Origin of the sequence: Agathobaculum sp. LCP25S3_E8, assembly GCF_052117165.1 — a bacterium.
Lineage (GTDB): Bacteria > Bacillota > Clostridia > Oscillospirales > Butyricicoccaceae > Agathobaculum.
Window position 1 is genome coordinate 1 of sequence record NZ_JBQKJR010000016.1, and the last position, 55,735, is coordinate 55,735.

Here is a 55,735-nt window from a genome sequence, read left to right on the forward strand (position 1 = left end):
AATGAAAAAGTATCGTTCTTACCGTGGAGAAGTCGGCAAGGTTGCGCCAAATCTTCTGGCAAGAGATTTCCATGCGGAAAGACCGAATCAAAAGTGGGTAACCGATGTGACCGAGTTTTCCCTGTTTGGGAATAAACTTTATCTCTCGCCTGTACTTGACCTGTATAATGGTGAAATCATCAGTTATGCAATCAGTGACCGAGCCAATTACCGTCAGGTGGAAGAGATGCTGGATAAAGCTTTCTCCCGACTCCCGGACGGAAGCGGGCTAATCTTCCATTCGGATCAGGGCTGGCAATATCAAAATGCTCGGTATCAAAAAAGGCTGTTGGAAAAAGGCGTTCGGCAAAGTATGTCCAGAAAGGGGAACTGTCTGGACAATGCGGTTATGGAAAACTTCTTTGGCCTATTAAAATCGGAACTGCTTTATCTGCGGACATTCCAATCATTAGATGAGTTTTGTCAGGAACTGATCGCTTATCTTGAATACTATAACCATAACCGAATCAAAGAAAAATTGAATGGGTTAAGTCCTGTCCAATACAGAATTCAAAATGGCTTTGCCGCATAACTTTTGTCCAACTTTTGGGGAGCACTTCAACCATAGCTCATACTTCTTCGCTGTTGACAGTTCGTAATATAATAAAGATAAAATATCATGCATTCCAAGAATGCTAATTTTTCAAAATGCTTACAATAGCATCTGCTATATCCTGAGCATCACTTTCTTGATTATCCCTGCCGAAAGAAATACGAATTGTTCCGGCGGCATAATCTTCAGGTACAGAAATCGCCTGAATTACATGGGAAACCTGTGTATTAACGGAATCACATGCTGAACCTGTTGATATACAAATCCCCTTTAAATCCAGCCTGTGCAGAAGCATTTCACCGCTAGCGTTTTTAATGGAAATACTTATATTTCCAGGAAGATGATTATCGGCTCCGTTTCGGATAAAATCAATTCCAGCCTTGTTCAGGGCATGGATAAAGCTGTTTTCCATTTTGCAAAGCCTGCTTTCTGTTTCATCCATATGAGCGCAGTTTTTTCGAAGTGCCTCTGCCATCGCCACAATGGCTGCAATATTTTCTGTGCCCGCCCTCATTCCAAATTCTTGTGCACCGCCGTCAACAAGAGAATGAGTATCTGTGCCTTTCCTGATATAAAGAAATCCGATCCCCTTTGGCCCATTAAACTTATGAGCAGATGCCGAAAGCATGTCAACGCCTAAGCCCTTTACATTTACCGGAATGTGCCCTACGGCCTGCACAGCATCCGTATGAAAAAATGCCCCATGTGTATGAGCTATCTCTGCAAGTTCTTTTATCGGTTCAATCGTTCCTATCTCATTATTGACCAACATAACGGACACCAGCTTAGTGTTACCAGTGATGAACTTATTTAATGTGGCAGGCGTTAACACTCCTTTTTGATTAACCGAAAGATAAACAACTGGATACCCCAGACGCTCTACAGAAGCACAGGCGTTTAATATTGCATGATGTTCAATTTGACTGGTTAGAATAGCGCGGCCATCGCCGTATTGCAATGTACCTTTAATAGCCCAATTGTCGCTCTCGGTACCACCTGAGGTGAAAATAATTTCCTCCGGCTGTGCACCGATGCAGTCAGCAATGGTTTTTCTGGCAGCGGCCAGCGCTTTTTTTGCTGATCTTGCAAACGAATAGGGCTGAGACGCATTCCCATATTCTTTGAGCAAGTAAGGTTTCATTGCCTCGAATGCATCAATATCTAAAGCTGTCGTAGCAGCATTATCCGCATATATCACAGGCTCCGCCTCCCTTCATTATTCAAAGAGCTTACAGCCATCTTCTTTAAATTCTTCAATCTTATCTAAAATATCCTGCGGTGTCACCTCAAGGTATTCTGCAAGGCAGTCAAGGCAATAAAATTTTTCTATATCCTCGCCTAACAGCTTTTTATTAATTCCTATCTCGTTGCGTACCAGACCCGTTTTTCCGCAGGAAACACATGTTATCTTATTCATTCATCAACGTCCTTTACGCTTAATTCCGGTACTGTCTTCCCACCAAACTCCTCCGGATCAAGAATTCCAAGCTGAATCTTGATAATGGAGCGCATTTCGATAGCTGGCTTCAGACAGAACAAGTTAAAATCGTGGGAAGAAATATCCTCCGGGTGCTGTACATTCGGGAACAATAGCTTCAAATAGGCTGTGCAAATACGCTTGATCGCCTCCGTATCTCTCGTATCAGATTTCTCCGGGACTACTACCCGTGCATCAACAACAGCGCGGTATGTCGGGTCGTCTCTCAGTTCGTGCATAATAGAAGAGAAATACTCTGAATTCAGAGCCCAACCACAAATCTTCAGGTCATCGTTCATTCGAGGCAGTTCCCAGCCCTTTAAGAATCCGTGGAAGCGGTCTATCAAAGCGCTTTCATGAAACACCTTCGGCAAGTCGCTGAACATATTCAAGTATTCATTCATGGAGGCAGCGGGAATATTGCCAAGAAGAATAATGCCAGAATCAGCAGCCCCTTCGTGATTGCCAACTGTGTACTTGCCGTTTTCCATATAGCCCTTGAGAGCACCACGCATTTCATCTATATCGGTAAAGTTAATAGTCTGCACCTCATCTAACGCCACATAATCATGACCAAACACCAGGCCTTCTGTTCTCCGAGCAACGTCATAAAACATTTTTGCTCTGGACATAGTGCCGCCAGAAGAAAGCCAACCATAACGGCTGACCGATCCGAACAGATAGGACTTGCCGGTACCTTTGGGGGCTAGTTCAATCAAATTCAGTCGCTTCTCTACAAAAGGAAGCAATCTCGTAATCATGGCCAGCTTCTGCTGACGGGATTCGTAGCCAGCTGCATTATAATCGATGGCGCCAAGAATAATGTCAATCCACTCATCAAGGGTGAAAGATTCACGGGCATACTTGTACTCATCCAAGTCGATAATATACGGACAGAAATCTTGGAAACTCACCAACTTAATTTTTCCGGCATCCCTGTCGCTCTCCGGGAACTGATATCCAAGTTCTACGATTCCCCAATTCTCTTCAGCCTTCAACAATGCTGCGCTGCAATTTTCCCAAACGTCTCTCGGAATCACAGTATCTTTAGTGGTCAGACCAAAATCAGGAAGCGAGAAAGACAGACCCTGCGTCTTGATATCAATATCAACCGATATCTTGGCCAAAAATTTCATCTGCTCTTGATAGTTGACAATACGGTTCTTGATAGATTTCCAGTCCTCTTTTTTCGGAATAAACTCACGAATAAAAGCTGTAGCCCCATCAAAATCAATTTCGCCATGGTCATCCTGAAAGCGCTTTAACACCCAATCCCGCATGAATGATGGCATCTTGAAGGAGGTAATAAAATTGCTCTTCTTCAGGTCTTTATAGACAACCATCTCATCAAAGTTGTCCTTTAACTTTTCCACCATATCGGCAGACTGTAACTCGCTCATATTTGCCTCCTCCGATTAGAACAAATCTACTTCGCGGGTCTGCTTTTGCACTTTAAACTCCAGCTTCACCGACATATTTTTCTCGCCATCATAAACCTCCGCAGAGTAATTGCCTTTCCTCTTAATCTTCGAAATTTCAAATCTTGCATGTTTCTTATCCGCTACAAATTCACCGTCATAGAAATCGTTATCAATGAGCAGTCGAGGCTTGCTGAGCGGAATATTGGAATAAAGCACCAATTCTGGAGTAACACGCGGCTTTAGTGTAATGACAGGATTAACAAAGCAAAGTTCAATATTGTCCGGACGCTTTGTCAGGGTGATGATGGGCACCACCACTTCCTCAAGGGAAGCCCCACCGTGTACTTCTACATTTGCTCGACGGCCACCCTTAAAACGCTCATAGTTTGCAAGAACAGCAAATCCATCTTCATAAGCAACAAACGACAGATTCGGATCTTCTGCAGCCGGACAGCATCGTCCGCTGTGTTCACCAGATTCCTCTAGCTCAATGCTAGAATTCAACTCATGACCATAACGCACTGCCAATCTGCTGGCACCGTGGTCGGCTACAATCAACGCTTTCTCCAGCGTGCCTTGCACAAGCATGGACTGAATCATCCGTAGTTGTTCATCGATTACATCCAGTTCCTCAAATAAATGGAGCGGGTACTCACATTTCCGATAATCGTAAACCTGGCTGTGATGCTTTATCTCGTCAAGGTCATCGATTTTTCTCCAGTCTCCGTCCGCAAAATGCTGCAAAAACTCTTTGTTTTTAACTGTGATGGAAGGCAGCTCGCAATGGCCTATGGCTACTTCTGATACCAAGCCATATTCCTCGCACTTTGCCATAATAAAAGCAAGGTACTCCACGCCAAGTGCATCGAAAAAGAAGCATTGTACCTTCTTCTTATCCATGTGGGAAATGATGCTGCTCCTCGGCTGCAATTTATTATACGGCCGAGGTGATTGGGCGTAAGCATTGACCCTTTTCAGAAACTCCGGAAAGATACGATTTGTAAGCTTTTGAAGTTTGTAATCCCGGAAATATGTAGTCAAATCACCCCGGAATCTACTGTCGGATTCCGGCAACTTAGTGTTCACGGCATCAAAGACGAAATCCTGCATATATAAGTGTAGAGATTTAGACATACTGCGTGTTGCACGAAAAATTTCTTCCGGTGTGAAATCATAAAGGCTGAGGCACCGTACAAATTCGTACTTTTCTTGTGCGCTGCTGTCGGTCAGATAGAACACCTCGTCCTTTTGGTGACGGCCCAGTTTATCACAATATTTTTTAATAAGCGACAGATTCTCCGGCAACTGCTCCAACAGCCTCTTTCGCTCTGTATAATACCGCTCAAACTCCGGATGCGAAATATCTACATCTGCAAAGTCTAGATATGCATGCATCTCAAAAGAATCAACATGATCACAATTTTCAAGTATCAACGTCAGATAGTGGTTATTGGCCTCGCCGAAGGACTTCAATGACAGCCACAAGAGCCACTGCATCTTCTTATCGGCGGATCCCCAAACATCTGATAGATGCGCCGACAGATTTGCTGTAGCACCAAATTCATCACAAACCAACGCGGAAAAGCTGCTCTTGCCAGACATTTTAGAAGCAAGCCAGCTCCACTGCACATCTGTTCCGTATGCTTTTTCCGTCGCTCCTGCAATGTCTGAATATTTTGTGGTCAACGCCTCATAAATGCCTTCAGATGCAGTAACGGAATAAGCAGCGTTTCGGAACATATCAACAGGAAACGAGCAAAGTGCCGTCACAGCAGGGTGATTCTGACGCTGCATATCCGTCAATCTTTCAAGATAGGAGAGAAGTCTCGGAATATCAGAAAGTGGCCTAAATCCAATGCACTCTTCTTCAGTTTTCGCAAACTTTATCTGTGGCAACGGCGAAACCTCTCCGTCAACCAAAAGGACTCTTTTTTTCAACCGGATATCACGATTTATAAATTTCTGAAGCGTCTGTTCACAATGATCAAGAAGAACAATGCCATATCCGCTGATAGGGTAACTAAGAACCTCATCCAGCTTTGCGGCCAACGCACTATCGCTGCGAAGCATCTGAGCCTGCGATAGCCCAACTAAGGCATAGTTTCCACTACCACTTGCAATAGAGACGGCTGCATCGACATCAGGCAGACCGTTGGGCAGGCAATTTTGGGAAATATAAACACATCTCTTGCAGCTATCGGCCTCAAGGCGTTGGAGTATTTTCTGATAAACATCGTAATTCTCCGTATTCACCAACAAGAAATAGCCAGTCTTTTTTCCGTCAAAATAGGCACTCATTTGCTCGAAACATTCACTTGTGTTAATGCAACGCATAAATGCCCTCCTTATTCATTCTTCAGAATTTCCATCCCCACCGTAAGATTATCAGCAATGAGCTCATTCAAATAGCGACGCAGTTCAGTAGCATCCATCTTATCGATAACAGCCTGTGCACGCTCACAACCGCTGAGTTTGTATTGCTTTTCTGCCAGTACTTTCAGCCGATTCTTCACTGCAGAATTATCCATCCAATTATACGCCTTGTCCGGGATACTTCCAATTAGGCTCTTCCGAATAGAATCCGCATCCTTCAGCATAACGGCGTAATCGCCGACAACACGCTCCATGAAGCAGCGATCTCGCTCCAGCGGGTCATTCAAACGATCATAGAACGTAGCCGCCTCAAGATAATTGATAGCCTTGGTAATATCTGCATCCGAAGCAGCATATGCAAGGATGGTGGCAAAGATAGTTCTTGCCTCTCCGCGCTCTGTGTCATCGAACATACAAAGAATCGGTGTATCATATCGGTCAGACCAATCGGAGGGGTCTTTTGTTCCGGTTTTCTCCAGCCAGAGGTTCTTCAGCTGAGTCCTCCGAATGCTCTTTTTGTAGTTGCTTACAGCATTCTCAATGTATTGATAATACTCCGTGCTGGACTTGGTAAACTGACCAGCAGGAAGAGTATTGCAGAATCCGGCAACATCCTGCTCATCCAGTTCTTCTACAAACGTGCCCGCAACCTGTTTAAAATACGGCAACTGGTCTTTATAGAAGTGCTCAAATGCCTCACGTTGCGTTATCAGCGCATTATAAAATTGTTGCTTATACTGTTCCTGCAGTTGGCCGCTCTGCTTCATGTAATAAAGATGGACTAAAAGCTGGCTCAAGTCTCCGGTATATTTGCGCAGGACATCATACGGCATGCGGATGTTGTTGGAGCGTTTATTCCATTCCAATACCATATCCCGAAGGTTGGTGCATTTTGGAAGGCTCTTATTGCTTTCGGCAATGATGCGATACTCCAAAATGACATCCGAAATTTTCTCGTCCGCAGTAACAGAGCTCCATACCCAGTTCGCGGCATCCGCGTTAAACTTCAGTTTTACCTGGTCAAGATAGGCTCCACCATCGCCAATTTCATTTGCCAGCTGACGGAGAGCACCGCCCTGATAAGCATCAATATACGCCAGCATACCCTTGCGACACATCTCATCGGTCAGGAGACTTTCCATGTCCCGCGTGATGGCGGCATTGTCATGGACAAGGGAACCAATCTGGTCTGCAAGAGCGCTCTCTGTGTCCTTGTTACTGTTAGCAGTATTGGCGATTCCACAGTAAGCATCAATTACGGTGGTAATCTGATCAGCAGGTGTCTCCAACTGCACCGTGTTCAGAATATATTTCAGGCACCAAATAGGGAAAGTAAGGCCTTTCATCTTGATTCGTATTTGATCGCGGGCGCTTTCGATAGAGCCACACTGCGACATCGGAATATGAAACGCAGCAGATGTGCACTGTAGGAAGCAGCGCTGGCTTGCGCTCATAGCAACGATATATTCTTCTTTATATTTCGAAGACGGAGAAAATTTCTGATTGATTGCGTTAGCAATCATCTGCTTCATTTTCCCTTGTGTCATGCTTTCACTGAAAGGGCCATTGCTCCAGAAATAATCGGCAGTGGCATATTCTTTCAGCACAAAGCCCATAACAAAAGCAGTCGCATTGCTGGGCATAAATCCGTAAGGCGCCTCTTCCAACGCCTCATAAATGGAAAGAATGCTGATACGACCGGAAGCCTTCTCAAATCCAGCTTTTATGACCTTCTCTACTTCCTGCTTGATGCGGACAATTGGCAGGCTCTTTTTCGTCGGGTCTTCCCAATAGCGCTCAACCTTCCATGCACCCTTTAGTGCAGTCGCAAGGCTGGTTTTCACATTGGAAGATTTAAAGGTGGACTTCAACTCCTCTGTGATGCCGCATTCAGCGCCCTGGGCCAGAGGGCCTTTCACGAACATGTTATCAATCAGATTGAACTGCTCAAGGCCGCAGAAATAAATCTGGTGGTTGAGTTTCTGCAGCGCCTCCTGCAATGCGGCAAGATTGGCCACGCGAGTGCCGCTCTTATGCTCAGGCGTATAAAGGATAAAAGCACCCGCAGAAATTCTCTGTTTCCATTCAGTCAGGCACTTTTTCGCTTGCGTTTCAAATCCCATTGCACGCTGACGGTCGTTCTGAGCATAATTCTTACTGTATGCCATGTTCTCTACATACTGGCTCAAAAGGTCATCACCCATAGGTGTCAGGCATTCAATATAGAAAAGCTCGTTAGAAGGCTGAACGATTGCTTTTAAAATGGCATTTCTGATGGTAGCAGCCTCTGTATCATTCAGAGCAAAAGCTACCACAGTCTTAAAACGATTTGGCTTGCTCTGTCCACTCAGCTTGCTGCTGACTGGTGTTAAATTAGAGGAAGCTGCGCCCTCCATCACAAAACGGGGACGGATTGCAACAGGAAGCTGCACTGCAGACATCAGGTCGGCAGAAACAATCAAATCCTGCGTTTTTGTGCTGTTGCGGATATCGGCCTTTAGCTTGTTAATCTTGCCAATGTCGCCGTCACGATTCGCAACAGTGTATTCCTTTAGACCATTGCCTACGGGTTTTTCAAAGAGCAGTCCCTGCTGACACAGACCAGCAGCAATATTACGTGCTTTGCCCTTTGACCAGTCAGTACCCACAAAGGCCAGATCGATATTTTGCTCGTTGGGGCGCAGAAGCTCCACGTTGCCCACACGCAAGGAAATGGCTTCCAGAAGCAGCACAGTTTTAAACACTCGCTCCTGGTCTGGAGTTAGGATACCCTTTTTCAGCAGACCGAAGGAATCCAAAATCACGCGAACATCGTCATTCAATCCATTCTGGTCTTTCCCGGTAAAGAAATCCCAGAGCATGTCGATGGTGAGTAGGTTTATACTCTCCTCAGGACCATACTCGTTAATAAACCACTTGAAACCTTTTGCATCCGACATGTCATTACTGATAATGAAGTCAAACATACTACGAGCATTGGAATTGAATGCCACTGACATGTGTTTCAACAGCAGCGCTGCATACGGATGAATTGGAACGATAGACTGCAACTCTGTATCAGAAATGACGGTCTTTTGCCCCATTGTGGAGTGCTTTTTTGCACTGGCAATAATGGTATTGCGGACACTGGTTAACCCTTCATTTAGGTCACCCTTGTATTTAGTCCACTCCGGGAGGATCACAGGGTCATCCGTAGTTTTCATGGCCTGCGCCATCAACCGAAATGCCATATTCTCCGGCATCTCAATACGGACAGTTACATCGCCCACAAAACGATTCAGAATCTTCTTACGCATATCCTTATCCTGAATGAGAGAACTGCTTTCGTGGGTCACGATAAGGAAATAAAACGGGTGGGACTCGCTGATTTCTGCAAGGGTCTGAAAGCCAGTCAAGGCATTCTGATTGTTCTGAAAATACTCCGTAAACTCGTCCCACACGAAGAGAATAGCGGAGATGTCGTTCTCGTCAATGATGCTTTTGATCCAATCGCACATGGCCGGAATATCCAGACGCAGGGCCGTAATGCCATTGTCCTCGGCAACCTTCAGGATATTGCGCATCATTTTAGAAACAGCGGCCTCGTCCTCGGAGTTCTTCAGCACAGAGATGACCTCATTCACATGCTTGCCGCCGAAATCCCACATGTACTTATCTTCCTGAATCAGGCTGTCAAAGTAGACTCGGTTTGCCTCTTTGTCTTCCAGCCAGCGCAGGGCGGATTCCTTCAGGGATGCTTCACCACGATTGGTAATGCCATGCTCCTGCAGCGCAGCTGCGATGCTATCCTGTAAGGCTAGAATCAGGTCTTGGTCAGAACGGATAGACGCAGAGCCAATCCGGTGGATGGTAATCAATCTGCCGTTGCTCTTGTCCGTAATGAGCTGCTGGCAAAGGTCATCCCGGAGGCCATAATCCTTAAAATAAGCACGGATCTCGTCATCGCTGGCCTCCAGCATAGATTTTACCGTCAGAGCAGCATGGGATTTGCCGGTACCGTAGGCACCTTCCACCCACAGGGACCGGGAGTCCTTGCCAGAGAGCATGATGTGGGTTTTCTCCAGCAGCTTGACAAAGGTCTCATGAGGATAGAATGAAGTCCATTTGACTTCACCAGATCTTATCAGGTCAGCCGTAACCGCCGCATAATACTTTGGATCAATGTTAAAATAATCCTTGTAGGTTTTCTTGCTCATCGTCTTTTCTCCTCCTATCTCAGAATATAGCCAACACATCCTGAGAGGATTTGCCTTCACGTAAGCTAATAGTATCCAGTCCCAAAGAGAAACTGGCCGAAATGAAGTCTGGATAGTTTACGGACAAACCATTTAGAATCGGAACCATCGTATCGTAGTTCAGGCCAAAAATTCTGGTCGGACTAATGCCGTCACGCTCTATGGAGTCATCCAGCAGCGTGGACAGCGAGAACTGGTAATATCCGCCACATTTCTCCGCAAACTTGTAAAGTGAGTAGAGAATGACACGGGCATCTGGTTCAGCCCAACTACATCTCATAATAGAGTTAAGCGTTACCGTCTCTCTACCAGAAGCGGATGCTTTTTCGACTACATCGCAGTCGGCAAAGATTCTATCTTTACCCAGAGGCGTCTTGGCCATTATGATTTTAAGGGAATCAATAACATTCCGCTTACCCTTTCCTTTGGTATCATTCTCCATCACATCTGTCAACATCAAATTCAATAGGTCAGGTGTATATGATATTCCAAATTCAAGTGAAGTGACGAACCAATTAAACGCAGGTGTGTAGACCAGATTGCAAAGAATCAAGGCCCACGAGGTCTGACTGTATGCGCCCTCTCTGATAATTACATCCGCAAACGGTGTCGGCACGCATTTAGTGTACTTGTCTCCATCCGCAGTTTTGTCGTAGACTGTAAGGCCTGCATCATCCGCAAAATTCTTGAATGCATCTTTTTTCTTATTAGCGACCTGACCATCACCATCAGAAAGCCAGAATTCTTTTCCACCCTTATATCGAATGAATGAATCCAGCCACTCATCCCGCGTTCCAAAGGTAAAATACCTATCAATTCCCGCCATTTTTCTCCCCTCCGTTATCTTGTTTCGTATCGATGCATACCTTAAGCAATGCTCTTGGACATCGTGACATCTGTAGCAGTGTACACAGTTATCTCTAATCACTATCCCGTCCTTCATGTCAATGCAATCATGTTTGCATTCTGCCTCGCATTCTCCACATCCCACGCAGTACAGACTTTTGATGATTACACTTCTCATCAACGATTGAAATTTAATATCCGTCTTGGAGTTCTCACAGTTTTCCAGAATAAAGGTCGTTTTGCTTTCACCCAATGCTGTTCTGACAGTATAGGATTTTCCTTCAAACAGAATTGTATATTCATCTTCCGCCACCTGTGTTATATCACCAATTGTCTTCCCCCAATTTTGCCATTTGAGATGCGTCACAAAAGTATCTATCATAGGCGGATTGCTTCCGCTGATGACCTCAAACTTATCCTGGCCTAGATTAAGCTCACGTCCAGATTTACGGGTTCTCCAAAATCCGCCATCAATGAACTCTTTCATATCGGCCTCTGAGTAATTGGTTTTCCCGCTCGTAGAAGCTATTTTCCTAAGAAAAAAATCCACTTCAGACTGATATGAACAGCGCTTTATATACTCGTGCTTTCCAGTTGAATTGGGACAAACTAAACATCCAACCCTCATATTTCCCTTTTTATATGCCTCATTCAAGTGCAAATGCCTTTCATAGATATAGCAATATAACTCTGCGGAAGTCCAATCGAGTATTGCATGGCAGCTCATTTGACCACTGTGCTTCTGGCCATTGCTTACTGTATCATAAGTGCTTCGTGCCAAGCTTTCTTCAGCGCGCACTCCGGTAAAGGCCATTCCTGTAAAATCTCGCTTACCTGTTATCTCCCTGAGCAAATTAATCTGTGGTGACGTTTTATGTACACTACAACACCAGCGATTGCTGGTTGAAGGCGGCCCAAAGCAAGACCATGTATTTTGTGGAAGCAGCTTGGATTCTGCTTGATAGAACCGTATGCCCTCACTTATGCAGTCTGCTTTAATTCGTTCCACTAGCTCATACGTATCAGGAAATTCCATACGGGTATTTCCAAACAAAACCCAAAAATCATCGTGAGGAAGCGCACGCTGTACAATGTCTAACGCTACAACACTGTCCTTTCCACCACTGAAAGCAACATAAAAAACATCGATTTTATCTTTATATTCCCTATATGTATTATAAACTGTCTGAATCGTTTCTTGAACGAGAGTTTCTAAAATGGCTTCGTTTTTTTTCGTCATTGTTTCAACATCAACGAATTGTAACGGTATTCCATCTGGCTCAGGTGTATCCAAAAGGACTATCTCTGGTTTGGAATAGTACGAACCGCCTTTAGTTCTGGCAACCATTCTGCCGCGATAAATATAGTTATTAGCTTCTGCCCACATGAGCGGAGCGCAGTCGTCTTTGGGATACGACCAGTGTTGGTCAAATCCCAGTAGTGTCAATTCTGAGGCATAAACAGGACGCGGTTCCTTGCTAAACTTCGATTGCTCTGTGGTCAGAAGCAATCCTCCTGTCTCCTCATCCCATAAATACTGGTACATCAGGGTTTCCTCATTTCTCCTGTTTTTCTCTCTGTTCTTTTACCAGCTTGGCCTCCTGAATCACCGTCTCGATGCCTTCATAACGTCTTCGCTGCTGGTATCCCTTATCGACAATATATTGCAGAGCATCCTTGGTAGAGTCCAGTGCATTGGATTTCGACAGAACATCCACCAATAAAGCGCGGTAATCCTGAAAATCTGCATCCTTGCGCACCATTGCACCGTATACACCGGTTTTGATGAAAGAGGAGTGCAGCAAACGGAATTTCCTGCTGAAGCCAAACAGATAGCTCTCCAGCAGATAGCTGTTCCACGGATGGCCGATATTCGGGAAGCACAGAAAAAGATTTATTTCCAAAAGTGGAACATAATCTCCCGGACACATTCCGTCTAAAATTTCGTCTATTGCTTCTACATCAAACTTTATCTGGTCTTTCCGCAGCAATTCCGTGGCGGAGATACGAATCATCTCGCTCAATACCGAATCCCAGTAAATCAAAGTGCTCATTTCATCGCTCAGAGCCGACAGCTCGTCAACGGACAACACCTCGTGGTCTTTTGCAAACTCTGTAAAAACATCTGCCATGCTCAATTCCTTACCCTTGAGGGTAATAATAGGCCCATTAAAAGCGAACTGATCTCGGAGGATGTATCCGAGGCAATTCCTTAAGCCATAGGTGGTGTATCCATCCGTATTGATTGCAATGCTTGGGCATTTTTCTGCAATCAGCTGCATCAGGCGAACATCCGTAATATGACTGTGATAGCTCAGTTCTTCATTCATCAATGAAGAAAGATATGCTAGCTCATCTGCACTGACCGGCAGATTTGGTGCATAGAAATAGGTCTCAGCTGCAACCTTCACGATGGAGGCTGTCGTAACCAGAATGGTCTTCGTCCTTTCATAAGGAAGAAACCATGCCTTCTCATGAATTGCAGCATAATCCTGCGGCTGGTGGAACATCTTCATAATGCGAAGCAAGTCCTCCTGGGCATTTGCACCAGACCAGTTATTCGTCAGAAAAGAATAACGATGAGTGTATTTTCCGTTGGCATGGGCCATCAATAGCGATGCCAAGGCATCCTGATTGTATATGTGCAAATAGTCTGCAAGCGGCTGCTGGTATTTATCATAAACCGCTTCGATGTAGACGGCCGTTGCGCCAGAATCAAAAGCAGACAGAATATCACTCACAATTTCCATAATCAAGTTATTTTGACTGTCATCCTGCTTGGGGAATACTCTATTATCACGCTTTGTCCCGACCATACTCATGATTTCATCAATGCGATCATCTGTTTCTGCTGGGGGACAGCCATACTTTTCCGCATAAAATCGCCTAAACCGCCCACGAAAAATTGGCCGCCCCGTTTGGTAGCCATCCTCGCCAAAATGCTCTGCAAGAATCTCCGTATAGCGGATCCGAGTCTCCTCGGAGAGGTACTGCGGATTTATAACCGCCTCAACGGTTTTTAATTCTGGAAGTTTCTCTTCTGGCCGGGTATGGGCTGTTGTACTGGAACGGTAAGCGACGAGCTTGGATATCGCTGCCCGGAAGCGGTTATGCTGCTGCGCATTTAGATTCCGGAAAACCGGGACCTTCAAGAGCTCATCCAAAAGCTGCTGTAGCTTATTGGCATCTTCGATTAAGAACAAATCCGTATCGCAAACACCATATTCATTGGCAGCCTTACTGGACTGTCCGATGGCAGAAACATAGCTGCGGATAGTACCTAATGCAGAACCGGTCTGCTGCATCCAGCTTATAAACTGTTCTTTACTGCTTTCGGCATCTGAGCTATCGGCACAGTTGCCTGTTCCTGTTGTCGAAATTGTTTGAGGCGCTGTAGAGCTTCGCTTCTGGTAATATACTTCCAGATTTTCATAATCTACATTGCACAGGTCAAGCAGCTTTTTTATCTTTCCTACAATATCTGTAGCGCTGAGGTTCGTTTCCAGATAGAAATTATCCTGTACCTTTTTGGGAGCCGTCATGCTGCTTATTCCAGCCTCATCAGTGAAATCGCACCGGCTCTGTCCATCGATATTGCAGTTGATATAAGAGCGCAACACATCTGGATAATCATCCATCAGGCACTTGACGACTTGAACATATAATTGCGTCCAAAAGTTGACTTTGCCCTGCTCCTCTTCGAAATATGAATACTCCGTCGGCTGAGTAAAAGCCAGGGACTGAATATTGGTGAAATCGATCTTGTATGCGACAGTGCCAACAGTGGAAGGCGCTGCTGTTTCTCCATACCCAATCAACTCTGGAGAAGGTTCTGCAGGTTTTGTCTCCATAGGGGTTGCAGTCTGGTTAGACTTCATTGGTGCCGCCTGAGTCAGCAGCTCAGGATGCTCCTTCACAAAGCGGTAGTAAAATCGCATTGCAGAGCTCATTTTGCTCAATTTTTTCTTATATGTAAAACGGAAGACCTTATTGGAATCAACCGTGTTCATTACTTTACGAATATCGGCAAGGTTAGTCAATGAAAATAGCTTTTTCTTAATTACGCTGCGCTTCAGGCAAAAGTCCTCAATGTCAGTATATATCATATATAATTCCGACAGTTGCGCCGGAGATACTTGTGTTTCCAACCATGCAAAATACTGGTCTTGTATTGATTTGGTATCCGGCACGTTCCTTGCCTCCCTCAGCATTTTTTCGTAGGTCGCTCTGTCATTCTGGTACATGGCAACCGCATCCTGAAATAGCTTAGGCATGGAGGATTTCTTCATGCCCTTTTCGCCATCAGTCAGGATGTATTCCATCGTGGACATCTGTAGCGTAATGCCGTTTACGTTACGAAAAATGTCGTCTACTTCGATACCATTTCTCTTCGCACGTGAACGAAGTTTTGAAGACACAGCTACAATTGCATCTTTCCGGGACATCCTTCCCTCACGAGCGGCGATCAGCGCATTCAACATAATGACTGCTTCACTCATATCCCAAGGTACTCTTTGCGCCATCTTACCACTCTTTTCTATCAGTATTTGTATCACTCTCTATGAAAAATTTAATATGTACTCTTTTCCTCCAAAATAACAGAACATATATCTCCAATATCGCAACGCAAATACTGACAAATACGCATCAGAACACTCAAGGCAACCTCTTCACCCTTATTCAGCTTAGCCATAGTTCCGGTAGCCAATTTCAAATCTGTGCGTAACGTGGCTTTACTGATGTCTCGCTCTAATAGTAGCAGCCACAGCTTTTTATAACTAATTCGCATATTACATAACTCCCTGTACTGAATAGCTCGACAAAACTATTTACATTTTAGAACAGAAAAACAGAAAATACAACCGATTTCTCTGGAAAATTGAATTTAAAATTTGAGTTCTTGAACTTAATGAAAACACCAGTGTCGGTCAAAAACCGACACTGGTGTTTTGTGTCCTACTATATGCTAAACCATCCCGAAGTGCTTCAGCGCCTCCATAATTGCCGCTTCCTTTTCCGGCGGGCACTGCGGTACTTTCGCGTCTTCCTTCTTCGATAGATTATAGTTTGGCCCAACATTCAGCCCACATTTCCGTTTGACCTGGGAGATGTACAGGCTGGATACCTTCAAACCATACTTCTCCAGCACATATGCTTTGATTTCGTCATAGGTAGCCTTGCTCTCCGCCGCTGTCAAATCCAGCTCGTCCAGATTCAACTCCACTTCGATATGCTGCTTGGTGTTAAGTTTGGACAAGAGTACTACCGTCTCCACAGATGCCCCGCATTCATCAAATTGCGTGAGCACCTTTTGTTCAATGGGAAACTTGTACGCAATCGCCTTTACAAAGCGTTTCTGTGTCTTTTGTTCCTCACGCGGGAACAACTCAACCTCAGAAATCAGGTATTTCACAAGGTCGCGCCGTTCTGCTGCATTCATTCTATCATAGATTGCGTCAAAAGACGAGAGGATTCCTATCATAGATTGCACAGACATCTGCTTGCTTTCCAGAGTTGCCTTTTTCATCATGCTTTCTTGCAGCAGATCCTCCGCCTTATAAATCTGGTCATAGAGGTCATTCAGGCGGCGGGTCATGTCTGCGCGGCGGCGCTCTGCATACTTGTCATCCGGGGCAATGCGATCAATATCCTGTTCCAAGCTGTCACGGCTGCGCTGTAAAGCGGATAGCTGCTTTTTGTAAGCGGTAATATCATTTTCGACCTCAGTCATGTCCACGGCGGTCATCACCTTTTCCTGCAAATCCTTGATAAACTGCGGATTGCGGACAATCTTCCGGGTGTACTCCATCACCTCGTCCTCAACCTGACTGGCTACCACGCCATTTCTGCGGCATACCGAAGTCCCCCGGTGTTTTGTCGCATAGGAGCAGACATAAGATTCTGTACGGCGCTCTGTACCGTCCTGATTTGTCCACTTGGTCATGCCGATGTACATGGGTGCGCCGCATTGCGGACATTTTACGATACCAGACAACAGATGTGCGTTATACTGACCGATGTTGTGATTGCCCTTTTTCCCACGGATGGCTTTGATCTCCTGCACTCGGTCAAAATCCTCTTTAGAAACAAACGCCTCATGGGAAATAACCTCACTCAAAATATACTCGTCCTGTTTCACAAGCCGATACTCATTATCTTTGCCGGGAACTTTCTCTGTGCGTCGTTTGCCCCATGCCACGCGCCCTGTATAAACCGGATTGCTAAGCATTCTCTTGATGTGGTCAGAACTCCACTCGCCATAGCTGGGGCGGATTGCATTCTTTGCCGGTGGGCGAGTATAACCGTTTCGATTGAGATAACCCGAAATTGCTGTGTATCCCATATTGCGGTTTAGGAACATATCAAAGACCAACTGCACGACAGCCTTTTCTTCCGGAACAGTCTCCAATTTTCCTTTACTCTTGTCATCGCCCTTTACCAGACGATACCCATAGGGTGCAAAGCCACCGTTCCAGCCGCCGGATTTTGCTTTTTCCTCGCGCCCCAAAAGGCTCTGTGCAATGATGTTTTCGCGCTCCAACTCAGCTACCGCGCCAAGAATGGTAATCATCATTTTTCCCATAGAGGTCGAGGAATCAAGCCCATCTTCTACGCACATCAGGTGAACACCGTATTTCATAATGAACTCAAGGGAGTTCAGCACATCCCGCGCGTTTCTGCCAAACCTCGATAATTTGAAAACCAGCACATAGTCCGTATGCACTTTTCCACTCTGAATGTCATCCAGCATCCGCTGGAACTCAGTCCGTCCCTCGATACTCTTGCCACTTTTGCCTTCTTCAACGTAGGTATCAAGAACGGTCATACCCCGACGCTCGGCGCATTCAGCCAGATAGTGTTTCTGCCCGTCCAGACTATACCCCTTTACCTGACGCTCACTGCTGACACGGATATAGATTACACACGATTTGCCCTCTTTCGTATTATACATAGATTTCCTCCTATTGCAGGACCGGGCGGTCATCGACCGCCCGGAATACTCTGCTCAGATTTTCTGATTTTCCTTTTCTGCGGCAGCATATTTAATCAGGATTTGTGCCAGAACATTGATAAAGTTCTGGTAGCAGTCCCTCTGCTCTGCTGTCATCTGAACCACGCTCTCCTTGGGAAAGCGAAGCTCGGTTCCATTGTTTGCAGTGTAGCTCTTGTAGTTTTCGTTTTCTACCATGTAATCACTCCATTTGACGTTATGTTCGTCAGCCGAATGAAGTGCCGCTCTTTCGATGGTAACTCAACAGTTACTATTATATGCTATTTCCAGTCTTGGGTCAATAGCTCCGGAGCGATTCTCCGGTAACTCCTGAATTGACATTTCTGCTTGCTCTCATGTATAATTACTTTGATAATTCCCGGAGGTGAAGTCAATGAGTATGGCTCAGGTTATCCGGGCTGCTATGAAGAAGCAAGGCGTAACTGTCAGTCAGCTTTCAAGGCAGCTTGGCTGCACAACCCAGAATATCAGCGGCAAAATGCGCCGTGACAATTTCAGGGAAAGCGAGTTGCAGGAAATAGCGGCGGCTATCGGCTGTCGGTTTGAGGGTCGTTTTATTTCAGAAGAAACAGGAAAGCCGGTTGAATAATATTCCTGTCTCATGGGTGGGTAAGCTGCTGCAACAGCTTACCCATTCAGCATTTCTGCGGCTTTTTTGACATTTGCGCTGGCGCTGCCCTTACGGAAGTTCTCTCCGTCGAAGCGAATTGGGACACATACTTCTAAGATACGGTCAAAGATGCGGCGGTCATCCAGATCGGCAGCTTGCTTCATAACGGAAAGCGGGATATTTGTCGTGACGATCATGGGCTTGCCGGTCAGCAGCCGCTTGTCAACCACATCGAATACCCGCTCCTTACCGAAGCTGGTGTTACGCTCTGCACCCAAATCATCCAGAATGAGGAGGTCGGGGCGCATAAGCGATTTCATGTAGTGGTCACGGTCTGTGCCGAAATTACCCTGCATTCGGTTGACCACATCGGACATTCCCACAAAGAGGACGGACTCCAGACGGTCAATCAGAGCGTTGGCAACACAGCCAGCGGCATAGGATTTTCCAGTGCCGACATTCCCGAACAGGAGTAGCCCGATCCCCGCCTTTTTGAACTCGTCCCAGTTCTGCGCGTAGCCCCTCGCCTTTGCAAGCTGGGATGTCATAGCTGCGGCTGACTCAAACCGCCAGCCAAAGGCGGGCATATCGCGGAACGCCTCGCTGCGGAGCATTGTCATATAGGACATTCGCTCATATTCCCGGCGCTTTGCTTCTTCCCGTTCGCGGCGCTCGTCAGCGCACTTGCACATAACCGGGTGCTTGGTAAAGCCCTGTGCCTGAAGGTCTGCGGGATAAAAGGCTTCTTTCGGCGTGTGGCACTTGCCGCAGTATTTCAGCCCATCAGCGGAATTGATGTAATCGTCAGGTGCGGCATTAGCCGCTTCAACGGCATCAACCATTTTCGTAAAAATCGGATTCATAGACATTCTCCCTCGTTATCGCCGTAGGTGTAGTTTTTCGCGCTCCCGCCCTTGCTGTCCTCGGTCAGCCATTTCTTGATGGTGGCATAATGGTTGGCATAGTGCCTGTCATTGGAAGCCATGTACCGGGACAGCCGCTCAATGTATTCGGCGGCTTTACCGGGATAAGCCGTTTCCAGCCGGGTACATTCCTCGCCTGACAGAAAAACATTTTGAAACTCTCCATATCGGCGGCGCGTACTCTCTACTCTTTTGGTCTTACTATGTTCTTTATATTCTGTATCAGTATTACTTGTGGGCAATTTCTGCCCATCAAGAGGGGCGGTTTTCTGCACTTCTGAAAGGCAGCCTTTGCCCATCAGAGGGGAAGAAAGCTGTACCCCATCGGGTATTTGCAGAAACAGCCTGTTTGCCTTGGTCAAGCCCTGTCGGACGCGAGTCAGTAGCCCGGCATTTTCCAGTTCGCACAAGGCAGTTTTTACCGTTCTTTCGCTCCGATTCAGGTCATTCGCCATCTGCTTGATTGTGTAGATGACATACACATTTCCGTCCTCTGATACCCACCCCGATTTTTGCGAAAGCATCGTGCGGTTCAGCAGGAGGGCATACAGCAGTTTGGCGTTGATGGAATGTTCGCTGACTACCATAAATTGCGGCAGAGGAATGAACGGTGGGAGCGAGGTATCAATCTTGATATAGATGGCGCATCACTTCCTTTCGGTGTCTGCGGTATTCATGGCGGTGTTCCATCGGGACCGCGAGGGGAGTACGCAGATGTACCACCCTTTTTTGCCCTCTTGGACCGATAATGCGGGCAAATAACGACAACCACCCGGAAACTCTGCTTGCAATCATGGACGCAGCGGCGGCAGAGCGTGTTGTACGCCTTGCGTCCCCGGTCATTCAGGAAAAACGACCATTCCAGCTTTTTTGATTTGCTCATGCGCGGCATATCTGTACTCCTTTCCCGAATTACAATTCGTTTCTCTGCTGCACTTTCAGCAGTTCCCATACGTCAGCCATCCGTTCTTTCAGCTCGGCAACGTCGGCATCGTAGAAATGCCCGGTGCTGTTGATGCGGCGGCAGACGTGGTTGATGTTTGTGGCAATCCTGCTGACAGCGGCAGCTAACTTTTTCTGCTCGGTGTAATCGACCTTGATGATGTACCCGTCAATCAGCATTTTCCGGGCATACGCGCCGAAGTTGCGGGTGCCGAGTTGGTTCATCTTGTGGCGAACCACGCTCAATTCCTGCTCATTCAGGCAGATTTCCTTACGGATGGGTCTTGTGCGGTCTGGCATATCAAAGAACTCCTTTCACTTTACAACGGACATTTCTTCGTCGAAACGCAGGTATCGAAACGGAAGATTTTCAAAAAATATGCGCCCCTGCTTTTGCGAAAGCGGGAGCGCGTTGTATCTGCGGATATGAGATTTGAGAGAGTAGCAAGCACATCCGGTGTCCGTACACACCGGAAAAATGAGCGGTTCAGCCTTGCGCCCGAACTGCTCATTTTGTTGTTGGGGAATCCCCACACCCCTTTCATGTCTGAATTGAAAATACTTCCTGAACTTTTCAGAAAGCCCTTGCTTTTATTCGCTTTGACGATTATAATTATACTGTGATTTTATAAGCAGACGCGGAACTTAACTGCAACAGGAGTGCTACCCATGAAGTATTTATCTATCGCGCAAACCGCCGAACGCTGGGGCATCTCCACCCGCCGTATTCAGATTTTGTGCGGCGAGGGGCGCGTCCCCGGTGCTATCCGCATTGGCTCGGTCTGGGGGATTCCAGAGGACGCAGAGAAGCCAGCGGACGCGAGAATCAAGAACGGCAAGTATATCAAAAAAACTGCCGAAAATGAAAAATAAGCCGCAGATTATATCAGCGACTCTAACTCGAAATAATGGGGTCTATTCCACCTCGCGGGTGCGAATGGGCGCACTGATCCCTTGTCACGAATCTACCTAAATCGTCGATTCGACAAACGATGACAGTGTTTGACAAAGATTTAGTCCTTCCGAGACAGGATAGGTCTTTCACCACAATAACCACTGCACAGACATAGACAGGAGTGACCCTCATTACTGCTGAGGGTCAGGGTAGAAAAACCCTCATTTGAAATGAGGATAACACGATTATGGAGGAAATCAGCCATGCCAACACTGGAATGGATCGGAAAAAGTAAAGTCATCAATCACCATCAGGAAGTGCCGTTCCGGGTGTTGGAGCGCCAATACAGCTATGACGAGCAGGGCCAGCATGAAGAAGATAACGGCAGCGAAAATATGATTATCCGGGGCGATAATCTGGAGGCCCTGAAAGCCCTGTTGCCCCGGTACGAGGGGCGCGTCAAGTGCATCTACATCGATCCGCCCTACAACACGGGCAACGAGGGCTGGGTCTACAACGATAATGTCAACGACCCGAAGATCAAGAAGTGGCTGGGCGAGGTTGTCGGCAAAGAGGGCGAAGACCTGACCCGTCATGACAAATGGCTGTGCATGATGTATCCCCGGCTGAAGCTGCTGCAGAAGTTGCTATCCGATGATGGTGTTATTTTTATCAGTATTGACGATACGGAATTTGCCAATCTTCGGCTGATTTGCGATGAAATTTTTGGTATACGTAATTTCCTTGCAGATGTTATTTGGGAGAAATCCGATAGCCCAAGAATGGATGCAAAGATTTTTTCTGTCCGACATGACCACACAATTACATATACGAAAAATATCGATGTTCTGAACCTAAACAGAATTCACACGGATGAAGTCCCTGAACATTACAACAAGGTTGAAACAGATGGCAGAAGATATTACTTAAAGCCCCTTCGTGCAATGGGACAAAATGATGCGCGTGAAGCTCGTCCGAACCTTTATTATGCTATGATTGCGCCCGATGGCTCAGAGGTTTTCCCTGTTAGGTCAGATGGCTCGGATGGTAACTGGCGTTGGAGTAAATTGAAGGTGGCAGAGAACCCCACGCGCATTGAGTGGGTGAACGGGCGCAACGGCTGGACACCGTATTACAAAATTTATGCAGAAGAACAAACAGAGCGTCCTCCAGAAACAATCTGGTACAACAAAGATGTTGGTAGCAACCGTACTTCAATGAATCAAATTAAAGCAATTTTCCGGGATGGAAAATCTTTCGATACGCCCAAACCCGTTGGATTAGTTGAAAGAATACTTGAAATTGCATCTGAAAAGGACAGTATCGTTCTCGACTCCTTCGCCGGTTCCGGCACCACCGCCCACGCCGTTCTGAATATGAACAAAGCCGACGGCGGACACCGGAAATTCATTCTCGTTGAGATGATGGACTACGCCGACAGCATTACTGCCGAGCGCGTGAAGCGGGTCATCCAAGGCTACGGCGAGGGCAAGAGCGCCGTGGAGGGTACGGGCGGCAATTTCAGCTTTTACGATCTGGGCGAACCGCTTTTGGTAGGCGATTGCCTGAACGAAGCGGTTGCCCCCGAAAAAATCCGCGAATACATCTGGTTCATGGAAACCAAAACGCCCTATGCCCCTCCTGCTGGGGACAGCCCCTATTACCTCGGTAACCACAACAGCACGGGTTACTACTTCTACTATGAGCCGCAGCGCGTGACGGTTTTGGACTATGCGTTTCTTGCCACCATCAAAGAAAAAGCCGATGGAACGGTCATTTATGCCGACCGCTGCTCCATCGGTGAGGACAAGCTGGCGCAGATGGGGATCACCTTCAAGAAGATTCCCCGCGACATCAGCAGACTGTAAGGGGGTGTTCGCTATATGGAATTAAAAAGCTATCAGAAAAAGGTCATAGCGGACTTGACCCGCTATCTGGAACTGCTGAATGAAACACGGGACTACGCGGCAGCTTTCCGCTGCTTCTGGCAGGAAAAAAGTGCACCGTCTCTGGGGTACTATCAGGATATTCTGCCCGGTGTCCCTAACCTCTGCTTCAAGGTGCCCACAGGCGGTGGGAAGACCTTTATCGCCTGTAATGCCATTCGCCCCATTTTTGACGCGCTGCCTGTTACCAAGACAAAGGCGGTGGTATGGCTCGTTCCCTCAGACGCAATTTTGGTGCAGACGGTAAAAGCACTCAAAGATCCCCAACATCCATACCGCCAGAAAATCGACGTGGATTTTGGCGGGCGCGTGGAGGTCTATACCAAGCAGGAGCTTTTGAACGGGCAGAATTTCAATCCGACTGCTGTTACGGAACAGCTTTCTGTTATGGTGCTGTCCTACGATTCTTTCCGTGGGCGCGGCAAGGAGGGCTTGAAAGCCTATCAGGAGAACAGCAATCTTGCGGAGTTCGCCAAGGTGCTTGGCAAGCCCGACAGCCCCATTGAAAAGGCGGACGAAACCGCCCTGTTCCAGATTATCAATCAGCTTAACCCGCTGGTGATTGTGGACGAGAGCCACCACGCCCGGTCTGATCTCAGCCTTGAAATGCTGGAGAACTTCAATCCCTGCTTTGTTCTGGATTTGACCGCTACCCCGAAAAAGGAGAGCAACATTATCTCCTATGTGGACGCGGTTCAGTTAAAGACGGAAAACATGGTCAAGCTGCCCGTGATTGTTTACAACCGGGACAGCCAAACCGATGTGCTGATTGACGCGATCGATCTGCGAAATAAGCTGGAAGAACTCGCCTGTGCGGAATATACAAAAACAGGCAAGTATATTCGCCCCATCGCTCTGTTCCAGGCGCAGCCGAAAGGCAAGGAGGACGCTACCACTTTTGAAAAGCTGCGGGACAAGCTGGTGGACGCTGGCATCCCGGCAGAGCAGATTGCCATTCGCACGGCTGATGTGAACGAACTGAAAAATGTGGATTTGATGTCTTCCGATTGCCCTGTTCGCTATATTATCACGGTCAATGCACTGAAAGAGGGCTGGGATTGCCCCTTTGCCTATATTCTTGCCTCCCTTGCCAACAAGACCAGCCAGGTGGATGTGGAGCAGATTTTGGGGCGCATCCTCCGTCTGCCCCATACACGCCAGCACACACAATCGGCTTTGAATATGTCCTATGTGCTGACTTCCTCCAACGATTTTAACACTACCGTGCAGCACATCATCAAGGGATTGAACAGTGCAGGATTCAGCGACAAGGATTATCGTCTGGCCGAACCTGTGAAGCCCCAGGTCTCGGAGCAGCCCCCAGTACAGATCGACATTACCGAACTGCAAGGAGTTTCCGATACGGAAGCCCCTTTGGAAACGGAACAGGACGATTTTGCAGGGCTGGATGGGAAATCCATCGGGGCAGAACTGGAACGCCGCCGGGAACAGGAAAAATCCTCAGAAATTACCCCCAAAGCCGACAGTATGCTGGATGATGCCGCCAAAGCCGGTGAAGCGTACAACAACGCCGTAAAACAGGGGCAGGATGATCCGCAGATTCAGAATCTTCCTTGGGAGGTGCGGGAACAAGTGGCTACTTTCCGTGTTCGTCCTCAATTCCAAAGTGACCTTGAAACTCTTGTGATCCCTCAATTTTTCCAGGTGATCCCCGATACCCTGTTTACGGAAGGTACGCTGGAACTGCTGGAAAAAGAACAGCTCGCCGAAGGCTTCACGCTGAAAGGTAAGGCATACGACATTGATTTTGCCGCAGCTGATGATGAGATTGCCGAGGTCGATGTGCGGGCAAATGAGGGCGGATTGCCCAAGGTGTTCAAAATGACCAGCGCAGAGCAGCGGTATTTCAAGGAATACTTCAACAGTCTGCCGCCGGAGAGTCGTGTGCGCCAATGCAAGGATATGATATTCAATCAACTCAATAAGCTGAACATGGTGGACGCTGCCGAACTGAAACCCTACATAAACCGCATCGTGGATGATATGGACAAGGCACAGATCGCCGCTATGGAGAAGGCTCCGCTGGGATATGCCAAGAAAATCAAGGAAAAGATTGAATCCCTGCTGGACGCGCATTATCGGGAAACCTTTGCAAAATGGCTGGAAACCGAACGCATTGTATGCCAGCCGTCCTATCGGCTGCCGTCAGTTATTCATCCCACGACCAGCACAGACATATACGGCGGTTCTTTGTATGAAGCCGAGGATGGCGACATCAACAAGCTGGAACAGGATTTGATTATGGAGTTGACCGCCCTTCCGAATGTTCGCTGGTGGCACCGCAATCTCTCCCGGCATGGCTTTGCCATCAACGGCTATATCAAGCACTACCCGGACATTATGATTATGACCCAGAGCGGCAAGGTAATCTTTGCAGAAACCAAGGGCGAGCATCTGAAAAACGATGACAGCCGGGAAAAGATTGAATTGGGACGCGCGTGGCGGACTGCCGCCGGGAGCCAGTACCGTTATTACATGGTGTTCAGGGATGGAGAAAATCTCCTGCCGGGAGCTGTCAGCATGAGCCAGTTTGTGGAGACGATAAAGGCACTGTAAGAGGAGGTGGTTCCACCTATGTATATATATATGCTCGCATAAATAAAGACACTTTGCGCTTTATACGAGAGAAGAAAGCCATATCTTTTGACTATGTAACACGGATTACAAAGTTCAAGGAAGAAAAAATTGTTCTGTGGGAAAATGATGAATCAGGGAAGTTTCCCACAATAAATCAGGCAAAAGCCATCGCAAAATGTTACCGTATTCCGTTTGCAGGACTGTATATGAATGCAAGTGACATTAATGTAAAGCACTTGCCTCAAATGCGAAATCTCCGTACTTTGCCCGACGCAGTTGTTGATAACAGCGCATTGAATCTTGCTATTTCCGATATTCTTTCTGCTCGCGATTTGCTTCTGGAATCCAGGCAAGCTTTGAAAGAGCGCACCGTGAAATTTGGTATGTCTATAAATTGTCCAGATGATAATGTTATCCAATGGGCACGAGAAATCAGAAATAGTCTTGGTATTGATTCAAATGTGCAATATAAATGCCAGAGCACAAGGCAGTTCTATTTATACATTCGCAATGTTGTCGAGAATGCCGGTGTATTTGTGCATTGCTTTACCGGCGTAGATACTGAGGTTGCCCGTGGATTTGCCATATACGACACCACAATGCCAATTATCGGGCTTAATAATGATGATCGATACCCGGCTAAAACATTTTCGATTATTCATGAACTTGTCCACCTGATTAAGCGAAGTTCGGTTATCTGTAATGACATGATTGACTCATTTTCCGCACAGGCGGAGGAAGTCTTTTGCAACGCGGTTGCTGGAGAAGTTCTTGTACCCCGGGTAAATCTGAACAAACAGCTTGGCAGCTATACGCAATCAGAAATAGATTTGGACGTTGTTTCATCACTAGCGGATAAGTTTTCAGTAAGTAAGGAAGTTATTTGTCGCCGTTTACTGGATTCTGGGAAAATTGGACAACCTAAGTATGCGATGCTGATAGCCGCAATAAGATCACAGTTTGAAAACGAGCGAAAGGCTGCACAGGAATATAGAAAGCTAACTGGTAAAGGTATTCCTAGGAATATTCCGCGTGAGGCTATTGACCAGAATAGCCCTGCATTATGCCGGGCATTCTTTCATGGTTATCGAGAGGGTTACTTTGACAAGCAGGATATATCTCGCTATCTCGGCGTAAAACAGAACCATATAGAAAAATTTATGTGGGAGGTATCGAAATGGTGAATCATGATTCTGAACCCAAATATATCATAGACACATCTTCGATCCTTTCACAAAAAGATGATGAACCACATCGGAGAAGCATCAATAAGACACTTTGGCATCACATGGACGAGCTAATTGAGCAAAAGCGCATAGTAACCTGCTCGGAAATAATTGAAGAAGTGAATGATGACGATTTAAAAAAATGGTACATAGGATTACATGGCGTGGTGCTGCCCATTGATGATGATATTCAGGATAACGTCAAAAAGGTCGTTACATCTAATCCACAACTTATCGATTTCAAGCAAGTCAAATCATCGGGAGATGCCTTCTTAATTGCCACAGCCATGAAGTATGGACTAACAGTAATCACCGAAGAGAGTAAAAAAGGTGAAAAGAAAATACCGTATGTCTGCAAAAGCTTGAATGTTCCGTGCATTGACATTTTGGGCTTATGCGAGCGTGAGGGATGGCAATTTTGAAGCAACTGAATATTGATTCCAGGGCGGCAGGGCATTCTGCCGCCCTCTATTTATGTTGGCAGCCCGATTTTTCGGTATGTCATAGAAATATTGGAAGATAAGGTGGTGATTCCGTGAAAAGTCAAAATTTACTGAAAAAGGAGGTGGTATGCCCATGCAGCGCAAAAGAATAGTTGCGTTCTCGGTGCAGGAGGCAGGATATGGCCAAACCGCTTGATCCCAAAGCGATAGAGGCCGAGCGGCAGACCAGCAGCCGAGCTGAGCGCAGAGAACAAAAACGTCGCCAGATGCAGGACGAGATTTCCTATAATCAGCGCGGAAATGGTGTCATTGTCATCCCGCCGCAAAAACGGCGAGAAATTGCAGCGGAACCACCCAAACTCCGCGTTGCGGCATATTGCCGCGTCAGCACGCAGGAGGAACAACAGATCGGCAGTTTCGATATGCAGATTCATCATTTTACCAAGAGAATTGAAGCCAATCCGCAATGGCAACTGGTTGAAATCTATCAAGATGAAGGGATAAGTGCAACTACCGTAGAAAAGCGTCTGGGCTTTCAGAAAATGATTACAGACGCGGTGGACGGAAAAATTGACTTGATTCTCACGAAAAGCATCAGCCGTTTTGGTAGAAATATCGTGGATATTCTGGATAATCTGCGAACGCTTTCCGCACTGAATCCCCCTGTTTCCGTTGAGTTTGAGACAGAGGGAATTACCTATACCGGTGATGGACGGAATAACCTCCTGATCTCACTATTGGCTGCTCTGGCTGAAATGGAATCCCAACAAAAGAGTGAGGCCATTAAAGCAGGTATTCGCTGGCGTATGGCGGAGGGCATTTACAAGTTCTCTGTGCAGAACACGTTGGGCTTCTACCGCGACCACTTTGGGCGGTTGGTTATCGAACCTACCGAGGCACGAATTGTCGAGTATATCTACGAAAGCTGCTTGGAGGGAGCAACACCAGCGGAAATAGCCGCTGCCCTGACAGAGCAGGGAATCAAATCTCCCATGGGAAATGATCTCTGGTCTGCCGGTACTGTCCGCAGCATCCTCCGAAATGAGAAATACTGCGGTGATGCCTTGATGCAGAAAACTTATACCAAAGATTTCCGCTCACATAAATCAGTGAAAAACACTGATCTGAATATGTATTTCAAGGAAAATCACCATACAGCTATTGTTAAAAAAGAGGATTGGATAAAGGTACAAAAACTGCTGTTGGAGCGGCACAGCACGGCAAAACGGGCTACATTGCGCCGTCTAAGCAATCACTTTGTCGCATACCGCGTGAAAGATGGTCTTTTCAAGGGCTATCTGATCATGGACTCCCGATGGTCTTTTATGGAACGTCAGGAGTTTATGAAAATCGTGGATGAGGCGCAAAACACAATGAAATGAAAGGATTTTTACTATGAACTTTGATTTTTCCGCTTTGAACTTTGAAACCATTGATTCCAACATCAACGCCTACCCTGATATGTTCCTGAACCAGAATGGCGTGACCTTCACCAAGAAGGTGCTTGAGGACTTGGGTTATCCCGCCTATGTCCTGTGCCTAATGGATGCAAAGGCGAAGGTGTTTGCGATCCGTATGTGCAAGAGCAACGAGCCGAAGGGATTTAAGTTCTCCAAGCCGAAGGGAGAACAGAAGGGTGTCGTAACAATTTCCAACAAGAACCTGCTTGACCCACTGCGGGCTGTTACGGGTGAGGACTATATTCCCGGAAAGCGGTATAGGGTGCGTGGCTTCTGGGTTGCTGACGCAAAAACCATGTGTTTTGATCTGAACGAAGGTGTTCAGGAAGATTTTCGCCCTGTTACGCCGAGCAATGACGCAGAATAACCCCTGATACTCAGGGAGAAAAGGGAGAGCCAAAGAGCGGCGGCAAGCCACCTGAGCGAGAAAGCCACCTCTCCCTTTTCTCCCTCGCTGCGGCTATGGAAACCGTGGAAAACCGAAAGTGGTTTACACACCGTTCCCACAGCCTGCACTTACCCTCTTATTCCTCTCCGGCTTTCTCCCTATACAGAGAAAACGTGTTCATTTTTGTTCCGAGAACGTACAGTTACCGTGATAGGTAGAGCGCAGTATGTCAACACGGCATAGAAAAACAAATGGCACACAGGAGGGATTATCCTCCAAAAAAAGCCCCGAGACGCAACAAAAAGAAGCCCAGCACGCGCCGTTTGACGTGATGCTGGGCTTCTCCTCATTACAGCGATTTCAGCGGGTAAAACAATGCTCTGTTTGCAAGAAGCACTTTCGCATTTTGCCAAATGGTGTAAAAATGCTCTATGCCGTAAAATTCCACATCCAAAGGCGTACCGTATACGCTCTGCCGTGCTTTGCTTTCTGATGTGCTTTTTTCATGCAGGGAGAAAGGATTTCACTGTTCTCACTATCTCCAGTTTTAATAAGGCATTTTTACTGCCTCACAGTGACGTTACTCAGCAATTAAGCCGAAATGCCGCAGAGCATCCTTAATTGCCTCGACCTTTTCAGGCGGGCATGGATGATACTCATGCTTCCTCTGCTCCACAGCGTTCGGCGCTTTGTGCATATCCAATCCGACCATGCGCTTGACCTCTGCAATATATGCAGTATGGACTTTGAAGCCGTACTTCTCCTGCACATATTCCTGAATACGCTTATAGGTCGGATGCTCCTTGACCTCGCCGGTTTCCACTTCCATTCTGACTTCAACCGTCAGTGGATTTGTTTCCCGTGACAAGAGGACCACCGTCTCAACATGCCCAGTCCTTGGGAACAAATCAAACGCCTGCGCGCAGGCCATCCGATAGCCGGCACCGGTCAGTTCACGCACATCGCGACCAAGTGTTGCCGGATCACACGACACATAGACAACACGCGGCGGCATCATTTTCAAAATTGCGTCGCGTGTCTGCTCGTCCAGTCCTTTGCGCGGCGGATCGACCACCAGTACATCCGTCCGCACACCACGCGCGGCAAGCTGCCGTGCAGCCTGTCCAGCATCCCCACACAGAAATTCTACATTGTCCATTTCATTGCGTACCGCGTTCTGCCGCGCATTTTCCACTGCCTCCGGCACAATTTCTACGCCGATAACCGTCTTTGCACGCTCTGCGAGTGTCAGCGTGATTGTTCCCGCACCGCAGTACAGGTCAATGACAGTTTGTTCCCCCGTCAGTCCTGCAAAATCTACTGCACAAGCATATAACCGTTCGGCCTGCGCGTGATTCACCTGATAAAATGCCTCGGGTGAAAGCAGGAACGAGTGTCCGCACAGCCGGTCCTCGAGCATCGGTTCACCCCACAGCACATCCGTGCGGTCGCCCAAAATAACATTATCACCGCGCTGATTATGGTTAAGCAAAATACCAGTCAACGACGGCTCAGCCTCCCGCAGGCGATGTACCAACTCATCCAATGCAGGCATTTTGCGCGTTGCCGCAATCAGTGTCAGCTGACTCTCGCCACTTTTTTCGCCCACACGGACATAAATGTGTCGCACCGTGCCGCGTTTGGCAACATAGTCATATGGCGGCACATCAAACTCTTGCATCCATTTCCGCACAATTGCCGCAATGTGGTCAGCCGTTTCAGACTGGATCAGGCATCGCTCCACCGGTACGATGTCATGACTGCGCGGCCGGTAAAAGCCGGTCACAATGTTTCCGTCCGCATCCCGCCCTACTGGATATTGCGCCTTGTTGCGATAATGCTCGGTGGTGGGCGCACCCGTGATGCCTTGGAGAACCGCACCGTCCTGCCCACCAATACGGGTAAGCGCGTCGCGCACCTTTTTCTCCTTGGCGCGCAGTTCCTCCTCATATGTGATATGCTGATAACAGCAGCCACCGCACTTGTCCGCAACCGGGCACGCCGGACGAATGCGCGCGCCCGACGGCACAATCAGTTTTTCCAGCCGCGCATACGCCACGTTTTTTGTAAGTTTCACAATGCGCACATCGCACTGATCTCCTACTGCCGTACGCGGCACGAACACCGCGCGGCCGTCAATTTTACCGATTCCGGTTCCATCCGCTGTATAATCAACAATCTGGCAGCGATAAATTTTATTTTTAACAAGCTCCATTTTGTGGCGCTCCTTTTCCCATGTTACCCGTATTATATCATGCCCTCGGCACATACTGCAATCGGAAAGGAGCGAACACCCATGAAACACGATAAACGAAAATATGTATCAGCCGACATCCCCTTTTCCTTTCTCAGCGCCATGGGGCACGATACACGCGCGATGGAGCGATTCTTTGAACTGCCTCACACCTCACGCGAAACGCTGACCGATGCCGTTTGCGTATCCGACGATCCGGATACGCGCGCTGAGCAAGCGCTCAAGTCGCTGGCCAATGGCGGCGAAGGCTACTGCGAGCGATACTGAGAAAGCAGAAAAGCGTCCAGTTGGACGCTTTTCTACTTTTTGTTCTGTTTTCACTCAATATCCGTCATTTTTCTCAGATTAAGACTCGATAATCTCCTGCGCCATCTGGAACAATTCGTCAGCTGTCATATCAAGGTCAAAGCCACTGAGCGTGTAATATACCCCATTTTGCTCCCAGCGGAGGAACTGGTACTGCTGCACGGTTACTTCACTTGCGCCGTAACCAATCTGCAAATCCCCTGCTTCAATCGCCGCCTGCTCCTCGGCAGTCGGCTCGTAGTCCGCAGGAACCGCCTTGTAGTCATCAGCGCTGTACTGCACGGTTACGCCGTTAATCTCACGCGTATCGTCAAACGTGCTCGTGTCCACGGTCGTGCCGTCGTTATGCACTTCGCCCGTACCCAGATGCAGCGTTACGCCATCCCGCTCATATTCAGCGTCGATATTCGTCCACTCACGCAGCACATTGCCGTCCTCATCCTTTTCGCCACCATACACATGCACACCGTTTTTGAATGCAAAACCGTTCGAGAACGACTCCGGCATCTTGGTGCCATCGGTCATCTCGGCCTGTGTTTCGGTATAGTTCATACGCTCATTCGACCAGGAACTGCCGAACGTATAGGCCACAATACCATTGCCCGCTACTGCACCGGTAACAGCCACCGCTGCTACGAGCGCAATCGCTGCCAACCGCTTGCTGAACGGGCGACGCACCTTGCGCGGCATTTCTCCGCTCTTGATTGCAAAATCAATGCGGGTTTTGAGTTTTTCCGGAGCCTCCAACCCTTCTGCGCACCCGTGCAGCATATTCTGCATCTCACGTTCCATCTTCATTTCATCCATGTGTCACAGCCTCCTCTGGCTTTCCCTCTTTTTCGGTCAGCGCCTGCCGCAGATGACGGCGGGCGGAAAACAGGCGGGATTTGACCGTACCCTCAGTCACGCCGAGCGTACGCGCAATCTCCTTGACCGGCCGGTTGTCGAAATAATACAGCACCAACACGGTACGGCGTTTTTCATCAAGCGCGTACATTGCTTCATACAGCCGCCGTTGTTCATCGGTCCGCAGTACGGCGGACAGCGCGCTTTCCCCCTCGCCGGTTTCAAAAAACTCCGATACCGGCGTCTCACGTTTGGCTTTCCGACAGTATTTCCACGCCGCACGTGACAGCGTTCTGAGCAGCCAAGGACGGAATTTTGCTCCATCCTTGAGCGTTCCAATCGACCGCACGCAAGTCACAAACGCCTCTTGTGTCAAATCCTCACCATCCGCACGGTTGCCGGTAATCAGGCAGGCAATCCGATAGGCATCATTTTTATAGCGCTCATACAATTCATCAAACGCCTGCATGTCACCCTGCTGCATCCGCCGGACAAGTTGTTCATCGGTCATAACTTTGCTCCTTTGTGTTTTGGTGCACCTGTCAATAAGAGCCCCGCGGTGGCGGTTTGGTTCAAAAAATTTTTACCGCCTGTTTGGAAGGCTTCCGATAATAAGAGTCCGTTCCGAATCATTTGGTTCAAAAAATATTGAACAAATCTCTCCCGCTTTGCCGGTTGTATTTTGCAGACTCGTCCCCTATACTGTTACTATACTCCAAACCGTACTGGGAGGGAAGCCTTCATGGATAAGCAGGAATTTTTTGACGGAAAAGTTTTTGACGCATGGCGCTGGTTTGGCGCACACATCAAAGACCAGTCGGTCGTTTTTCGAGTTTTTGCGCCAAATGCTGCCAAAATTACTGTTACAGGGGCATTTAATGACTGGAAAGAGGATGAGCTAACACAGGACGGCCGAAGCGGTTTCTGGGAGGTATGTGTGCCGGATGCACGTCCGGGGCAATTCTACAAATACCGTATTACCACTCGCAGCGGCACCGTGGTCGAGCACTGCGACCCTTATGGCTTCGCCATGGAGCTGCGACCGGGCTGCTGCTCGGTCATCACCGACTCCGATGCATACCAATTTACCGACGCGGACTGGATGTCCACGCGCACAGCCGCACTCGACGCGCCGCTGAACATCTATGAGCTACACCTCGGCTCTTGGAGACGCAATCCCGCCAACGAAAACGGATGGTACCGCTACGACGAAATCGCCGATCTGCTCATCCCCTACCTGCATGAGAATGGCTTCACACATGTTGAGTTTCTTCCTCTGTCCGAACATCCGTTTGACGGCTCATGGGGCTATCAGAACACCGGTTTTTTTGCACCGACCTCACGTTACGGCACCCCCGCACAGCTCAAGCTGCTGATTGACCAACTGCATCACGCAGGCATCGGCGCCATCATGGACTTTGTCCCTGTTCACTTTGCGGTGGACAGCTACGGCCTTGCGCTGTTCGATGGCACGCCGCTATACGAATATCCTCACCCCGATGTAGGCGAAAGCGAGTGGGGCAGCTGCAATTTCATTCACTCGCGCCGAGAAGTACGTTGTTTTTTGCAGTCTGCGGCCAACTATTGGCTGGAAGAGTTTCACTTTGACGGCTTACGCATGGATGCCGTCAGCCGCCTGATATATTGGCATGGTGAGCCTGCACGCGGTGTCAACGGGGACACGCTGGATTTCCTGAAAAATATGAATGCGGGTCTGAAAGCCCGGCATCCCTCCGCCTTGCTGATTGCTGAGGACTCGACCGCGTTTCCGGGTGTGACCCGCCCGGTATCCGAAGGTGGGCTTGGCTTTGACTATAAGTGGGACCTTGGCTGGATGCACGACACGCTGAACTATATGCAAACCCCACCGGACGAACGCGCGAATCGGCGCGGTCAGCTATTGTTTTCCATGGAGTATTTCCCGAATGAACACTATCTTTTGCCGCTATCGCACGACGAAGTCGTGCACGGCAAAGCCGCGATTGTACAGAAAATGTGGGGGGCCGACCTAACCGACAAGTACGCGCAGGCGCGTGCGTTCTATCTTTACATGTTTGCGCACCCAGGCAAAAAGCTGAACTTCATGGGCAACGAGCTTGGTCTGCGCGTTGAGTGGAGCGAAAACGCTGAGCCGGACTGGACATATGCAGACGGTCCATTCCACGCATTTTTCTGCGCGTTGGGCAAAGTCTACTGCGCGCATCCCGCGCTGCATGGGGACTATGCAGCGAATTCCTTCCGCTGGCTGCCCACGGATGAGGATGCTCCCTGCGTGTTTGCCTGGGAGCGTCGCAGCGCCGAAGAACACCTTATTGCAGTCTGCAACTTCTCGGACAAGCCATATGTGTTCCCCTCTCCTGACTCCAATGCAGACATCCTGCTGCATACCGACTGGGAGCGTTTCGGCGGGCAAACAAAAGAGAACCAAGAGTCATTTATCTTGAATAGCGACAATTTTTCGCTCATTCTTTCAAAATTCAGCGCTGTATTGCTTAAAATTGAACAAAGCAAAGTCGCACAATGAAGCTCTCACAAAGCAAAAAAACAGGCCGCAAATGCGGCCTGTTTTTCGCTCTCTATTGCAAGGCGTGCCTTACAATCCAGTTTTCAACCTATCTTCGGGAACAATTCCTGATCGATGACTGCGTCGAGGGTCATGCCCGCATAAGCGATCTGCGCCAAACCATCAATAAACCGGCCGACTGCTGCCAGCAACACAGAAATGTTGTCCGCTACAAAGGGAATGATCTTTTCCAGCTCCAACGAGCCGTCAAGCAAGGTATTATGCTTGAGATAAATCTGACCTGCCTGCTCGTAGAAGCCAAACGCACCTAACGCACAGAAATCATTGCAGTAGGCGCATGCACGGCGCAACTGGTTTGTATGCGTATCCGGCGCGCCTTGAAACAGCGTAACAAAAAATTGCAGCAAGCCGCTGTCTTCGCTCGGCAGTTGAAGCGGGATAAAGCATGCCTCTATCACCACATCCTTAGCGACCTTTCCCTGCCGCATCGCTTCGCAGCGCAGCAGCGTGGGCGCGCCCTCCTTGCGCATCACCTCAGCGCGAAAGGCATTCTGATTCAAAACCTCAGCCATGCAGGCAAGAATCTGATCCTGCTGTTCTGTCTTCATCCCTTTTTCACTCCAATATCCGTACGGTAATGTGCTTTTTCAAAATGAATCTTTTTGACATCCGCGTATGCTTTGACAATTGCCTCATCCAGCGTAGGTGCCGTCGCGGTCACGCCGAGCACACGACCACCGCTTGTAACGAATGCGCCATCCTTGACCGCTGTGCCCGCATGGAACACAAACGAGTCGGTCACATCATCCAAGCCGGTGATGACCTTGCCCTTCTCGTAAGCCTTAGGATAGCCGCCGGATGCCATACATACGCAGCAAGCGGCATTGTCCGCCCACTGGATGTCAATTTCGTCCAACTTTTCGTCGATAACCGCGTTGAAGATATCAAACAAATCGGTTTCCAGGCGAGAAAGCACGGCCTGCGTCTCAGGATCACCAAAGCGCGCGTTGTACTCAATCACCTTGGGGCCCTTGGGTGTCAGCATCAGGCCGAAGTACAGCACTCCTTTGAAGGGACGGCCTTCCTTAGCCATCGCTTCGACTGTGGGCTTGAAAATCGTCTCCATACAGGTATCAGCCACGTCCTTGGTATAGAACCGCGAGGGGGAAAATGCGCCCATGCCGCCCGTATTCGGTCCCTCATCGTGGTCGTAGGCACGCTTGTGATCCTGCGCCGACGGCATGGTCTTGAGGTGCTTGCCGTCCACAAATGCCAGCACGGAAACCTCCGGGCCAGTCAGGAACTCTTCAATCACGACGCGCGCACCTGCACCGCCGAAGGCGTGTCCATCAATCGCGTCCTTGACCGCTGCAATAGCCTCATCCTCGGTCATGGCGACCGTGACGCCCTTGCCGAGTGCAAGGCCGTCCGCCTTAACAACGATCGGCGCACCCTGTTCCTTAATATAAGCGATCGCCGCAGCCGAATCCTCAAACACGGCGTAACCTGCGGTTGGGATGCCATATTTCTTCATCAGTTCCTTGGCAAAGGATTTAGAACCCTCAATCACAGCTGCATTCTTGCGCGGACCAAATGCACGGATCCCCGCTTCTTCCAGCGCGTCCACCATACCGAGTGCCAGCGGATCGTCCGGCGCGACCATTACGAGGTCAGGCTTGTGCTCCTTTGCAAAGGCCACCACACCATCAATGTCAGTCGCCTTGATGTCGACGCACTCGGCTTCCTGTGCGATGCCGCCGTTGCCTGGCGCGCACCAGATATGGTCGACCTTGGGACTTTTCTTTAATGTATGAACGATGGCGTGCTCTCGCCCGCCGCCGCCAATAACCAGTACTTTCATGGTTTTTCTCCCTCCGTACGGATGAATTCTTTCTGCGCGCGGAATGTATCCGCCAGCAGCGCGATGTACCCGATCACCATCAGGGTGTTGACTGCGGTTACGGTCAAAGACAGCGCCATATCGTTCAGCCAACCGGGCGCCATGAGCAGCGTCAGGATAAAGCCCGCGCTCCATACAACAAAAATCGCCCATTCGACAAACGTTCCGCGCCCTGCATTCCGCATCTGCGTGATATATGCCATCAGCAGCATACAGCCGGTCAGCAGCAACGGCACAAGTGAAGTGTACTCCAACACCATGCGCAGCATTCCCGGCGGCAGCACTGCCGACCCACAGACCACCTCAAAGCCGATGCATACGTCGGCCGCGACACTCGCGCGCAAAAACCAACACGACACCTGCTGTAGGGACAACGCGCCCGCAGAAATAAGCGCATAGGCCACGATTTGCAGCATCCAGTTGCTTTGCAGCACCAACCCGAGCAGCAAACCGCCCGCGATGGCAAGATAGGCATAATAGCCGCGAATCAGCTTCATTTTTCCACCTGCTCTTTCAGCAGCGTTCTTGCGCGCCACAGATAGCGCACCATCCAGATATAGGACACGATTGCCGCAAGAAGCGCAATCATTTCAAACACAACCTGCAAGGTAAACAGCGTGGTGTATGCTCCCTGCGCGGCCGACAATTCCGCCTGTCCGACAAACAGCGGCAGAAAGCCCATCATGGACGCGCCGCGCTGGATAAGCGCGGTCAGCGACCATGTCCGCCCCAGGCGGAGCGTTTGCTCGGATGCATCCAAAGCACGAAATTTCCTGTCAAAACTACGCTGCAAAGGCAGGTACATCAGCAAAAACAGCAGATTGACCAACATGTTGCCAATCCAGTCAGGATTGGTGCCGTTGGGCAGTAGCAGCGTCAGCACGCAGCCGACGAGCGCCGCACCCAGTGCCACGGGGCAGCGCAGCCGCCAAGCGGCCCAGGCATTCATCAGATAGCACACCGCCATGAGCGCTGCTCCGGCCAATGTGCCCACCATGCCGATGCAGACCGCGGCTGCAACCTGCACGATAAGGGCTGCCAGTGTCCAATTTGCCGCAGATGCGGCGTTTTCTCGACTCAATGGTGGAACAGGCGCATGCCGGTGAACGCCATGACAATGCCATACTTGTTTGCAGTGTCAATGACGTTGTCATCACGAATCGAACCACCCGGCTGCACGATATACTGCACACCCGACTTGCGCGCGCGCTCGACATTGTCGCCAAACGGGAAAAACGCGTCCGAACCGACGGTCACGCCCGTGTTCTTCGCAATCCACGCCTTCTTTTCCTCAGCCGTCAGCACCTCGGGCTTGACCTTGAATGTGTTCTGCCAGACGCCATCCGCCAGCACATCCTCGTACTCATCCGAAATATATACGTCAATCGCATTATCACGGTCGGGACGGCGGATGCCATCCACAAACTGCAGGCCGAGCACCTTGGGATGCTGCCGCAGGAACCAGTTGTCCGCCTTGTTGCCTGCCAGTCGCGTGCAGTGGATACGGCTTTGCTGACCAGCGCCGACACCGATGGTCATGCCGTCCTTGACATAGCAGACCGAGTTGGATTGCGTGTACTTAAGCGTAATTAGCGCCAGAATCATATCGTGCTTGGCGCTCTCGGGCAGCTCCTTGTTATCGGTGACGATGTTGTTCAGCAGCGCTTCGCTGATTTCATAATCGTTGTAGCCTTGCTCGAAGCGGATACCGAAAATATCGCGCTGCTCGATCGGCCCCGGCACATAGTCCGGGTCAATTTTGACAACATTATAGCCGCCTTTGCGCTTTGTTTTTAAAATGGCAAGCGCCTCATCCGTATAGCCCGGCGCAATGATGCCGTCGGACACCTCATGCGCAAGATACGCTGCGGTATCTGCGTCGCACACATCGGAGAGTGCCGCCCAGTCGCCGTAGGAGCACAGGCGGTCCGCGCCGCGCGCGCGGATATAAGCGCACGCAATAGGAGACAGCTCGTGGTCGGCCTCGACGAAGTACATCTGCTTCTCAACCTCGGTCAGAGGCTTACCAAGTGCCGCGCCTGCAGGCGACACATGCTTGAAGGACGCCGCCGCCGGCATACCGGTCGCTTTTTTCAGCGCCTTGACCAACTGCCACGAGTTAAATGCGTCGCAGAAATTGATATAGCCCGGCTTGCCGTTCAGAACCTCAATCGGCAGCTCGCCCTCGGTCATGAAGATACGCGCAGGCTTCTGGTTGGGGTTACAGCCGTATTTGAGTGCCAGTTCCTTCATGCGTCCTTCCCCTCCTCATGCTTGTTGCGAATCTCCTGCCAATATGCGCCGGTTTCTAAATCAATATAGCGTACAAACAGGGCGACCTTATTCTGCTCATTCATACTCGACCAGAGCAATTCGGTAAACTGCTTTATCGGCTTTTCAATGCGGATGCATTTGGGCTCACCGCGAAACGGCGGCAGCGGGTCACCGTCACACTGATAGGTGTGAATAAAATGACCCAGTCCCGGCACGGGCTTGTCATATTCATAGAAAAAGCGCTTGTTGGAGGTACGGTCGGACGTGAAATTCTTGAGGATGGACAGGCTGTAGGAACCGTCCTCGTTGATGACGCCCGAAATACGCGAGGTATAGTTGGGAGCGTCCGGCTCAAACTGGCGGGTACGCAGCGCGTCGATATAGCTTTTCCCCTCTTTCAGATATTCACAGATCGTATCAGTCTGATCGCCGTTGGTGACAACCAGCTTGCCGCCGCATTGACGCACCGGATGATAAATGATGAGCGAAGGATCGGTCATCTTGGACGGGTCATACGCCTCGGTGCGGATGCCGTCCTCGGTTTCCACAAATACGCGGTTGCGGCTGTTTTCCGAGCGACCCATGATGAAATACGCCACCACATTCTGCTTATTGTCCAGCGTGCGGCCAAAGATGATGCCGCGACCCGGATACGCATTGCTCATCAGCTCATTGCTGATATCGAACACATTCTTGCTCATAACGCTTTCCTTCCTCCTTACTTTCTGGCGACCCATGCGCCGTGGACGACGAGTCTTCCCGCGCAGAAGTCGCTGACAGCCTGCGGCAGAAGAATCCACTCAGCCTGCTGCATCACACGCTTCTGCAATGTCTCGGGTGTGTCGCCTTCCTCCACCTCAACCGCTTTCTGTGCGATAATCGCGCCGCCGTCCACCACTTCAGAGACAAAATGAACGGTCGCGCCGGTCACCTTCACCCCTTTGGCAAGGGCAGCTTCATGCACGCGCAAGCCGTAGAAGCCCGCTCCGCAAAAAGACGGGATAAGCGACGGATGCACGTTGATGATGCGGTTTTCGTAGCGGCTGCAGAAGCTGTCCGGCAGCACGGTCATAAAGCCTGCGAGTACGATCAAACCAATCTCGTATTCCTCCAGCAGCGCTGTCAGCGCCGCACCGTAGTCCTCTGCGTTATCAAAGTCACGGCGGCGCAGCACGGCGGACGGAATAGACGCCTTCGCCGCGCGTTCCAGCGCAAACGCGTCCGGATTGGAGGAAATCACCAGCCGAATGCGGCCGTTTTCTATCTTGCCCGCTGCCTGTGCGTCAATCAGTGCTTGGAGATTCGTTCCGCCGCCCGAAACCAAAACTGCGATGTTTATCATAACTGATTCTCCACTCTTTTACTCGAGCACGACGCCCTTTTCGCCGGCCACGCACTCGCCGATGACATATGCCTTTTCGCCTGCGGCTGAAATTGCGGCTACCGCGCGGGAAGCATCCTCTGCCGACACAGCAAGCACAAGCCCCGCGCCCATATTGAAGGTGTTATACATGTCGCGCTCCGGAATCTTGCCGGTCTTTGCAATCAGGTCGAACACCGGCGGCACCGGCATCGCGCTTTTTTCAATCTTGGCACAAATGCCGTCCGGCAGCATGCGCGGCACATTCTCATAGAAGCCACCGCCGGTGATGTGGCTGATGCCCTTGACCTCGACCTTACCCATAAGGCCCTGAATGGCCTTGACGTAAATCTTGGTCGGAGTCAACAGTTCTTCACCGAGCGTCTTGCCAAACTCATCAATATAGCGACGCACGGACTTTTCGTTGATGCCCAGCGTCTTGCGCACCAGCGAATAGCCGTTGGAATGCACGCCCGAGGAGGCGACGCCGATCAGCGCGTCGCCCGGACGAATGCCCATGCCGTCGATCATCTTCTCCTTATCGACCATACCAACCGAGAATCCCGCCATATCATACTCATCTTCGGGATAAAAACCGGGCATTTCGGCGGTCTCGCCGCCGATCAATGCACAGCCTGCCTGACGGCAGCCTTCCGCGATACCGGAAACCATCTGCGCAATCTTGGCCGGGTGATTCTTGCCGACCGCAATGTAGTCGAGGAAAAACAGCGGCTGCGCGCCGCAGCAGGCAATGTCATTGACGCACATCGCCACGCAGTCGATGCCGACCGTGTCGTGCTTATCCATCAAAAAGGCCAGCTTGAGCTTGGTGCCCACGCCGTCCGTGCCGGAAACCAGAATGGGATCAGCCATGCCCTTAAAGTCCGGACGGAACAGGCCGCCGAAGCCGCCCAGCGTGCCCATCACGCCCTTCGTAAAGGTCGACTCGACCATCGGCTTCATCAGCTTGACCGCCTCGTAGCCGGCGGTAACGTCTACACCGGCTGCCTTGTAGCTTTCAGAACGGCTCTCACTCATAGTAATACTCCTTCGTCTTTTTTCAGCGGAACGGCTTATTCCTTGCCGTTCCAGCAATAGGTACAAACCTTGTCGCGGTCCAGTCCGATGGCCTCCAAAAGACCGTCAAGTGACTGATAGCCCAGCGAACTGAAACCGAACTTCTCACAGATGGTTTTCAGCATGCACTGACCGCGCTCGGTGTTAGCGTCTGCGTATTCCTCCAGATGCTTCTGGCCCTCGTCGCCTTCCAGCTCCTGCACGATGCGGCGGGCAAGCAGCTCCATCTCGGAATTGGAGGAGGAGAAGTTCAGGTACTTACAGCCGTACATAATCGGCGGACAGGCGGAACGCATATGCACTTCCTTCGCCCCCGACTCATACAGGAATTCGACCGTCTCTCGCAGCTGCGTACCACGTACAATGGAATCGTCCACAAACAGCAGCTTTTTGCCTTCAATCAGCTCGGGTACCGGAATCTGCTTCATCTTGGCAACCTGATTGCGGACCTTCTGATTGGCCGGCATGAACGAGCGCGGCCAAGTCGGCGTATACTTCACAAACGGACGGGCAAACGGCTTACCGCATTCGTTGGCATAGCCAATTGCATGCGGCACACCGGAATCCGGCACCCCTGCGATATAATCCACATCTCCTGCAAGACCGCGCTTTTTATCGTCCTGCGCCATGATAGCGCCGTTGCGGTAACGCATTACCTCAACGTTAACGCCTTCGTAGTTGGAATTTGGATAGCCGTAATACGTCCACAGGAAAGAGCAGATTTTCATCTCCTTGCCTGCGGGCGAAAGCGTCTCAAAGCCCTCCTCGGTGACCTTGACAATCTCACGCGGACCAAGCTCATAAGCGTCCTCATAGCCCAGCTTATGATACGCGAAGGACTCAAACGAAACGCAGCAGCCATCCTCATTCTGACCAACCAGTACCGGCAGTCGGCCCAAGCGGTCGCGCGCGGCAATGATACCATCCGGTGTGAGCACCAGAACGGTCAGCGAACCATCAATCAACTCCTGCGCATGCAGAATACCGGAAATGAGGTCATCCTTCTGATTGATAAGCGCCGCCGCCAGTTCGGTGGAATTGACCTTGCCCGAGCTCATTGCCATAAACTGATGGCCGTGGTCGGAAAAATAGCGAGAAACTAAGTCCTCCGCGTTGTTGATAATGCCGACCGTCGTCAGCGCATACAGACCAAGGTGCGATCGCACCAGCAGCGGCTGCGGGTCAGTATCGCTGATGCAGCCAATGCCGCTGCAGCCGGAAAAGTCCGGCAGGTCCTTTTCAAATTTTGTACGGAACGGGGTGTTTTCGATGCTGTGGATCTGGCGCTGAAAGCCGCGCTCTTTATCATACAGGATCATGCCGCCACGGCGCGTACCGAGATGTGAATGATAGTCCACGCCGAAGAAAATATCCAGCACACAGTCCTGCTTGGAGACTACGCCGAAAAATCCTCCCATTTGTTACTCCTTGTCTTGACTCCCGTCGAACGGAATTTCATTTTCAAACATGTTCTTTTCCGCCTGTTCCGGCACCGGAATCGGATATTCGCCCGAGAAGCAGGCGTCGCAGAAACCGAGCTTGCAGCCGACCGCAATCTTGTGCGCAGCTTCCAATGACAAAAATCCTAAGCTGTCCACGCCGATGATCTCACGCATTTCCTCAACCGTGCGGCCGTGTGCCAAAAGCTGGCTGCGCTCCGGAATATCCGTACCAAAAAAGCAGGGATGACGGAACGGCGGCGCGGAGATACGCATATGAACCTCGGCTGCGCCTGCGTCGCGCAGCAGTTTTACCAGCCGCGCGCAGGTCGTGCCGCGAACAATAGAATCGTCGACCATAATGACGCGCTTGCCTTCTACCGCCGTGCGCAGCGCGTTGAGCTTGAGGCGCACCGAGCGCTCACGCTTATCCTGACCCGGCTGAATAAAGGTACGCGCAATATAACGGTTTTTGATGAGTCCGACACCATATGGAATACCGGAAAACTTGGCATAGCCAATGGCGGCGGGGATGCCGGAATCCGGCACACCGATGACCACATCCGCGCCGACCGGATGCTCAATGGACAGGTACTTGCCGGCCTCCTGACGGGCCAGTTCGACGCTTGCGCCGTCGATAATTGAGTCCGGACGGGCAAAGTAGATATATTCGAACACGCAGGCCGTACTCTTGCACTGCACGCCGCAGTGCATCGAGCGCAACTCGCCGTTTTCCACCACGCAGACCTCGCCCGGCTCCACGTCACGGACAAACTGTGCCCCCAGCGCGTCGAGCGCGCAGGTCTCGGAGGCAAAAATATATGCCCCATCCAACAGGCCGATGCACAGCGGCCGGAAGCCATGCGGGTCGCGCGCAGCAATCAGCTTGCGCGGACTCATCACAACCAGCGAATACGCGCCCTCGATGATGCCCATGGTGTTTTTGACCGCCTCTTCAATGCTGCCGCATTTGAGGCGCTCGTTAACAATGGTATACACCAGTACTTCCGTATCGTTCGAGGAGCGGAAAATGCCGCCGTTTAATTCAATGCGGCGGCGCAGCTCGCCCGCGTTGACCAGATTGCCGTTGTGCGCCACGGCAAGGTTACCCTTGACATGCGTAATCGCAATCGGCTGCGCATTTTCGCGCGATTGCTTGCCGGTTGTCGAGTAGCGGACGTGACCGACCGCCATCGAACCAGGCATGCTGTCCAAAATCTGCTGATTGAACACCTGGCTGACCAAACCGACATCTTTATGACAGTGAATAACGCCGCGGTTATTGACCGCGATGCCCGCCGCCTCCTGTCCGCGGTGCTGCAGGGCGAACAGCGCAACATATGCCTCATGCGCGGCGGCAATCTCTTTGTCTGGAGGGGCGGCGATGCCGAACACGCCGCACTCCTCATGCACTTTATCAAATGGGGTTTTGCTCTGCTTTAAAATACGATATTTCATGGATTTGCCTTTTTTCAATCGTGGGTTTACTTGCTCATTACGCGCTTCATGATTTCCTGATAGGCCTCTTCTACGCCGCCCATATCACGACGGAAGCGGTCCTTATCCAGCTTTTCGCCGGTGGTCTTGTCCCACAGGCGGCAGGTGTCCGGGCTGATTTCGTCCGCCAGCACGATGGTGCCGTCTGCGGTCTTGCCGAACTCGAGTTTAAAGTCGACAAGGGTGACGTTCAGCGTATCAAAATACTGCTTCATGACTTCGTTGACCTTGAAAGCCATGGTCTTGATGCGCTCAATCTCCTCGCGGGTCGCGAGCTTGAGTGCGATGGCATGATAAGCGTTCATGAGCGGGTCGCCCAAATCGTCGTTTTTGTAGGAGAATTCGATGGTCGGCTCATCAAACACGATGCCCTCGTTTACGCCGTAACGCTTGGCAAACGAGCCGGCCGAAATATTGCGGATGATAACTTCGAGCGGTACGATGGACACTTTCTTCACCACGGTCTCGCGGTCGGAAAGCTGCTCGACGAAATGCGTCGGCACGCCCTGCTGCTCGAGCAGCTGGAACATATGGTTGCTCATCACATTGTTGATGACACCCTTGCCGGCAATCGTGCCCTTCTTTTCGCCATTGAAGGCAGTTGCATCATCCTTATAGTCCACAATGACCAGATTCGCATCGTCGGTTGCGAAAACCTTCTTAGCCTTGCCTTCGTAGAGCTGTTCTTTCTTTTCCATGTCCATATTCCTCCATTTATGTGTGTAATTTAAAACAAACCGGTTTGTTTTGGGTTTTACCCGGCCGACGCAATGGTCACGCCTGCCGCGCCTTTACCCTGTTATGCAAACTGCGCCTTGATTTTTTCATCCTTGGCCATGACCTCGCTTGCCATGTCCGCCTTGAACTGCGCGAGCTTGCCCGCGAGTGCGTCATCCGACAGCGCAATCATCTGCGCGGCAAGGATGGCGGCGTTGTCTGCGCCGTCGATGGCAACCGTCGCCACCGGAATACCCTTGGGCATCTGTACGATAGACAGCAAGCTGTCCATGCCGCCCATCACGCTCGTACCCATCGGCACGCCAATGACCGGCAGGGTCGTGTTAGCAGCCAGCACGCCGCCCAGATGGGCCGCCTTGCCTGCCGCCGCAATGATAACGCCGAAGCCGTCATCCTTGGCGTTTTTGGCCAGCTGCTCAGCCACCGCCGGCGTGCGGTGCGCAGAGCAAATGCGCACTTCGGTCGGGATGTCAAACGACTTTAAGCGGTCGATGCACTTTTCCATCACCTTCAAGTCGCTGTCCGAGCCCATAATGACCAGAACTTTTTTCATCTGCAATTCCTCCTCAAAAACAAATGAGGACACGGATATACCCGTGTCCTGTATGTGCTCAATGTGCTGCACCAATGCCCGAAATTATGCACGAATGCCCGGACGTTTCCGCTGTTTGCATCAAGAAAACACTGCCGGTCATATGCGCACCTCTTTCTCTCAGGCTATCGGTGAAGATACACTATTATTTTATCGAATATGCTTGTGCATTGCAAGCATTTTACACGGTTTTTTCGTCTTTCGTGCAAATGCCCAAAGATATTCGTCCCGCGCGTCAGCTTTCGTGCAGAACGCCCCTCGCGTACAGCACCACCTCCATCTGATGCACGCGCTCGGTCCATGAGCACTGCGCACCGTATTCCAGACGCTTCCGCACCTTTTCCGTGTCGTTCTCCGCTGCTGCCGCGTCGCACAGCGCGAGAAATTCATCCCCGCTATGCGCGATATAGACTACGTCCTTAAAATCCTCGACCTGCAGCGGCTCTCGCGTCGAAACGACCGGCTTGCCGGTGGCAAGGTATTCATAGAATTTTAAGGGCGACACATCCTTGCTCAAAGCGCCCGCACGGAACACGTTCAGACATACATCCATCTGTGCAAGATACGCAGGCAGCTCAGGCTGCGGCACAAGGCCGTGAAACACGATATTAGGATATTTCTGCAAATGCGTCAGGTCTACGCCCGGCAGCGTGCGACCGATGAGGAAAATGGTCGCGTCCGGCCGCTCCTTTGCGAGTTTTTCAATCAACGCATAGTCAATGCATTCCTGCAGCATGCCGACAAAGCCGAACACCGGATGTTTCAAATCTTTCATATCCGCCGGGCACGGCAAACTATCCTTTTCCTTCTGCACGCGCGAAAAAATCTCATATGCCGCGCCGTTTGGAATCATCTTGGTCGTAGGATTGATTTTTTCCAGCGTTTCGGCAAGGCCCACCGCTGTCGCGAACACCTGATCGGCGGGTTTTGCGAGATCGCGCTCCATCTGATCGACCACCGCCGGGTTGATGTGGCCCTTGTAGGCCGAATGGCGGTCGACACAGTCGTACACCAGCGCGCGGTGCGGCACATGCTCAATAATGTCGCACGAGGACGGCGAGTAGCACCACAAAACGGTTTCGTCCCCAAAGCCATGCTCGCGCATCTTTTTGCGCACAAAAGCCGCCTGCCGCTTCTGGTTGATTTTGTTCACCCAGCGGAACTTGTTGAAAAACGGCAGCACAGGCGGCAGCGCGTACACCGTGATATTTTCATGCCCTTCGACTTTTTCCCCCGGCTGCTTATACTTATTGATATAAGCCGACGCTTTTTTGTCCTTCAAAGGTGCAATCAGCGATACCGGCGGGTCAAAGTACAGCACCTCGCTGTTCCGCAAGCGGCTCATTACGTTCTGCTTGCGCGTAGGCAGCGGGTGATAATTGGTGGTTGAAAGGCAAACGACATGATTTTTCATTCTGCTGCCTCCTCCTTTTCGTTTTCAATGCCGAGCAGAATCGCCGCTCCACGTACATTTTCATGCTCACGCTCACGCAGCAGCTTGGCGTTGCGGCGCACTTCCTCATCCAGCGCACCGGACAGGCATTTGTCAATCAGTCCGCACAGCTCGTCCACACGCACCTCGCGCAGCTGCAAACAGGTGCTGCTGCCGATGTACTTGAGAAAGCTGTCCACCTTGATATCATAACTCATGCCGACAACCGGCACCCCCTGCCCCGCCGAGAACATCAGCGAGTGCAGTCGGATACCAACCACGGTTTTCATCCGCGCGAGGATACCGATGGTCACCTCAATGGGCTGGCGGGTGCGGACCGCATACCACGGACAGTGCAGCAACGCACCCACCCGCTCGGCAGGCGTCAAATCGCTCGGGAACTCGATCGGCACAAATACCGGCGTCAGGCCGTGCTTTTCATAGGCGTAATCCGCCGCTGCTGCAATCGCGGGCAGCGCAGCGTCCAAGCCTTTCCAGTTGCGCAGGCCGAAGCCGATATAACGCCCGCTCGGGTCGATGCCGCTCTGCTCCATAGCCAGCGACACCACTTCATATGGGGCTGCGTCCAGAATGATAGTCGGGTCTGCGGATACGCGGATATCCGGTCGAGTAACGCCCATGCGCGCCAGCTCCTGCCGGGAGTTCTCGTCGCGCAGCGTGATACGATCGACCGAACCCTGTATCGTCTTGGCCGCCATCTTGCGGTTGCCCGCGCGGTTGATGGGACCAATGCCGCAACCGTACATCATCACCTTGCAGCCGCGCTTTTTCGCCGCGCGCAGCGTGTAACAATAATACCAGATAGAACGTGTCGAGGTCACGTCCTGCATGAGCGTGCCGCCGCCGTTGATATAAAGCGCCGCGCGACGAAATCGCCGTAAAATCGAAAAGATATTAAAAGTGTACACTGCGCCCGTGCGGTAGGTCAGGCGAGTTTCCTGCGGGCGGCGGGACATGACACAGATCGTGCGCTCGGGAGCGAGCGCGCGCATCTCCTGCACGATCGCCTCCAGAATCGCATCATCGCCTGCGTTGCCGCGTCCGTATGCGCCGCAGATAACAATGCTCTCACGCTCATTCTTAGGCCGGTGAAAACGCGCCAGCAGATGGCGGTAGTTGGCTTCTTGCCGTTCGCACAACTTGTCTTTGGAAAAATTATGCGACGCTTTCTCGTACAGCGCCTGTGCAAAGGTTTGGCGAAGCTCCGCATCGTTCGCTAGGCGCACCATGTATTCACTGAGCTTTTTATAATCTCCGACCGGGAAGATATAGCCGTTTTCACCTGTATCAATCAGCTCGGGCATACCGCCCACATCCGAACAGATGGTCGCGCAGCCTGCACAGACGCCTTCGAGAATCGAATACGGGAAGGTTTCGGACACCGATGACAGCAAATTGATATCCATCGCGCGAAAGAATGGCTCAACCGGCGACACCCAGCCGCAAAACGTTACACGGTTGGTAACATTCAGCTGCGCGCACAGCTTTTTGAGCATCTCCTCATCCTCACCTTCACCTGCAATGAACAGGCGCAGCTGCGGCGCATCCTGCAGCGCCGCGGCAAAGGCGCGCACAGTAGTCGCTATATCCTTGACAGCCGTCAAACGCGCGGCAATGCCACACAACACGTCGCCATCCTCGATTTCCGCACCGTAGTTCTCTTTCAGGTACTGCGCACGGTCAAACTCACCCTCCGGACGGTGGAAATCCATGCCGTTGTAAATCTTGACAATGCGTTCGGGATCAAAGCCGCGCTCAATGAGCGTGCGCGCCATGCGGTCGGCCACGGGCTGGTAGAAATCCAGAAAACGCAGTGCCACCGCATTGGCCGCGCCAAAGGTATGCTGCTTAAACGGATTTCCCAGATAATCCAACTTATAGTCCGAGTGTACGGTCGTCAGCACCGGCACGCGGCGCATGCGGCGTACCATCGCCCCCATCAGGTTGGCGCGGCCGCCATGGCAGTGGATGATATCCGGCCGGAACTGATCCACCAGATCGCGCATCGCCCGTGCCGCGCGGAACGGGTTGTGCCGCTCGATCACGCGCACATCGATGCCGCGCTCGCGTGCCTCATCCGCGAACGGGCCTGCGCGGAAGGAAATCAGCATCACTTCATTGCGCCTGGCAAGCCCGGTGACGGTATTCATAATTTGGGTCTTGGCGCCGCCCACGTCGCCGCCGCCCATCACATGCATCACTCGCAAAACAGATTCCTCCAAAGGACATTTTCTCACAGATATAAACAGTATACCATGGATAGCGTGCAATTGCAAAACGCAAGTACCACTGTTTACAAACCGTTATTTGTTTTTCCCGAAAAACCATGCTATACTATATCTATCTGACCGAAAGCGAGGGTTTTTCCTTTGTCCTCCAAAAATACCATGACGCGCGACGCCATGCTGTTCCTGCCAGCCAAGGTTATCGAAGGCCTGCTGGTTATTGCATGCACCTCTCTGTATACCCATCTGTTTTACGAGTCCACCGTTGGCACGTTTAACTTTATCAATTTCAACGTACAGATCGCCTATCTGATTCTGGCCGGCTGGATGGCAAACGCCGCAACCCGCTATGTCGGGGAAGAGTTCGGCAAAGATCAGGGCCGTGGCCTGTTTTCCACGGTTTCGACTGTGTATCTCATCATCTGCGTGGCGGTTGCAGTATTCTGCTGTGGTGCCGCCGTGATACTGCATGACCCACTTTATCTGGGCTTCATGACCATGTTTTTCAGCTACACGGTCTTTCAGATTCTCAATTCCGCGCTCATTCAGCTCGGCCGCATGCGCGCCTCCATTACGCTCAGTCTCACTTCCGCCGTACTCAAGCTGCTCATCGCCTACGGATTGGTATTCGGCATGCGCAACCCCACCTCCCCCTTCCCTGCCATCTGCGCCAACACGGTAGCGGACGGTGTGGCCGGCATTGGTGCGGTGATTGCGCTCGGTCTGCCGTCGATTGCGCGGCTGCGCTGGTTCTCGCGCGAACTGTTCGGCAAATTCTTGCGCTTCGGCGTGCCGCTGATGGGCGTTTCCATCTCGGTGACGCTGCTCAATCAGATTGACAAGTATCTTGTCGTCGGCTTTTTCAACATGGATGCATATGGCATTTATTCATCCAACAACTCGATTGCATCCGGCCTGTTTACCATGATTTCGGTCGGTATCATGCGTGGCGTATATCCTGCTGTGCTGCGCGCGTGGCGCGAGGGCGGACAGAATGCGGCCAAGCCCCTGCTCGATCAGGGTGTACGGCTGTATCTACTGATCGCGGTACCCGCAGTTGCCGGACTGACGGCAGTCGCGCTGCCAATGTCGCGCGTGCTGTTTGCCAAAGGATATGACGCAGGTGCGCCGGTCATCGCGTACACTGCGCTTGCCATGCTGTTCATGGGGTTGACGGAATACGCCAACAAGGCATATGAGCTGGAGCAGGCTACCGTGCATGTGCTGCAAAACAGCGCGGTGGCTGCGGTCATCAAAGTGGTTTCCAGTGTCATTCTGCTGCGCGCATTCGGATTTACCGGCGGCGCCATGGGCTCCATCGTCGCTTTTGCGTCCTACTTTATCATCACCCGTGTACGGGTGCGGCGGCGTTTTCTGTTCCACGTGCCTGCGAAAAACCTGACTCGTATCATCGTTAGCGCCGCGCTGTGCGGTGCGGCAGCCTTTGGCTGCACCCTTTTGCCGGTCGGCAACCTCTTGCGGCTGGTCTGCGCCGTACCTGCGGGCGCAATTGTCTATGCCGTGTGCATTGTTGCCAGCGGCGAGGGACGTGCGGAAATGCAGGCCGTACTGCGCAAGCTCAAACGATAAAACCTTTTTATCTGTTGGGTTTTTCACCTTTTTTCTCGCAAAAAACTTGTCTATCCTGCAAATCAATGGTATAATATGACCCTGTATGAAAATGCTGAAATAGAGAGGCGTTAATAATTATGGAAATGATTCACGAAGCGGGCCAGTACGTCGATACCGTAAAGCGTGTGTGCGATGCAGTCGGCGGAGAAGTCACCTTCCGCGGCACGGTACACCGTGTGCGCGACATGTCGGACTTTGCGTTTGTCATCATGCGCGTTGAGCGCGGCCTTATCCAGTGCACCTTCCAGGGAGACGAAATCGGCGGCATCAAGCGCGCCGAAATCAAGGATGCCATGGTACTTGAAGTCACCGGCACAGTGCATGAAGAGCCACGTGCGGAGCATGGCATTGAGGTTGTGCTGAGCGCTGTCAAGGTGATTGGCCGTCCGTACGACCAGCTGCCGGTACCGCTCGGCAAGAAGTATATGGGTCTGTCACTTGACGTCGATCTGCCGCTGCGTCCCATCACGCTGCGTCATCCCATCAAGCAGGCGGTATTTCGTGTGCAGGGTGCCATTGCGGACGTCTTTGCACAGTATATGCAGTCTCAGGGCTTCACCCACATCCACACGCCTAAAATTGTGGTTGCGGGTGCGGAAGGCGGCGCGAACCTGTTTAAGCTCGACTACTTTGGTCAGCCGGCTTACCTTGCGCAGTCTCCGCAGTTCCACAAGCAGTATCTTGCAGGTGCGTTCGGCCGCGTGTTTGAAATCGGCAGCGTATACCGTGCCGAGCGTCACAACACCTCGCGTCACTTGAATGAATATATCGGTCTGGACTTCGAGATGGCGTACATTGATTCGATGTACGACGTCATGGCGATGGAAACCGGCATGCTTAAATCGGTCATGGCTTATGTCAAGGAGCACTGCCCGGAAGAGCTTGCGCTCCTCAAGGCGGATATCCCGGAAATCACCGAGATTCCGACTATCCGCTTCCATGAGGCCAAGCAGATCATGGAGGAAAAGTACGGCCACAAGTCCAAGAACCGCTATGACCTCAACCCGGACGAGGAAGTGCTGCTCTGCCAGTGGGCTAAGGAAGAATACGGCAGCGAGTTTGTATTTGTCACCCACTTCCCGTCTGCCAAGCGCCCGTTCTACGCGATGGACGACCCCGAAGATCCCAAGCTCGCCCTGTCGTTTGACCTGCTGTTCCGCGGTTTGGAAATCACAACTGGCGGCCAGCGTATCCACGATTATCAGGAGCAGATTGCCAAGCTGGAAGCACGCAAGATGAATGTTGAGCTGTTTGAATCGTTCACCATGCTGCACAAGTACGGCATGCCGCCGCATGGCGGTCTTGGCATTGGTCTGGAGCGCCTGACCATGCAGCTTTTGAAGCTCGCCAATGTGCGCGATGCTTCCATGTTCCCGCGCGACATGAACCGCCTCGAACCGTAAAATACAACCGTATACACCGTCGGAATGCACAATTTCGACGGTGTTTTTTTGTTGGTTTGTTTTTTTAATATTTTCTCTACTCTGCCTAATTTATTGAATTTCGGTAACAAAACGGAAAAAATCTGGAAACGCTGTCACAAAATGCGCCCGACGTCCGTTATATAGGGTGAACATGTTCCTACGAAAGGGGGCGCAGTCATGGACGCCCGCCCACTCGACGAGCGCTTTGCCGAAGGCAGTGAGGCAGCGCTCGCGGATGCAATTGCGCTGTACGGTCAGCCTCTTCTGCGATATTGCCATCATATTTTATGCGACTATCACGAAGCACAGGACGCCGTGCAGACCACCTTTATCAAAGCCTATGACAATCATCGTCGATTCCGTCCGGGTACCAGCCTGAGCGCATGGCTTTACCGCCTTGCCTATACGACCTGCGTCGATCTACTGCGCCACCGTAAGCGTCAGTTGGTCACGCCGCCTCCTGTGGCTGCCGACCCGGATTACATCGGTGAGGACCTGCGCCGCGCACTCGAAACCCTGTCGCCCGAACAGCGCGCACTGGTATACAGTCGAGTTATCGAACAGCGCAGTTTTGACGCGCTCGCCGTGATTTATGGCAAGCCCGCTGCGACTCTCCGCAAGCGGTATGAGCGCGCACGCAAAAAGCTGGCCCAAGCATTGCAAGGCACGCCGGCAGAAAGGAGGAGCAAGGAATATGAAACTCACACCGGATGATCTGCGTATCCGCCAAGCATTGGAACAGATCGAAACGCCAATGTATGACATTGCCGGTGCAGTGCGCGAACAGCGCGCCCGCCGCAGCCGCCGTATGCCGCTGCGCAGCCCGCAGCGCATTCTGGCCGCTGTCCTTGCTGCGGTTCTGCTGACCGCAACTGCCGCAGCGGCTATGGTGCAGTTCTCCGGCGGCTGGAACGCACTTTTCGGACAGAACGTGATGATACCAGATGGCCTTACCACTCCCGTGCGGCAAACGCAAACCATCGACGGCTGCACCATCACGCTGGAAGACGCGATTGTCAGTGAGGACGACGTTGCGGTTCTCTATTCCTTCCGCTATGCGGATAATTCCATCGTCAACACCGATTCACGCATTACCCTTTTGGGTAGCTCCAACTTGCTGATGGACGGTTCGGACGAATACTGTGTGTCGTCCAGCGGGATGGGTTTGATGGACAGTCAGGACCCTTCGGTAGAGTACTACTATGAGGCATTCTCATTGACCGAAGATCCTGGCGACCGTCAGTTAACACTAACCATCGATCCGGCCTCCTGCATGGAACAGACCGATACCCTGTCTGCCCCGATGGATCTTGCCGCAATCTATCAATCGCACCCGGTCTCCTATCAGGAAGAGGATGACGGAGCACAGCGACTCACCGCCCTACAACAGCAGGACTGTGCCGATGTCATGCTGCCGCAATCCTATCAATCGCCAGAAATTCAATTTGCAGGCGTCGCCTTTCAAGGCGACATTTTGTGCGTTTCGCTCCGTATGCCCGAATACGATTCCTACGACAGCGTAACAGCACAAATTGAAGCCTTACGAGATATCCGTACCGACCGTCTATACTTCGGCTCACTGCATAGCTATGGAGACACGAATTGCGCTATTGAACTTTGTGAAACCCAGTTTGAAGGATTGACGGAAGATGATCTGCCGTATTTAGAGCCACAAATCTCTTACAGGCGCTATAGCCCGCTAACGGAAACGGGTTGGTCGTTTTCTTTCTGTGCTCCGAGCGCAAAAACGTTGACGCGCGATCTGGATCTGACAATGGCAGACGGCATTCGACTCCATCAGCTCCAGATTACGCCGCTGGGAGTCGAGCTTTTCGGCACTATGCCGGTTGAACCCACATCCAGCAATCCGCTGTACTTCGATGATCGACAAACGCCGGATGTGACGCTTGTTCTGCAGGATGGCACCACTGTGCGCACAGTTTCACATGGCAACTCACTCAGTTCGGACAGTTCCGATACAGCCACAGCGCAGTTCAGCATAGAATACCAATACCAGACCGGTTCGGAAAGCCGCCGTTTTCTGCAAACCGAAACAATTGCAGCCATCCGAATCAATCATGTTACCATTTCGATAGAAGAGTAGAAAGCCCTGTGGGGGTAAATGAGGCCGGGCGGTGTGGGGCCGTTCCGGCTCGGCATATAACAGCCTGCTGATACGCAGGCTGTTCTTTTTTGGTTATATCTTTATGAAATTCGCACATTGCACAGTTTTACTGCGTACTTTTTGTGCATAAAATACAAGAATCATGCAATGCACCCTTCCTCTGGCTTCAAAATGATGAAAAACACCGAATAACGGAAAAAGGCTCTTTCCTTTCTGTATTTTTATGCTATAATGATAGCAGAAAAAGAACTCAGCGCTTTTGAAATGGAGGTAATTATTATGACCAGAGGTATCCGCGTAAAGAATACGGATGACATCCAGAAGATTAACAAGATTGTCACCAAGTACGGCTTTGATATCTGGATTCACGGCAAGAGCGGCATGGTAGACGCCAAGAGCCTGCTCGGCATGTTCCTGCTGTCTCTCAACGAGCCGCTGCAGATCGTCTTGGAGGACGATGTCGACCCGACCGCCCTATTCAAGGATCTGGCTGACTATCTGGAAATCGAGGATGAGGAGTAATCCTTTCCCGCATCTGAAAATACTTAAATAAAAGCACCGGAAACGCAAGCTGAACTGCACCCCATTTGTTAGACAGTATGATATACTGGATAACAAGTGGGGTGCTTTATTATGCCAAAAGGAATACCAAACAAACGCTACACACCAGAATTCAAGAAGA

General features: G+C 50.5%; 47 protein-coding genes. 16 read left to right on the forward strand and 31 right to left on the reverse strand.

From position 1 onward, the window contains the following. On the forward strand, nucleotides 1-571 hold a 571-nt coding region (locus ACTQ34_RS07640; RefSeq protein ID WP_441363264.1), incomplete at its 5' end, for an IS3 family transposase. A 103-nt stretch (nucleotides 572-674) separates the two neighbouring features. On the opposite strand, the gene ACTQ34_RS07645 is transcribed toward ACTQ34_RS07640, so the two are convergent. The 10 genes from ACTQ34_RS07645 to ACTQ34_RS07690 form a co-directional block, all read right to left on the reverse strand. Further along, nucleotides 675-1,790 (reverse strand): cysteine desulfurase family protein, encoded by a 1,116-nt coding sequence (locus ACTQ34_RS07645; protein ID WP_441363265.1) that lies wholly within the window; start codon nucleotides 1,788-1,790, stop codon nucleotides 675-677. A gap of 18 nt (nucleotides 1,791-1,808) precedes the next feature. Next, the gene (locus tag ACTQ34_RS07650; RefSeq protein ID WP_441363266.1) at nucleotides 1,809-2,009 is read right to left on the reverse strand and encodes a hypothetical protein; all 201 of its coding nucleotides are present in this window, start codon (nucleotides 2,007-2,009) and stop codon (nucleotides 1,809-1,811) included. Next, nucleotides 2,006-3,469 (reverse strand): BREX system Lon protease-like protein BrxL, encoded by a 1,464-nt coding sequence (brxL, locus tag ACTQ34_RS07655; RefSeq protein WP_441363267.1) that lies wholly within the window; start codon nucleotides 3,467-3,469, stop codon nucleotides 2,006-2,008. Before brxL ends, ACTQ34_RS07650 begins: the two co-directional genes overlap by 4 nt. A gap of 15 nt (nucleotides 3,470-3,484) precedes the next feature. Beyond that, entirely contained in the window at nucleotides 3,485-5,824 is a 2,340-nt protein-coding gene (gene pglZ / locus ACTQ34_RS07660) for a BREX-4 system phosphatase PglZ (RefSeq protein WP_441363268.1), read from the reverse strand. A gap of 11 nt (nucleotides 5,825-5,835) precedes the next feature. After that, the gene (locus ACTQ34_RS07665) at nucleotides 5,836-10,059 is read right to left on the reverse strand and encodes a hypothetical protein (protein WP_441363269.1); all 4,224 of its coding nucleotides are present in this window, start codon (nucleotides 10,057-10,059) and stop codon (nucleotides 5,836-5,838) included. A 19-nt stretch (nucleotides 10,060-10,078) separates the two neighbouring features. Further along, a complete protein-coding gene (locus ACTQ34_RS07670) occupies nucleotides 10,079-12,490 on the reverse strand; it encodes a phosphoadenosine phosphosulfate reductase domain-containing protein (protein ID WP_441363270.1) in 2,412 nt (803 codons plus the stop codon). A 10-nt stretch (nucleotides 12,491-12,500) separates the two neighbouring features. Then, on the reverse strand, nucleotides 12,501-15,443 hold the full coding sequence (locus tag ACTQ34_RS07675) for a hypothetical protein (RefSeq protein ID WP_441363271.1): 2,943 nt from the start codon (nucleotides 15,441-15,443) through the stop codon (nucleotides 12,501-12,503). Nucleotides 15,444-15,514: 71 nt separating this feature from the next. Beyond that, nucleotides 15,515-15,733, reverse strand: a complete 219-nt coding sequence (locus ACTQ34_RS07680) for a helix-turn-helix domain-containing protein (RefSeq protein ID WP_441363272.1) — start codon at nucleotides 15,731-15,733, stop codon at nucleotides 15,515-15,517. Nucleotides 15,734-15,910: 177 nt separating this feature from the next. After that, complete coding sequence (locus ACTQ34_RS07685) at nucleotides 15,911-17,896, reverse strand: recombinase family protein (RefSeq protein WP_441363273.1); 1,986 nt, start codon at nucleotides 17,894-17,896, stop codon at nucleotides 15,911-15,913. A gap of 54 nt (nucleotides 17,897-17,950) precedes the next feature. Then, nucleotides 17,951-18,133, reverse strand: coding sequence for a hypothetical protein (locus ACTQ34_RS07690; RefSeq protein WP_118685717.1), 183 nt, complete (start codon nucleotides 18,131-18,133; stop codon nucleotides 17,951-17,953). 196 nt (nucleotides 18,134-18,329) lie between these two features. Between ACTQ34_RS07690 and ACTQ34_RS07695 the strand changes: the two genes are divergently transcribed. Continuing rightward, a complete protein-coding gene (locus ACTQ34_RS07695; protein WP_021899267.1) occupies nucleotides 18,330-18,545 on the forward strand; it encodes a helix-turn-helix domain-containing protein in 216 nt (71 codons plus the stop codon). A 38-nt stretch (nucleotides 18,546-18,583) separates the two neighbouring features. Here the strand turns inward: ACTQ34_RS07695 and ACTQ34_RS07700 are convergent, their stop codons facing one another. The 4 genes from ACTQ34_RS07700 to ACTQ34_RS07715 all read right to left on the reverse strand — a co-directional run bounded on the left by ACTQ34_RS07700 (nucleotide 18,584) and on the right by ACTQ34_RS07715 (nucleotide 20,731). Beyond that, complete coding sequence (locus ACTQ34_RS07700; protein ID WP_441363274.1) at nucleotides 18,584-19,429, reverse strand: ATP-binding protein; 846 nt, start codon at nucleotides 19,427-19,429, stop codon at nucleotides 18,584-18,586. Next, nucleotides 19,426-20,076: a replication initiator protein A gene (locus ACTQ34_RS07705; protein ID WP_441363275.1), complete on the reverse strand. Its 651-nt coding sequence runs from the start codon at nucleotides 20,074-20,076 to the stop codon at nucleotides 19,426-19,428. Before ACTQ34_RS07705 ends, ACTQ34_RS07700 begins: the two co-directional genes overlap by 4 nt. Before the next feature lie 86 nt (nucleotides 20,077-20,162). Further along, nucleotides 20,163-20,381 (reverse strand): hypothetical protein, encoded by a 219-nt coding sequence (locus tag ACTQ34_RS07710; RefSeq protein ID WP_243249454.1) that lies wholly within the window; start codon nucleotides 20,379-20,381, stop codon nucleotides 20,163-20,165. A 20-nt stretch (nucleotides 20,382-20,401) separates the two neighbouring features. Next, nucleotides 20,402-20,731 (reverse strand): plasmid mobilization protein, encoded by a 330-nt coding sequence (locus ACTQ34_RS07715; protein WP_009323461.1) that lies wholly within the window; start codon nucleotides 20,729-20,731, stop codon nucleotides 20,402-20,404. 369 nt (nucleotides 20,732-21,100) lie between these two features. On the opposite strand from ACTQ34_RS07715, the gene ACTQ34_RS07720 reads away from it, so the two are divergent. From ACTQ34_RS07720 to ACTQ34_RS07750, 7 genes are all read left to right on the forward strand, one after another. Then, complete coding sequence (locus ACTQ34_RS07720) at nucleotides 21,101-21,304, forward strand: transposase (RefSeq protein WP_009323462.1); 204 nt, start codon at nucleotides 21,101-21,103, stop codon at nucleotides 21,302-21,304. A gap of 285 nt (nucleotides 21,305-21,589) precedes the next feature. Next, the gene (locus ACTQ34_RS07725) at nucleotides 21,590-23,194 is read left to right on the forward strand and encodes a site-specific DNA-methyltransferase (protein ID WP_441363276.1); all 1,605 of its coding nucleotides are present in this window, start codon (nucleotides 21,590-21,592) and stop codon (nucleotides 23,192-23,194) included. A gap of 15 nt (nucleotides 23,195-23,209) precedes the next feature. Next, a complete protein-coding gene (locus ACTQ34_RS07730) occupies nucleotides 23,210-25,849 on the forward strand; it encodes a DEAD/DEAH box helicase (protein ID WP_441363277.1) in 2,640 nt (879 codons plus the stop codon). Between the two features lie 227 nt (nucleotides 25,850-26,076). Continuing rightward, complete coding sequence (locus tag ACTQ34_RS07735; protein WP_441363278.1) at nucleotides 26,077-27,054, forward strand: ImmA/IrrE family metallo-endopeptidase; 978 nt, start codon at nucleotides 26,077-26,079, stop codon at nucleotides 27,052-27,054. Next, nucleotides 27,048-27,518, forward strand: coding sequence for a DUF4411 family protein (locus ACTQ34_RS07740; protein WP_235380564.1), 471 nt, complete (start codon nucleotides 27,048-27,050; stop codon nucleotides 27,516-27,518). The genes ACTQ34_RS07735 and ACTQ34_RS07740 overlap by 7 nt, the downstream gene beginning before the upstream one ends. A 200-nt stretch (nucleotides 27,519-27,718) precedes the next feature. Further along, nucleotides 27,719-28,921: a recombinase family protein gene (locus tag ACTQ34_RS07745; RefSeq protein WP_441363279.1), complete on the forward strand. Its 1,203-nt coding sequence runs from the start codon at nucleotides 27,719-27,721 to the stop codon at nucleotides 28,919-28,921. Between the two features lie 13 nt (nucleotides 28,922-28,934). Beyond that, entirely contained in the window at nucleotides 28,935-29,366 is a 432-nt protein-coding gene (locus ACTQ34_RS07750; protein WP_235371084.1) for a hypothetical protein, read from the forward strand. Nucleotides 29,367-29,967: 601 nt separating this feature from the next. Here the strand turns inward: ACTQ34_RS07750 and rlmD are convergent. Further along, nucleotides 29,968-31,602, reverse strand: a complete 1,635-nt coding sequence (rlmD, locus tag ACTQ34_RS07755) for a 23S rRNA (uracil(1939)-C(5))-methyltransferase RlmD (protein ID WP_441363280.1) — start codon at nucleotides 31,600-31,602, stop codon at nucleotides 29,968-29,970. An 81-nt stretch (nucleotides 31,603-31,683) separates the two neighbouring features. Here rlmD and ACTQ34_RS07760 point away from each other — a divergent pair, with 81 nt between their 5' ends. Continuing rightward, on the forward strand, nucleotides 31,684-31,908 hold the full coding sequence (locus ACTQ34_RS07760; protein WP_441363281.1) for a hypothetical protein: 225 nt from the start codon (nucleotides 31,684-31,686) through the stop codon (nucleotides 31,906-31,908). Between the two features lie 78 nt (nucleotides 31,909-31,986). On the opposite strand, the gene ACTQ34_RS07765 is transcribed toward ACTQ34_RS07760, so the two are convergent. Together ACTQ34_RS07765 and ACTQ34_RS07770 are read right to left on the reverse strand one after the other, a co-directional pair. Continuing rightward, complete coding sequence (locus ACTQ34_RS07765) at nucleotides 31,987-32,754, reverse strand: hypothetical protein (protein ID WP_441363282.1); 768 nt, start codon at nucleotides 32,752-32,754, stop codon at nucleotides 31,987-31,989. Beyond that, a complete protein-coding gene (locus tag ACTQ34_RS07770; RefSeq protein WP_441363283.1) occupies nucleotides 32,747-33,304 on the reverse strand; it encodes an RNA polymerase sigma factor in 558 nt (185 codons plus the stop codon). The genes ACTQ34_RS07765 and ACTQ34_RS07770 overlap by 8 nt, the downstream gene beginning before the upstream one ends. 231 nt (nucleotides 33,305-33,535) lie before the next feature. On the opposite strand from ACTQ34_RS07770, the gene glgB reads away from it, so the two are divergent. Continuing rightward, a complete protein-coding gene (gene glgB, locus ACTQ34_RS07775; protein WP_441363284.1) occupies nucleotides 33,536-35,317 on the forward strand; it encodes a 1,4-alpha-glucan branching protein GlgB in 1,782 nt (593 codons plus the stop codon). 83 nt (nucleotides 35,318-35,400) lie between these two features. Here glgB and ACTQ34_RS07780 read toward each other — a convergent pair whose 3' ends face one another. The 14 genes from ACTQ34_RS07780 to csaB all read right to left on the reverse strand — a co-directional run bounded on the left by ACTQ34_RS07780 (nucleotide 35,401) and on the right by csaB (nucleotide 49,845). Beyond that, on the reverse strand, nucleotides 35,401-35,925 hold the full coding sequence (locus ACTQ34_RS07780) for a hypothetical protein (protein WP_441363285.1): 525 nt from the start codon (nucleotides 35,923-35,925) through the stop codon (nucleotides 35,401-35,403). Next, nucleotides 35,922-37,178 (reverse strand): phosphoribosylamine--glycine ligase, encoded by a 1,257-nt coding sequence (purD, locus tag ACTQ34_RS07785; RefSeq protein ID WP_441363286.1) that lies wholly within the window; start codon nucleotides 37,176-37,178, stop codon nucleotides 35,922-35,924. Before purD ends, ACTQ34_RS07780 begins: the two co-directional genes overlap by 4 nt. Beyond that, entirely contained in the window at nucleotides 37,175-37,714 is a 540-nt protein-coding gene (locus ACTQ34_RS07790) for a hypothetical protein (protein ID WP_441363287.1), read from the reverse strand. The genes purD and ACTQ34_RS07790 overlap by 4 nt, the downstream gene beginning before the upstream one ends. Then, the gene (locus ACTQ34_RS07795) at nucleotides 37,711-38,298 is read right to left on the reverse strand and encodes a hypothetical protein (protein ID WP_441363288.1); all 588 of its coding nucleotides are present in this window, start codon (nucleotides 38,296-38,298) and stop codon (nucleotides 37,711-37,713) included. The genes ACTQ34_RS07790 and ACTQ34_RS07795 overlap by 4 nt, the downstream gene beginning before the upstream one ends. Further along, on the reverse strand, nucleotides 38,295-39,470 hold the full coding sequence (locus ACTQ34_RS07800) for a phosphoribosylaminoimidazolecarboxamide formyltransferase (protein ID WP_441363289.1): 1,176 nt from the start codon (nucleotides 39,468-39,470) through the stop codon (nucleotides 38,295-38,297). The genes ACTQ34_RS07795 and ACTQ34_RS07800 overlap by 4 nt, the downstream gene beginning before the upstream one ends. After that, a complete protein-coding gene (locus ACTQ34_RS07805; RefSeq protein WP_441363290.1) occupies nucleotides 39,467-40,192 on the reverse strand; it encodes an IMP cyclohydrolase in 726 nt (241 codons plus the stop codon). The genes ACTQ34_RS07800 and ACTQ34_RS07805 overlap by 4 nt, the downstream gene beginning before the upstream one ends. 17 nt (nucleotides 40,193-40,209) lie before the next feature. After that, entirely contained in the window at nucleotides 40,210-40,833 is a 624-nt protein-coding gene (gene purN / locus ACTQ34_RS07810) for a phosphoribosylglycinamide formyltransferase (protein ID WP_441363291.1), read from the reverse strand. A gap of 18 nt (nucleotides 40,834-40,851) precedes the next feature. After that, nucleotides 40,852-41,889, reverse strand: a complete 1,038-nt coding sequence (gene purM / locus ACTQ34_RS07815; RefSeq protein WP_441363292.1) for a phosphoribosylformylglycinamidine cyclo-ligase — start codon at nucleotides 41,887-41,889, stop codon at nucleotides 40,852-40,854. 35 nt (nucleotides 41,890-41,924) lie between these two features. After that, nucleotides 41,925-43,346 (reverse strand): amidophosphoribosyltransferase, encoded by a 1,422-nt coding sequence (locus tag ACTQ34_RS07820; protein ID WP_441363293.1) that lies wholly within the window; start codon nucleotides 43,344-43,346, stop codon nucleotides 41,925-41,927. Nucleotides 43,347-43,349: 3 nt separating this feature from the next. Further along, nucleotides 43,350-44,825: an amidophosphoribosyltransferase gene (gene purF, locus ACTQ34_RS07825; RefSeq protein WP_441363294.1), complete on the reverse strand. Its 1,476-nt coding sequence runs from the start codon at nucleotides 44,823-44,825 to the stop codon at nucleotides 43,350-43,352. 26 nt (nucleotides 44,826-44,851) lie between these two features. Next, the gene (purC, locus tag ACTQ34_RS07830) at nucleotides 44,852-45,562 is read right to left on the reverse strand and encodes a phosphoribosylaminoimidazolesuccinocarboxamide synthase (protein ID WP_441363295.1); all 711 of its coding nucleotides are present in this window, start codon (nucleotides 45,560-45,562) and stop codon (nucleotides 44,852-44,854) included. Between the two features lie 101 nt (nucleotides 45,563-45,663). After that, complete coding sequence (gene purE / locus ACTQ34_RS07835) at nucleotides 45,664-46,155, reverse strand: 5-(carboxyamino)imidazole ribonucleotide mutase (protein ID WP_441363296.1); 492 nt, start codon at nucleotides 46,153-46,155, stop codon at nucleotides 45,664-45,666. Between the two features lie 274 nt (nucleotides 46,156-46,429). Then, nucleotides 46,430-47,608, reverse strand: a complete 1,179-nt coding sequence (locus ACTQ34_RS07840) for a glycosyltransferase (protein ID WP_441363297.1) — start codon at nucleotides 47,606-47,608, stop codon at nucleotides 46,430-46,432. Continuing rightward, the gene (csaB, locus tag ACTQ34_RS07845) at nucleotides 47,605-49,845 is read right to left on the reverse strand and encodes a polysaccharide pyruvyl transferase CsaB (RefSeq protein WP_441363302.1); all 2,241 of its coding nucleotides are present in this window, start codon (nucleotides 49,843-49,845) and stop codon (nucleotides 47,605-47,607) included. The genes ACTQ34_RS07840 and csaB overlap by 4 nt, the downstream gene beginning before the upstream one ends. A gap of 171 nt (nucleotides 49,846-50,016) precedes the next feature. Between csaB and ACTQ34_RS07850 the strand changes: the two genes are divergently transcribed. The 5 genes from ACTQ34_RS07850 to ACTQ34_RS07870 all read left to right on the forward strand — a co-directional run bounded on the left by ACTQ34_RS07850 (nucleotide 50,017) and on the right by ACTQ34_RS07870 (nucleotide 55,575). Continuing rightward, nucleotides 50,017-51,462, forward strand: a complete 1,446-nt coding sequence (locus tag ACTQ34_RS07850; protein ID WP_441363298.1) for a lipopolysaccharide biosynthesis protein — start codon at nucleotides 50,017-50,019, stop codon at nucleotides 51,460-51,462. Nucleotides 51,463-51,581: 119 nt separating this feature from the next. Further along, a complete protein-coding gene (gene aspS / locus ACTQ34_RS07855) occupies nucleotides 51,582-52,907 on the forward strand; it encodes an aspartate--tRNA(Asn) ligase (RefSeq protein WP_441363299.1) in 1,326 nt (441 codons plus the stop codon). A gap of 198 nt (nucleotides 52,908-53,105) precedes the next feature. Continuing rightward, the gene (locus tag ACTQ34_RS07860) at nucleotides 53,106-53,642 is read left to right on the forward strand and encodes an RNA polymerase sigma factor (protein WP_441363300.1); all 537 of its coding nucleotides are present in this window, start codon (nucleotides 53,106-53,108) and stop codon (nucleotides 53,640-53,642) included. Next, nucleotides 53,623-55,032 (forward strand): hypothetical protein, encoded by a 1,410-nt coding sequence (locus ACTQ34_RS07865; protein ID WP_441363301.1) that lies wholly within the window; start codon nucleotides 53,623-53,625, stop codon nucleotides 55,030-55,032. Before ACTQ34_RS07860 ends, ACTQ34_RS07865 begins: the two co-directional genes overlap by 20 nt. A gap of 300 nt (nucleotides 55,033-55,332) precedes the next feature. Beyond that, on the forward strand, nucleotides 55,333-55,575 hold the full coding sequence (locus ACTQ34_RS07870; RefSeq protein ID WP_297274437.1) for an HPr family phosphocarrier protein: 243 nt from the start codon (nucleotides 55,333-55,335) through the stop codon (nucleotides 55,573-55,575). The last annotated feature ends 160 nt before the right edge of the window (nucleotides 55,576-55,735 follow it).

What these genes read in the sequence shown, in the direction of transcription:
- ACTQ34_RS07650 (WP_441363266.1), bottom strand. Translation starts at nt 2,009, where the DNA reads ATGAATAAGATAACATGTGTTTCCTGCGGAAAAACGGGTCTGGTACGC.
- brxL (WP_441363267.1), bottom strand. Translation starts at nt 3,469, where the DNA reads ATGAGCGAGTTACAGTCTGCCGATATGGTGGAAAAGTTAAAGGACAAC.
- pglZ (WP_441363268.1), bottom strand. Translation starts at nt 5,824, where the DNA reads ATGCGTTGCATTAACACAAGTGAATGTTTCGAGCAAATGAGTGCCTAT.
- ACTQ34_RS07665 (WP_441363269.1), bottom strand. Translation starts at nt 10,059, where the DNA reads ATGAGCAAGAAAACCTACAAGGATTATTTTAACATTGATCCAAAGTAT.
- ACTQ34_RS07670 (WP_441363270.1), bottom strand. Translation starts at nt 12,490, where the DNA reads ATGTACCAGTATTTATGGGATGAGGAGACAGGAGGATTGCTTCTGACC.
- ACTQ34_RS07675 (WP_441363271.1), bottom strand. Translation starts at nt 15,443, where the DNA reads ATGAGTGAAGCAGTCATTATGTTGAATGCGCTGATCGCCGCTCGTGAG.
- ACTQ34_RS07680 (WP_441363272.1), bottom strand. Translation starts at nt 15,733, where the DNA reads ATGCGAATTAGTTATAAAAAGCTGTGGCTGCTACTATTAGAGCGAGAC.
- ACTQ34_RS07685 (WP_441363273.1), bottom strand. Translation starts at nt 17,896, where the DNA reads ATGTATAATACGAAAGAGGGCAAATCGTGTGTAATCTATATCCGTGTC.
- ACTQ34_RS07690 (WP_118685717.1), bottom strand. Translation starts at nt 18,133, where the DNA reads ATGGTAGAAAACGAAAACTACAAGAGCTACACTGCAAACAATGGAACC.
- ACTQ34_RS07695 (WP_021899267.1), top strand. Translation starts at nt 18,330, where the DNA reads ATGAGTATGGCTCAGGTTATCCGGGCTGCTATGAAGAAGCAAGGCGTA.
- ACTQ34_RS07700 (WP_441363274.1), bottom strand. Translation starts at nt 19,429, where the DNA reads ATGAATCCGATTTTTACGAAAATGGTTGATGCCGTTGAAGCGGCTAAT.
- ACTQ34_RS07705 (WP_441363275.1), bottom strand. Translation starts at nt 20,076, where the DNA reads ATGGTAGTCAGCGAACATTCCATCAACGCCAAACTGCTGTATGCCCTC.
- ACTQ34_RS07710 (WP_243249454.1), bottom strand. Translation starts at nt 20,381, where the DNA reads ATGCCGCGCATGAGCAAATCAAAAAAGCTGGAATGGTCGTTTTTCCTG.
- ACTQ34_RS07715 (WP_009323461.1), bottom strand. Translation starts at nt 20,731, where the DNA reads ATGCCAGACCGCACAAGACCCATCCGTAAGGAAATCTGCCTGAATGAG.
- ACTQ34_RS07720 (WP_009323462.1), top strand. Translation starts at nt 21,101, where the DNA reads ATGAAGTATTTATCTATCGCGCAAACCGCCGAACGCTGGGGCATCTCC.
- ACTQ34_RS07725 (WP_441363276.1), top strand. Translation starts at nt 21,590, where the DNA reads ATGCCAACACTGGAATGGATCGGAAAAAGTAAAGTCATCAATCACCAT.
- ACTQ34_RS07730 (WP_441363277.1), top strand. Translation starts at nt 23,210, where the DNA reads ATGGAATTAAAAAGCTATCAGAAAAAGGTCATAGCGGACTTGACCCGC.
- ACTQ34_RS07735 (WP_441363278.1), top strand. Translation starts at nt 26,077, where the DNA reads ATGAATGCAAGTGACATTAATGTAAAGCACTTGCCTCAAATGCGAAAT.
- ACTQ34_RS07740 (WP_235380564.1), top strand. Translation starts at nt 27,048, where the DNA reads ATGGTGAATCATGATTCTGAACCCAAATATATCATAGACACATCTTCG.
- ACTQ34_RS07745 (WP_441363279.1), top strand. Translation starts at nt 27,719, where the DNA reads ATGGCCAAACCGCTTGATCCCAAAGCGATAGAGGCCGAGCGGCAGACC.
- ACTQ34_RS07750 (WP_235371084.1), top strand. Translation starts at nt 28,935, where the DNA reads ATGAACTTTGATTTTTCCGCTTTGAACTTTGAAACCATTGATTCCAAC.
- rlmD (WP_441363280.1), bottom strand. Translation starts at nt 31,602, where the DNA reads ATGGAGCTTGTTAAAAATAAAATTTATCGCTGCCAGATTGTTGATTAT.
- ACTQ34_RS07760 (WP_441363281.1), top strand. Translation starts at nt 31,684, where the DNA reads ATGAAACACGATAAACGAAAATATGTATCAGCCGACATCCCCTTTTCC.
- ACTQ34_RS07765 (WP_441363282.1), bottom strand. Translation starts at nt 32,754, where the DNA reads ATGGATGAAATGAAGATGGAACGTGAGATGCAGAATATGCTGCACGGG.
- ACTQ34_RS07770 (WP_441363283.1), bottom strand. Translation starts at nt 33,304, where the DNA reads ATGACCGATGAACAACTTGTCCGGCGGATGCAGCAGGGTGACATGCAG.
- glgB (WP_441363284.1), top strand. Translation starts at nt 33,536, where the DNA reads ATGGATAAGCAGGAATTTTTTGACGGAAAAGTTTTTGACGCATGGCGC.
- ACTQ34_RS07780 (WP_441363285.1), bottom strand. Translation starts at nt 35,925, where the DNA reads ATGAAGACAGAACAGCAGGATCAGATTCTTGCCTGCATGGCTGAGGTT.
- purD (WP_441363286.1), bottom strand. Translation starts at nt 37,178, where the DNA reads ATGAAAGTACTGGTTATTGGCGGCGGCGGGCGAGAGCACGCCATCGTT.
- ACTQ34_RS07790 (WP_441363287.1), bottom strand. Translation starts at nt 37,714, where the DNA reads ATGAAGCTGATTCGCGGCTATTATGCCTATCTTGCCATCGCGGGCGGT.
- ACTQ34_RS07800 (WP_441363289.1), bottom strand. Translation starts at nt 39,470, where the DNA reads ATGAAGGAACTGGCACTCAAATACGGCTGTAACCCCAACCAGAAGCCT.
- ACTQ34_RS07805 (WP_441363290.1), bottom strand. Translation starts at nt 40,192, where the DNA reads ATGAGCAAGAATGTGTTCGATATCAGCAATGAGCTGATGAGCAATGCG.
- purN (WP_441363291.1), bottom strand. Translation starts at nt 40,833, where the DNA reads ATGATAAACATCGCAGTTTTGGTTTCGGGCGGCGGAACGAATCTCCAA.
- purM (WP_441363292.1), bottom strand. Translation starts at nt 41,889, where the DNA reads ATGAGTGAGAGCCGTTCTGAAAGCTACAAGGCAGCCGGTGTAGACGTT.
- ACTQ34_RS07820 (WP_441363293.1), bottom strand. Translation starts at nt 43,346, where the DNA reads ATGGGAGGATTTTTCGGCGTAGTCTCCAAGCAGGACTGTGTGCTGGAT.
- purF (WP_441363294.1), bottom strand. Translation starts at nt 44,825, where the DNA reads ATGAAATATCGTATTTTAAAGCAGAGCAAAACCCCATTTGATAAAGTG.
- purC (WP_441363295.1), bottom strand. Translation starts at nt 45,562, where the DNA reads ATGGAAAAGAAAGAACAGCTCTACGAAGGCAAGGCTAAGAAGGTTTTC.
- purE (WP_441363296.1), bottom strand. Translation starts at nt 46,155, where the DNA reads ATGAAAAAAGTTCTGGTCATTATGGGCTCGGACAGCGACTTGAAGGTG.
- ACTQ34_RS07840 (WP_441363297.1), bottom strand. Translation starts at nt 47,608, where the DNA reads ATGAAAAATCATGTCGTTTGCCTTTCAACCACCAATTATCACCCGCTG.
- csaB (WP_441363302.1), bottom strand. Translation starts at nt 49,845, where the DNA reads ATGCATGTGATGGGCGGCGGCGACGTGGGCGGCGCCAAGACCCAAATT.
- aspS (WP_441363299.1), top strand. Translation starts at nt 51,582, where the DNA reads ATGGAAATGATTCACGAAGCGGGCCAGTACGTCGATACCGTAAAGCGT.
- ACTQ34_RS07860 (WP_441363300.1), top strand. Translation starts at nt 53,106, where the DNA reads ATGGACGCCCGCCCACTCGACGAGCGCTTTGCCGAAGGCAGTGAGGCA.
- ACTQ34_RS07865 (WP_441363301.1), top strand. Translation starts at nt 53,623, where the DNA reads ATGAAACTCACACCGGATGATCTGCGTATCCGCCAAGCATTGGAACAG.
- ACTQ34_RS07870 (WP_297274437.1), top strand. Translation starts at nt 55,333, where the DNA reads ATGACCAGAGGTATCCGCGTAAAGAATACGGATGACATCCAGAAGATT.